This is a genomic window from Martelella sp. K41-7, assembly GCF_055808365.1.
This window is the reverse complement of record NZ_CM147867.1, coordinates 2,529,747-2,587,286: the sequence shown is the minus strand read 5'-3', so window position 1 is coordinate 2,587,286 and position 57,540 is coordinate 2,529,747. Positions and strand designations below refer to the sequence as shown.

Annotated in this window: 50 protein-coding genes, 1 tRNA gene and 5 pseudogenes (2 of these 56 running past the window's edge); 35 read left to right on the top strand and 21 right to left on the bottom strand. The window is 59.2% G+C overall.

From position 1 onward, the window contains the following. From AC0L7L_RS12280 to AC0L7L_RS12255, 6 genes are all read left to right on the top strand, one after another. Positions 1-531, top strand: partial view of a mannose-1-phosphate guanylyltransferase gene (locus tag AC0L7L_RS12280; protein WP_473509261.1) — the 3' portion only. The gene continues 900 nt to the left of window position 1, outside the view; only the last 531 of its 1,431 coding nucleotides appear in the window; its start codon lies off the left edge, out of view; it ends in the stop codon at positions 529-531. After that, positions 528-2,120, top strand: a complete 1,593-nt coding sequence (locus AC0L7L_RS12275; protein WP_473509259.1) for a right-handed parallel beta-helix repeat-containing protein — start codon at positions 528-530, stop codon at positions 2,118-2,120. Before AC0L7L_RS12280 ends, AC0L7L_RS12275 begins: the two co-directional genes overlap by 4 nt. A 64-nt stretch (positions 2,121-2,184) precedes the next feature. Beyond that, complete coding sequence (locus AC0L7L_RS12270) at positions 2,185-2,931, top strand: hypothetical protein (protein ID WP_272212221.1); 747 nt, start codon at positions 2,185-2,187, stop codon at positions 2,929-2,931. After that, entirely contained in the window at positions 2,924-3,973 is a 1,050-nt protein-coding gene (locus AC0L7L_RS12265) for an alginate O-acetyltransferase AlgX-related protein (protein WP_473509257.1), read from the top strand. Before AC0L7L_RS12270 ends, AC0L7L_RS12265 begins: the two co-directional genes overlap by 8 nt. Further along, positions 3,970-6,726: a hypothetical protein gene (locus AC0L7L_RS12260; RefSeq protein WP_473509255.1), complete on the top strand. Its 2,757-nt coding sequence runs from the start codon at positions 3,970-3,972 to the stop codon at positions 6,724-6,726. Before AC0L7L_RS12265 ends, AC0L7L_RS12260 begins: the two co-directional genes overlap by 4 nt. Positions 6,727-6,780: 54 nt before the next feature. Then, positions 6,781-7,956: an alginate lyase family protein gene (locus AC0L7L_RS12255; protein WP_473509253.1), complete on the top strand. Its 1,176-nt coding sequence runs from the start codon at positions 6,781-6,783 to the stop codon at positions 7,954-7,956. A gap of 27 nt (positions 7,957-7,983) precedes the next feature. Here the strand turns inward: AC0L7L_RS12255 and AC0L7L_RS12250 are convergent, their stop codons facing one another. Then, positions 7,984-8,574 (bottom strand): transglycosylase SLT domain-containing protein, encoded by a 591-nt coding sequence (locus AC0L7L_RS12250; protein ID WP_272212213.1) that lies wholly within the window; start codon positions 8,572-8,574, stop codon positions 7,984-7,986. A 247-nt stretch (positions 8,575-8,821) separates the two neighbouring features. On the opposite strand from AC0L7L_RS12250, the gene AC0L7L_RS12245 reads away from it, so the two are divergent. Then, a complete protein-coding gene (locus tag AC0L7L_RS12245; RefSeq protein WP_272212212.1) occupies positions 8,822-9,211 on the top strand; it encodes a TIGR02300 family protein in 390 nt (129 codons plus the stop codon). A gap of 258 nt (positions 9,212-9,469) precedes the next feature. Continuing rightward, positions 9,470-9,545 (top strand) — tRNA-Ala (locus AC0L7L_RS12240). Between the two features lie 222 nt (positions 9,546-9,767). On the opposite strand, the gene AC0L7L_RS12235 is transcribed toward AC0L7L_RS12240, so the two are convergent. Continuing rightward, positions 9,768-10,136, bottom strand: coding sequence for a hypothetical protein (locus AC0L7L_RS12235; RefSeq protein WP_272212211.1), 369 nt, complete (start codon positions 10,134-10,136; stop codon positions 9,768-9,770). Between the two features lie 62 nt (positions 10,137-10,198). Here AC0L7L_RS12235 and AC0L7L_RS12230 point away from each other — a divergent pair, with 62 nt between their 5' ends. Then, complete coding sequence (locus AC0L7L_RS12230) at positions 10,199-10,681, top strand: hypothetical protein (protein ID WP_473509250.1); 483 nt, start codon at positions 10,199-10,201, stop codon at positions 10,679-10,681. 311 nt (positions 10,682-10,992) lie between these two features. On the opposite strand, the gene AC0L7L_RS12225 is transcribed toward AC0L7L_RS12230, so the two are convergent. After that, positions 10,993-12,384 carry an MFS transporter gene (locus AC0L7L_RS12225; RefSeq protein WP_272212209.1) on the bottom strand — a complete coding sequence of 464 codons (1,392 nt, stop codon included), beginning with the start codon at positions 12,382-12,384 and terminating at the stop codon, positions 10,993-10,995. 199 nt (positions 12,385-12,583) lie between these two features. On the opposite strand from AC0L7L_RS12225, the gene AC0L7L_RS12220 reads away from it, so the two are divergent. The 3 genes from AC0L7L_RS12220 (at position 12,584) to AC0L7L_RS12210 (ending at position 16,318) form a co-directional block, all read left to right on the top strand. Further along, entirely contained in the window at positions 12,584-13,579 is a 996-nt protein-coding gene (locus tag AC0L7L_RS12220) for an MBL fold metallo-hydrolase (protein WP_272212208.1), read from the top strand. Positions 13,580-13,763: 184 nt separating this feature from the next. Further along, the gene (guaB, locus tag AC0L7L_RS12215; protein ID WP_272212207.1) at positions 13,764-15,269 is read left to right on the top strand and encodes an IMP dehydrogenase; all 1,506 of its coding nucleotides are present in this window, start codon (positions 13,764-13,766) and stop codon (positions 15,267-15,269) included. After that, on the top strand, positions 15,266-16,318 hold the full coding sequence (locus tag AC0L7L_RS12210) for a Gfo/Idh/MocA family protein (protein ID WP_272212206.1): 1,053 nt from the start codon (positions 15,266-15,268) through the stop codon (positions 16,316-16,318). Before guaB ends, AC0L7L_RS12210 begins: the two co-directional genes overlap by 4 nt. A gap of 43 nt (positions 16,319-16,361) precedes the next feature. Here AC0L7L_RS12210 and AC0L7L_RS12205 read toward each other — a convergent pair whose 3' ends face one another. The 5 genes and pseudogenes from AC0L7L_RS12205 to mnmC2 form a co-directional block, all read right to left on the bottom strand. After that, positions 16,362-17,180, bottom strand: a complete 819-nt coding sequence (locus AC0L7L_RS12205; RefSeq protein ID WP_272212205.1) for a transglutaminase family protein — start codon at positions 17,178-17,180, stop codon at positions 16,362-16,364. A gap of 28 nt (positions 17,181-17,208) precedes the next feature. Then, positions 17,209-18,147 carry an alpha-E domain-containing protein gene (locus tag AC0L7L_RS12200; protein WP_473509247.1) on the bottom strand — a complete coding sequence of 313 codons (939 nt, stop codon included), beginning with the start codon at positions 18,145-18,147 and terminating at the stop codon, positions 17,209-17,211. Between the two features lie 2 nt (positions 18,148-18,149). Continuing rightward, positions 18,150-19,571: a circularly permuted type 2 ATP-grasp protein gene (locus tag AC0L7L_RS12195; RefSeq protein WP_473509245.1), complete on the bottom strand. Its 1,422-nt coding sequence runs from the start codon at positions 19,569-19,571 to the stop codon at positions 18,150-18,152. Positions 19,572-20,298: 727 nt separating this feature from the next. Next, a pseudogene (locus tag AC0L7L_RS12190) lies at positions 20,299-21,633 on the bottom strand (DEAD/DEAH box helicase); the annotation flags it as partial. Between the two features lie 307 nt (positions 21,634-21,940). Then, on the bottom strand, positions 21,941-22,672 hold the full coding sequence (gene mnmC2 / locus AC0L7L_RS12185; protein ID WP_473509243.1) for a tRNA (5-methylaminomethyl-2-thiouridine)(34)-methyltransferase MnmC2: 732 nt from the start codon (positions 22,670-22,672) through the stop codon (positions 21,941-21,943). Between mnmC2 and AC0L7L_RS12180 the strand changes: the two genes are divergently transcribed. From AC0L7L_RS12180 to AC0L7L_RS12145, 8 genes are all read left to right on the top strand, one after another. Further along, entirely contained in the window at positions 22,671-23,864 is a 1,194-nt protein-coding gene (locus tag AC0L7L_RS12180) for an NAD(P)/FAD-dependent oxidoreductase (protein ID WP_473509241.1), read from the top strand. The genes mnmC2 and AC0L7L_RS12180 overlap by 2 nt on opposite strands. A gap of 89 nt (positions 23,865-23,953) precedes the next feature. Continuing rightward, positions 23,954-24,676: a DUF1045 domain-containing protein gene (locus tag AC0L7L_RS12175; RefSeq protein ID WP_473509239.1), complete on the top strand. Its 723-nt coding sequence runs from the start codon at positions 23,954-23,956 to the stop codon at positions 24,674-24,676. Between the two features lie 90 nt (positions 24,677-24,766). Beyond that, on the top strand, positions 24,767-25,702 hold the full coding sequence (puuE, locus tag AC0L7L_RS12170) for an allantoinase PuuE (protein WP_473509237.1): 936 nt from the start codon (positions 24,767-24,769) through the stop codon (positions 25,700-25,702). After that, entirely contained in the window at positions 25,699-26,193 is a 495-nt protein-coding gene (uraD, locus tag AC0L7L_RS12165) for a 2-oxo-4-hydroxy-4-carboxy-5-ureidoimidazoline decarboxylase (protein ID WP_272212196.1), read from the top strand. The genes puuE and uraD overlap by 4 nt, the downstream gene beginning before the upstream one ends. Positions 26,194-26,196: 3 nt before the next feature. After that, positions 26,197-27,228, top strand: a complete 1,032-nt coding sequence (gene alc, locus AC0L7L_RS12160; RefSeq protein WP_473509235.1) for an allantoicase — start codon at positions 26,197-26,199, stop codon at positions 27,226-27,228. A gap of 1 nt (position 27,229) precedes the next feature. Then, positions 27,230-27,730: an ureidoglycolate lyase gene (locus tag AC0L7L_RS12155; protein WP_473509233.1), complete on the top strand. Its 501-nt coding sequence runs from the start codon at positions 27,230-27,232 to the stop codon at positions 27,728-27,730. Continuing rightward, a complete protein-coding gene (gene uraH / locus AC0L7L_RS12150) occupies positions 27,727-28,083 on the top strand; it encodes a hydroxyisourate hydrolase (protein ID WP_272212191.1) in 357 nt (118 codons plus the stop codon). Before AC0L7L_RS12155 ends, uraH begins: the two co-directional genes overlap by 4 nt. Before the next feature lie 4 nt (positions 28,084-28,087). Beyond that, positions 28,088-28,828, top strand: coding sequence for a metallophosphoesterase family protein (locus AC0L7L_RS12145; protein WP_272212190.1), 741 nt, complete (start codon positions 28,088-28,090; stop codon positions 28,826-28,828). A gap of 12 nt (positions 28,829-28,840) precedes the next feature. On the opposite strand, the gene AC0L7L_RS12140 is transcribed toward AC0L7L_RS12145, so the two are convergent. From AC0L7L_RS12140 to AC0L7L_RS12110, 7 genes and pseudogenes are all read right to left on the bottom strand, one after another. Next, positions 28,841-29,989, bottom strand: a complete 1,149-nt coding sequence (locus AC0L7L_RS12140) for an alpha-hydroxy acid oxidase (protein ID WP_473509231.1) — start codon at positions 29,987-29,989, stop codon at positions 28,841-28,843. A gap of 77 nt (positions 29,990-30,066) precedes the next feature. After that, on the bottom strand, positions 30,067-31,377 hold the full coding sequence (gene guaD, locus AC0L7L_RS12135) for a guanine deaminase (RefSeq protein ID WP_473509229.1): 1,311 nt from the start codon (positions 31,375-31,377) through the stop codon (positions 30,067-30,069). Next, positions 31,374-32,615 (bottom strand): urate hydroxylase PuuD, encoded by a 1,242-nt coding sequence (locus tag AC0L7L_RS12130; protein WP_473509227.1) that lies wholly within the window; start codon positions 32,613-32,615, stop codon positions 31,374-31,376. The genes guaD and AC0L7L_RS12130 overlap by 4 nt, the downstream gene beginning before the upstream one ends. Positions 32,616-32,712: 97 nt before the next feature. Then, positions 32,713-33,540, bottom strand: a complete 828-nt coding sequence (gene xdhC / locus AC0L7L_RS12125) for a xanthine dehydrogenase accessory protein XdhC (RefSeq protein WP_473513908.1) — start codon at positions 33,538-33,540, stop codon at positions 32,713-32,715. A 16-nt stretch (positions 33,541-33,556) separates the two neighbouring features. Next, positions 33,557-35,902 carry a xanthine dehydrogenase molybdopterin binding subunit gene (xdhB, locus tag AC0L7L_RS12120; protein WP_473509225.1) on the bottom strand — a complete coding sequence of 782 codons (2,346 nt, stop codon included), beginning with the start codon at positions 35,900-35,902 and terminating at the stop codon, positions 33,557-33,559. Position 35,903: 1 nt separating this feature from the next. Then, positions 35,904-37,367 carry a xanthine dehydrogenase small subunit gene (gene xdhA, locus AC0L7L_RS12115; protein ID WP_473509223.1) on the bottom strand — a complete coding sequence of 488 codons (1,464 nt, stop codon included), beginning with the start codon at positions 37,365-37,367 and terminating at the stop codon, positions 35,904-35,906. A gap of 33 nt (positions 37,368-37,400) precedes the next feature. After that, positions 37,401-38,178 (bottom strand): annotated as a pseudogene (locus AC0L7L_RS12110) (3-hydroxybutyrate dehydrogenase). A gap of 250 nt (positions 38,179-38,428) precedes the next feature. Between AC0L7L_RS12110 and AC0L7L_RS12105 the strand changes: the two are divergent. The 6 genes and pseudogenes from AC0L7L_RS12105 to der all read left to right on the top strand — a co-directional run bounded on the left by AC0L7L_RS12105 (position 38,429) and on the right by der (position 44,592). Then, on the top strand, positions 38,429-39,475 hold the full coding sequence (locus AC0L7L_RS12105; RefSeq protein WP_473509221.1) for an LLM class flavin-dependent oxidoreductase: 1,047 nt from the start codon (positions 38,429-38,431) through the stop codon (positions 39,473-39,475). Positions 39,476-39,503: 28 nt separating this feature from the next. Further along, positions 39,504-40,261, top strand: a pseudogene (gene map / locus AC0L7L_RS12100) (type I methionyl aminopeptidase). 132 nt (positions 40,262-40,393) lie between these two features. After that, a complete protein-coding gene (gene sbmA / locus AC0L7L_RS12095; protein ID WP_272212179.1) occupies positions 40,394-41,665 on the top strand; it encodes a peptide antibiotic transporter SbmA in 1,272 nt (423 codons plus the stop codon). A gap of 94 nt (positions 41,666-41,759) precedes the next feature. After that, positions 41,760-42,347, top strand: coding sequence for an NnrU family protein (locus AC0L7L_RS12090; protein ID WP_473509218.1), 588 nt, complete (start codon positions 41,760-41,762; stop codon positions 42,345-42,347). A gap of 118 nt (positions 42,348-42,465) precedes the next feature. Further along, a complete protein-coding gene (locus AC0L7L_RS12085; RefSeq protein WP_272212176.1) occupies positions 42,466-43,146 on the top strand; it encodes a tetratricopeptide repeat protein in 681 nt (226 codons plus the stop codon). Positions 43,147-43,164: 18 nt separating this feature from the next. Further along, a complete protein-coding gene (der, locus tag AC0L7L_RS12080) occupies positions 43,165-44,592 on the top strand; it encodes a ribosome biogenesis GTPase Der (RefSeq protein WP_473509215.1) in 1,428 nt (475 codons plus the stop codon). Here der and AC0L7L_RS12075 read toward each other — a convergent pair whose 3' ends face one another. Further along, a complete protein-coding gene (locus AC0L7L_RS12075; RefSeq protein WP_473509213.1) occupies positions 44,593-45,627 on the bottom strand; it encodes a glycosyltransferase family 4 protein in 1,035 nt (344 codons plus the stop codon). It abuts the gene before it with no gap. A 188-nt stretch (positions 45,628-45,815) separates the two neighbouring features. On the opposite strand from AC0L7L_RS12075, the gene bglA reads away from it, so the two are divergent. Then, a complete protein-coding gene (bglA, locus tag AC0L7L_RS12070) occupies positions 45,816-47,474 on the top strand; it encodes a beta-galactosidase BglA (protein ID WP_272212171.1) in 1,659 nt (552 codons plus the stop codon). Positions 47,475-47,631: 157 nt separating this feature from the next. Beyond that, positions 47,632-48,660 (top strand): annotated as a pseudogene (locus tag AC0L7L_RS12065) (IS3 family transposase). 100 nt (positions 48,661-48,760) lie between these two features. Here the strand turns inward: AC0L7L_RS12065 and AC0L7L_RS12060 are convergent. Further along, positions 48,761-50,128, bottom strand: a complete 1,368-nt coding sequence (locus tag AC0L7L_RS12060) for an aminotransferase (protein ID WP_473509211.1) — start codon at positions 50,126-50,128, stop codon at positions 48,761-48,763. A 189-nt stretch (positions 50,129-50,317) separates the two neighbouring features. Here AC0L7L_RS12060 and AC0L7L_RS12055 point away from each other — a divergent pair. Continuing rightward, a pseudogene (locus tag AC0L7L_RS12055) lies at positions 50,318-50,740 on the top strand (family 43 glycosylhydrolase); the annotation flags it as partial. Positions 50,741-50,776: 36 nt separating this feature from the next. Further along, complete coding sequence (locus tag AC0L7L_RS12050; protein ID WP_473513906.1) at positions 50,777-50,899, top strand: beta-xylosidase family glycoside hydrolase; 123 nt, start codon at positions 50,777-50,779, stop codon at positions 50,897-50,899. Between the two features lie 62 nt (positions 50,900-50,961). On the opposite strand, the gene AC0L7L_RS12045 is transcribed toward AC0L7L_RS12050, so the two are convergent. Beyond that, positions 50,962-51,276 (bottom strand): hypothetical protein, encoded by a 315-nt coding sequence (locus tag AC0L7L_RS12045; protein WP_473509209.1) that lies wholly within the window; start codon positions 51,274-51,276, stop codon positions 50,962-50,964. A 599-nt stretch (positions 51,277-51,875) separates the two neighbouring features. Between AC0L7L_RS12045 and AC0L7L_RS12040 the strand changes: the two genes are divergently transcribed. Next, on the top strand, positions 51,876-53,222 hold the full coding sequence (locus AC0L7L_RS12040; protein WP_473509207.1) for a cation:proton antiporter domain-containing protein: 1,347 nt from the start codon (positions 51,876-51,878) through the stop codon (positions 53,220-53,222). A 235-nt stretch (positions 53,223-53,457) separates the two neighbouring features. On the opposite strand, the gene AC0L7L_RS12035 is transcribed toward AC0L7L_RS12040, so the two are convergent. Beyond that, the gene (locus AC0L7L_RS12035; RefSeq protein ID WP_272212165.1) at positions 53,458-53,628 is read right to left on the bottom strand and encodes a hypothetical protein; all 171 of its coding nucleotides are present in this window, start codon (positions 53,626-53,628) and stop codon (positions 53,458-53,460) included. Positions 53,629-53,731: 103 nt separating this feature from the next. Between AC0L7L_RS12035 and AC0L7L_RS12030 the strand changes: the two genes are divergently transcribed. After that, positions 53,732-54,706 (top strand): MFS transporter, encoded by a 975-nt coding sequence (locus tag AC0L7L_RS12030; RefSeq protein ID WP_473509205.1) that lies wholly within the window; start codon positions 53,732-53,734, stop codon positions 54,704-54,706. A 57-nt stretch (positions 54,707-54,763) separates the two neighbouring features. Here AC0L7L_RS12030 and rpmG read toward each other — a convergent pair whose 3' ends face one another. Continuing rightward, positions 54,764-54,931, bottom strand: a complete 168-nt coding sequence (gene rpmG / locus AC0L7L_RS12025) for a 50S ribosomal protein L33 (protein WP_045684232.1) — start codon at positions 54,929-54,931, stop codon at positions 54,764-54,766. Between the two features lie 301 nt (positions 54,932-55,232). On the opposite strand from rpmG, the gene AC0L7L_RS12020 reads away from it, so the two are divergent. The 3 genes from AC0L7L_RS12020 (at position 55,233) to AC0L7L_RS12010 (ending at position 57,421) form a co-directional block, all read left to right on the top strand. Beyond that, positions 55,233-55,907, top strand: a complete 675-nt coding sequence (locus tag AC0L7L_RS12020) for a spermidine synthase (protein ID WP_272212164.1) — start codon at positions 55,233-55,235, stop codon at positions 55,905-55,907. A gap of 128 nt (positions 55,908-56,035) precedes the next feature. Beyond that, positions 56,036-56,944: a GGDEF domain-containing protein gene (locus AC0L7L_RS12015; RefSeq protein WP_473509202.1), complete on the top strand. Its 909-nt coding sequence runs from the start codon at positions 56,036-56,038 to the stop codon at positions 56,942-56,944. A gap of 153 nt (positions 56,945-57,097) precedes the next feature. Beyond that, entirely contained in the window at positions 57,098-57,421 is a 324-nt protein-coding gene (locus tag AC0L7L_RS12010; protein ID WP_272212161.1) for a DMT family transporter, read from the top strand. A gap of 27 nt (positions 57,422-57,448) precedes the next feature. Here the strand turns inward: AC0L7L_RS12010 and AC0L7L_RS12005 are convergent, their stop codons facing one another. Beyond that, positions 57,449-57,540: the final stretch of an alpha/beta hydrolase gene (locus AC0L7L_RS12005; protein WP_473509200.1), read on the bottom strand. Its footprint extends 1,459 nt past the window's final position; the window shows 92 of its 1,551 coding nt (coding positions 1,460-1,551); its start codon lies beyond the right edge, outside the window; its stop codon occupies positions 57,449-57,451.

The window sequence follows — 57,540 nt, the reverse complement described above, 5'->3', positions numbered from 1 at the left end:
ACCCACCAGGCCTATGTCCGTGCTGCCTCCGGACGGTTGATCGCCACCGTCGGCGTCGAAAATCTGGCGATTGTCGACACCGATGATGCGCTTCTGGTGGCCTCTCTCGACAGGACTCAGGATGTCAGGCGGGTGCTGGAGATGCTGGAGCAGCGCACACGTGAGGAGCACGTCCATTCCGAGCCTCCAAGACAAGCCGCCGAAACGCCGCTTTCGTCCGGAAAAGGGTATCGGGTTTCCGAGATCGATATTGCAGTTGGGGCTGCGGTCACGCTGCCGCCGATCGAGGCTGAAAACCGCATGCTGACGGTGGGATGCGGTCTTGTTCAGTGTGAACGCGGGGGCGATATTGCCCGGAAATCGCCGGGGGATACAATCAGGATTGCTGCCGGTAGCACCTGCGTGCTGCGCAATTGTGCGGACCTGCCGTCACGGCTGATTGAAGTACGCAACGATACCGCTCCGCTCGTTTCCTTGCAGACGCGCTCTCAGGCCATGCCTCGCCTGGTCTCGGCTGCGGAGGTGAAATGAGCGGGATCGAAAGCCGTTTGAAGCTTTGTGCGCTGACGCTGCTGTTGTTGTCAGCATTCGCGATCACACCTGCCGCACGCGCTTTCGACCGTCACGGCCTCGATGAGATCAACAGCAACGTGACCGCTTTGACGGAAACGCTGAACACGAAAGATATCGACGCCTCGCTTGCGGCCGCCGGAAGGCTTTTACATCCCGACGAAACGCCGCTGAACACCGGAGACGGGCAGCAAACACCGGGTGCTGTCGCTTCATCGGAGGCGGAACGATTACCGGTCACGCTTTCCAGGGCGCTTCTGGGGCCGATCCTGTTGGACCTGGCGCTTGAGACCGGCAGTCAGGGGCATCGGGAGCTTCTTGAGGCGTCTTCTCCGTGGGGCGGAGAGGTGCTTGTTCTGCAATCAGGCACCGCGACGCTCGAAACGGTATCAGGGGCGCTGGTCGAACGCGGCTGGCAGGACCTTTTATCCGGTTCCAACGGTCGGTTTACGCTGAGAATTCCGTTGGTGATTGCGGAAAATGCAATGCTTTCCATCATGCCCGATGACGACCTCGAAATGGCGACGGAGCTGGGGGCTTTCATCATCAATACCGGTGAACTGACGATAGCGGACGCATCAGTCGCGGGTTCATCTGCCAATCCCAGGGTTGGCGATTTTCACCCGTTCATCCTCACCGCACGCGGTGGTCATGCTGCTATTGCCGGAAGTCGTTTTTCCAATCTCGGTTTTGACAGCCGCCCGCTGATGAGCGGGGTAAGCTTCGGCGCCAGTATGTTCGCATCGGACAAGAGCACCGGAATTGTTCGCGACAGTGTGTTTGACAATGTCCGCTCGGTAGAAGTGACCGGTATCGATGATTTCACCTTCGAACGGAACCTGATTGACGGTGCGCGCGGGATTGGCCTCAGGCTGGAGCGCCTGAAGAATGGCATCATCCGCGACAACGTTATTGTCTTAAGCGGCCTGCACGGACTGCTGGCAATCGCCAGCACGGATATGGACGTTTCCGGGAATATCGTGGCGCAGAGTGGCGCGCGCGGCTTTCTTGGCAGGGACGGTGTTGGTCACCTTACGATCCGCGACAACATCTTCCTTGCCAATGCGGATCAGGGCATCTGGATTGCCGGTGGCGCGTGTATCGATATCCGGGGAAACGGTATCCTGCGCAACCGCAAGGACGGCATTCTGGTGGAGCAGAGCATGGGGACCCGGATTGCCGGCAATCTGCTCGTGCGCAATCAGGGGGCGGGCATTTCCCTAAACGACAGTATTTCGCCGACGGATGTCGCCGAAATCGCGCGAAACCGGTTCATTGCAAACAATGCAGGCCTTTCGGCTGAGCGGTTCGCAACACTCCGGTTGATCGATAACGATTTTTCGGATCAGCTTCCTGTCCTGTTTTCCGGCGCGTTGCAATATGAAACGCCCCGCTATCTCGGCTGGCGGCGCAGCCATGAGAAGGAGCAGGGTGCCGCGTTTGAAGTCTCTTCGGCGCGTGGCGGCGCACCCTTGATTTTCAAGGGCAGCAGTACGGGCATGTTCCGGCTTGTGGATATGCCCGGATGTGCCTTTGCAGAGGGGGATTGAGGTGGTCTGGCATCGCCCATGCATACGCAGCCTGGCGTTCCGCCGGTTTGAATCAGGGCCTGCAGTGACGTTCGCTGTCGTCGGTTTTCTGATGTTGCCGGGCTCTGCTGCAGCTTTCTCCGGCGCGTTCGGTCAGGGTGTTGCTGCAATGCCGGGCGGTTTGGGGCCTGTCGTCCATGTCGCCTCTCGATATGACAATCGGCCGCGACTGAAGGCAATCCGGGCCAAGATCGTCGCAGGGGCGCCGGTCTCGGCGGATGAACTCAGGCTTCTGGCCAATACCGGTGACGGGCTTGCAGCATACAAGCTGGCTGAACGGCTGGCGGAAAACCCGGAACCGGCGTATCAGGCCGATGCGGCATTTTACTACGGGGTCGCGGTTGCGACCGGCCGCACCTATGCGGTGTCGCATCTCGTCACCATTCTTTCCGACGAGAAGACAGAGATCGCTCCGGCGCAGCTCGGCAATATCGAAAGATCGCTTCTGCTGCAGGCTCAGGCTGGCAACAGGGCGGCGGTGAATGCACTGACGAGGCTCTATATGCAGGGGCGGCCCTTCGGCTTTCGGCCCGATATGGCCGAAGCGCTGCTTCGGTCTGGGGCAGTCAGCACCAAAGACGCCGAAATGGCATTGCAGGCGGCTCTGAGTGTTGCGTCGCATGCACCGCTTAATCCTGATGAAGTCCGGGCGCTACGTCAGTATCTGGCGATTGCGCGAGAGAGCTCGGGCCTTGGTGTGCGGACGGCGGCGGAGAACCTGTTGCGCTCATATCCAGAGGGCTTGGCGGAAATGGAGGAGACTGATGAATAAGGCCGCTTTTCTGGCGCGGGGCACTGCCGTGCTCGTGGCTCTGGCAGCATCCGGCGGGGCTATGGCTCAGGAGCCATCTTCGCAATATGGCTGCACCGGTCTCGAGACAGCAGATCCGGCAGCTCTCGAAGGTCCGGACGGTTTTTTCTTCACCGTGAAGGACGACATTGCCATGCAGCCGGCTGCGGATCCGGCCCTGGTCGAGAGCATCAGCGATCTGGCCAAGCGCCTGCGCAAACGCGGGACCGTGCTTGTCTATGTTCCGATCCCGAGTCGGAGCCAGTCCATGCCAAAGGCGGTGCCGCCCTCGGCCTGGCTTTACGGCTATCAGGAGGTCGTGAACGCGACGATCTACGAGGATGCTGTTTCGCGTCTTGGTGATGCCAATGTGGTCACGGTCGATCTGCTGGAGGCGTTTCAGAACGCCGATGCGGAGATGGTGTTGTTTCAAAAGGCGGACCCGCTCTGGACTGCGGAGGGCGCGCGTCTCGCGGCACAGGCGGTTGCCAAAGAGATCAAGTCGATGCCTGCCTATCGCAAGGCCAATCTGATGCGTTTCAGCACGATTCGGAAGGACGACATGACGCGTCCGTCCGATTTGCGAACAGCGCTCCAGGCGCATTGCGCCAACCCCTTGCCTCCTGTTGTTGACGCGACATTCGAAACCACAGGTGAGGAAGCCTTCGCCGCCGATCGTCCCTTCAACGTGCTCGGCGCGGATGCGCCGCCGCCGGCGGTGCTGGTCGGGTCAAAATACTCGGCGGACGGGCAGAGCCATTTCGACGGTTTCTTGAAGCAGTATGCCGGTTTGCAGGTCGAGAACCGCGCTGATGTTGATGATTATCCGTTCCAGTCGATGATGACCTATCTGGCATCGCAGGATTTTCAGGAAAATCCACCGTTGTTTCTTGTCTGGGAGGTGCCGGCCGGAAGTAATTTGGCACGTTTCGGGCCGCGGCCCTGGGAAACGCTCTCCGCTTATGCAGCGGGCGAGTGTGCGGACGATGCCGCAGGCTGCTCTCCAATCGGAGCAGAACAATGAAGGGTGCTCGCACAGCGATCGCCATGGCCGGACTGCGGCGCGCAGGACTTGCTGCGCTTGTGCTTGCTGCAGGCTCGGTGCCAGTGTGGGCGGAAAAGCCGGTTATCGATTTCAGGCCGCCGGATATCGAGGCGGCAAGGGTTTGTGAGGAGCGAAAGTCAGACGATCTGCTGCGGCTTCAATGGTCCGCCTGGGACGGGCAGCGTTTACCGCCCGGCATGGATTATCGCGCGCTCGACAATGAGTTGGCACGCCTGCGCAGGGTTGATGCCGTCGCCTTTTTCGACACGATCAAGAACGCCTACAATCTGAGGGTAGAGTCCGACCCTTATTATAGCCGGGCCGCTTATCTGCTGGATATGATTTCGCTTTATGTGGCGGCCGAACGTTTTGCGGACCTGCGCGAAACCGGCTTCGTTGCCGAACTGGAGGCGATCGGCCCGGCGGCGTCGCCTGCCGTTGTCAATTTCCTTGCCGATCTTTATCTGGACGGCAGGGCCGTTGCCGAAAATCAGCAGAAGGGGCTGCAGCACAAACTGCAGGCGGCCTATAACGGCAATCCGAATGCCGTGCTTGATCTTGCCGAACTCACCGCAAGCGGCACGGTTGTGCCCGGTTGGGAAATGACCCCCGAACTGGCCTTTACACTCGGTTTTTCGACTTTGCTCGGCAATCTCGACAGCAGCATATGCGTCCGCGTGCAGCGGATCGCCCGGGCATTCGAAACCGGCGATGCGATCGCACAGGACCACGCAATTGCCGAGCTGTGGTATCGTTTTGCCGCCGAACTGGGCGATGCCGACGCGGCCTGGAAGGCTGCGCGCTACCATCTGGCCGGCGATGAGATCAAGCGGGATGATACGTTGCTCCTGCGTTACCTGACCCAGGCCTATGACGCCGGAAATGTGGACGCAAAGCTTGCGATGGGGCGTCTCTACGAAGACGGGAATATTCTTCCCGCCGATCCGGTGTCGGCGATGCGAATTTACGATGAACTCGCTGAAGCCGGCAACCAGGACGGCCTTGCCGCAGGGGTGAGGTTACAGGAAAAGCTCGGTATCCGGACGGATGACGATGATGCGAAATACCGCCAGCGGCTGGTCGCCCTCGCCCGGTTCCCCGACGCACCGGGTTGGGCCTTTTCACGGCTTGGCACGCTTTTGCAGCAGGAAGGCGGGCTCTGGGCCCAGGAAGCTGCCCTCGAAGGCCTGTTCAAGGCTGCCACCGAACGGGACGACACGGAAGGCATGCTCGAGCTCGCCCGCATCGATCTCCGCCGAGGCGATGAGGAAAGCCGCAGGGATGCAATCGAACTGCTTGAAACGCTGGTCTCGCGGCACGGCAAATCGGTTGCGCTCGGTGATCTCAGAAATGCGCTGCTCTGCCGTGCGCCGGAAGGACCCGAGGTTAGCCTGTGGGAAGACTGGCAATCGCTTGATCCGGACAACCTTCCGTCTCTGCCTGATCATGTCGGGCCGGATGATCTGGGGGACACGGTTATCGCGCCAGCGTTTGCACGCCTGCAGAACGACGCCCTTGCAGGCAGCGGCCAGGCGGCGGGTCGTGTGATCGCGATTCTGACTGGCCTGAGGCCGGACCGGTTTGAGGATATTGTGACGCGGTGGCGGACCACAATGACCGGAAAAACCGCAGGTGTCGCATCGGTCCTTCAAGCTGCCTACGCCGCTGCACCCGATAAGGACGGCCGCGATATGGTCTTTGGCGAGCTACAGTCTCTTGCTCAAAGTGGCGATCCGGATGCTATGACCGCGCTTGCCGAAATTTATCTTGCCGACCCTGGCGAAGACGATGCGTCTCTCGACACAGCTTCAGCGCTGATTGAGGAGGTCGGCGGCGCAGTGAAGGGGGCCAGTCTCTGGCGCCTTGACGACGGTTACAGGGCGGCAGGCCGAAACAATTATCAGCCATCCCCGGAAATGTTGGACGAGATTGGGCGACTCGGTGATTTTGAGGCTCTGCTGTTTGCGGCCGCGCGCGCGCCGGACGCCGCCGCCGCGCAATTCTACTACCAGCGGGCAAATGCGGTCATGCCCTGCGATCTCAATGCGCTTGCCCGCAAGGCCGAGTTCGCATTTAAGGCCGGTAGGCCGGAGGATGCCGCTGCGGCGCTCGATGTGGCGCTTGCACTTTCGCCCGAGCAGGGCTGGCAGCAGGTCAAGTTGGCCGACATTCACATGGCGCTGGGTTCGCTCGAAGACCGCGAAGCTGCTTTCCAGCTCTTTGTTGCCGCCCACCGTCAGGGATATCAACCCGCATCGCGCAGATTGCTCGACTGGTATGCGAGCGGGGATGGACCGTTTTATGATGAAACGCTGCACGAAGAGCTGCTGCTCGGCGAACTTCGCCGCGCAGGTCCGTCCGAACTTTACAGTATTGCGAGCAAGGTGGGGAATGCACCGGAAGCCGTCGCCACCCGGGTTCTTGTGGAATTTGACCTCAAGGCAGCCTATGGCGAGGCGGCAGCGGCTGGAGATCCGGTTGCCATGCGCGAACTGGCCAAGATGATCAGCGCCGGGGCTGCGACGGACGACGAGCTTGCGGAGGCGGCGCGATGGCTCAACAAAGCGGCGACGGCAGGCGATCCGGCCGCGATGCTGATTCTTGCTCAGGCCTATGCGTTTGGCCTTGGCATGGAGCCGTCGCCTGACAAGGCCAGGCTATGGCTTCAGGCCGCAGCCAGCGCCGGCAACGAGGCGGCAGACGACTTGCTCTCGATCATGCGTGTAAGGTAACCAGCGAGAGTGTGACCGGCGAACGGTATGACACAGACCCTAGGAGTGAGAGCCTTGGCTGAACTCAGTGATCAGCAATCAAAACCCCTCAAATTGTGGCGCGCCTGCGCCGCGCGTGGCGGTATCGATTTGGCCCGCGGTGTTCTTGTTGCTGGTGTTGCAAGCTTTCTGTGCGCTTCAGCTCAGGCGCAGGCAACGAAAAGTGACGACAGCCTTTGTCCCGCATTCCCCGCGCCGACGGTCACGCTCGACTACGGCAGCCGGTATGAGGAAAGCAGCCGCGATCGATCCGAACTCGACACGGAAAGCAACGCCTATGTCGATGAGGCGTTGAAAGACGCCGATAGTTTTATCCGCCTTCTGGATGGACTGGCCAATGAGGTGCAGGCGAGCCCCGTTCTCGCCAGAGAACGGGCCGATTGCATCATTTCCGGTATCTTTGATTGGGCCAAGGCCGGGGCGTTCAGCCAGCTTGAGACAGACAATGCGAAGATGACCTATGCGTCACGGGTTGCCGGCATTGCCAGCGCTTACCGCCAGGTCCGCGGCAGCGCCGACGACAGGGCCGAGGAAAAGGCGGTTATCGAGCGCTGGATTCGCCAGAATGCAGAATTCCTGATCAACTTCTGGAATGGCGACGCGCCACCCAAGGCGAAGATGGGAAATTTGCGCCTGTGGGCTGCCTATGCGGTAACGGAAGCCGCGCTGATCTTAAGGGAGCCGGAATTCGTCAACTGGGCAATGGAGAGCCACCGAACCGTGCTGGCAACCGAGGCCGCCGATGGCAGCCTGCCCTACGAAATGCGTCGCGGGACCTATGCGTTGCACTACCAGATCCACGCTCTGGCACCGTTGACGGCGTCTGTGGCGCTTCTCTGCCACAATGACTACAGCTACTCCCCTGAAGAGCAAACGGCGATCCGAAATGCGGTTACGTTTGCGCTTGAAGGCATCGCAGATCCTTCCAGGGTCGCGGAGATAGCGGGCCAGGCGCAGAGCGTCCGGCAGGGGCTGGAACGGCAGGAGCCGTTCTCCATTGCCTGGCTGGAGGCCTATCTCAGCCTTGTCACCGACGGTGATCTCGATCGCGCGCTTGCGCCGCTCCGGCCTTTGGGTAATTCGAAGCTTGGTGGTAATCTGACCCTGCTTTACCGCAACAATCCGGCGATGCAGCCGGGCTGCTTCATCGTTGAGGCACAACCGCCTGCCGCAGCTGAGGGCAAGGGTTAAGAGAAGGAAGTGTCTGCGGGGTAGGGCTCAGCGGCAGCGGCGCAACTGCGCTTCGTAGATCTGGGTCATTTTCTGCGCACGCGCGGCGGCGCTCTTGGCGACCGGGCGGCTTTTCCAGACGCCGCGGGAATAACCGGCATGGCCGGAATGATAGGCCAGGTAGAGATTATAAGGGTCGTTCAGTGCGATGCCGTTTCTGACATGGCTCTGATAATGGTACCACGCGATGAAGTAGACTGAATCCCCGAAATCGGTGCGGTTGGCGCGGCGCTGGCCAGTGCGGCTCTGGTATTCGGCCCAGGTTCCGTCAAGCGCCTGCGAATAGCCGAGAGCGCTTGAGGCGCGCGGGCCGGGGATGAAGCCGAGGATCTTCTTGCGCGGCGGCCGGGCATGGCTGTCGAAGGAAGATTCCACATAGATCGTCGCCATCAGAACGGAAACCGGGACGCCATATTCGCGCGAGGCCTTTTCGGCATCACGTTGCCAGTTCTCGAAAATTCCGTTCTTCTGGGCGAAAATCGCGCAACTGTTGCCGACATTGCTGACGGTCGTCGAGCAACCCGTCAGAACGGCAAGGCAGAGTGCTGCAAAGATTATCTTGAGGCGCGAAATAGACATATGGCATCATCTACGCTCCGGACCTTAAGGAAGGGTTCTTAAAAATGGTTAACGCGCAAAATCTTCACAGGTGCAGTTTCTGCAGCGCCGCAGGGCCGGGCTTTTCAGGTGCACCGGATTTCTTTGAACTTAGTCTTTGACAGACGGTCGGCATGACGATAAGGGGACCGCCTGAAGAACACGCGCAGCAGAAACGCTGCTGATCGGCGAAAGCCAGCCTTCAACCGCAACATGAGAGGGTTTGAACGTGGCGAAAGCGGAACTTGGCACAAAAAGAACATGTCCGGACACGGGTAAGAAATTCTACGACCTCAACAAGGACCCGGTGGTATCGCCCTATTCGGGCAGCTCTTGGCCGCTAAGCTATTTTGAGGATACTGCCTCGATTGCCGTGGTCGAAAGCGAGGAAGAGGAAAACGAGGTCGCGGAAGTCGATTCTGAGAACAATGTCGGCAAGATAGAAGCGTCCGATGACGACAGCCCCTCCGATAACATCCCGGATGTCGATGGTGACGACGACGACGATGTCGATGTCGATGATAGCGACGACGACGATACCTTCCTTGAAGCTGATGACGATGATGATGACGATGTCTCGGGTATCATCGGTGTTTCGGACGAAGACGACGAAAACTGATCCTTTGCTCAATCGCAGCGATAGCTGTTGCGAAGGTCAATTGTGCCGCCTGGCCGCATGGTCCGGCGGCTTTATTTTTTCGGCGAACTGATAATTGCCGCCGCCTGCCTGCCGGGACTTGAAAGGCAAGCCTACCGGCAAAAACATTTTTCTTGCGGGCATCGTTTTTTAGGCTTGCATCTCGTGAAAATCCACAGTACCAAGCCGCCACCCGACGCGAAAAGCGTTGCTTCAAACCGCTAAGGCGGTCTGTAAAATGGGGCTATAGCTCAGCTGGGAGAGCGCCTGCATGGCATGCAGGAGGTCAGCGGTTCGATCCCGCTTAGCTCCACCAAATTTTCCTTGATGTAAAATGCCACATAGATTGACCTTTTTGTGCAGGCTTTGACCCTTTCGGTCACTTGGCTTGACCTTTTTGGGCGTTTAGAGCCTGGGGTCGTGATTGTTGTTTGGTGGTCTTGATGAGGGGCAGTCAGGTCATCCATGCGACACCAACGTCGCTCGATAGACTTCGGCACCTTTAGGCAGGGGCTGCACGCTGCGGAGCAGATTGGGGTTAAGTTGAGCGATCGTCACTGGCGCTTTTTGCTTTCCGATAGAATCTCGTAGCAATATCGCGGGCTTGCGTTTCGACGATCGCATCGTGAATAAATTTCTTTTTCGATACCCGGTAAACGCATTCGAGCTTATTGAAGCCATATCGCTGAAGCTGAAAAAGCCATTCATCGCCGAAATCGATATAGACCGGACACTGCGCATCCAGCCATGTTCTGCGCGGTTTGACCCAGCTATATTGCTGGTGCCCGCGATAAGTTGCGATGAGATGCTGGACCTTGTGCTGTCCGTTTATCACAACCGCGCCTCCCTTCCCGTGATCCGGGTTCTCTGAGAGCCGCCAGAAGATTCCCGCGTTTGCGCCATCCATTCCTCGGGCCGCTTTGACCCAAACGAGGTCCTTGGCTTCTTTGTTGTCGGGGTGGGTAGAAGATGGTGCAGATCGAACTGTTTTCTAAAGCCCCTGCCATCCACGATCCAAACGAGATTCTGATAGAACGCTTCACGCGATTGTCGTTCGGCATCTGTCATCGCCGAGTGCTGGACTTCGATCACGATGCCCGTTGGAGTGATGATGTCGGCGCGGTGAATTTCGCCATCAGGTGCGGTCCGCGTTCGCTCTCGGCACTCTTCGGGAAACAGGTTTTTCCAAGCCCGATGCCACTGCGTCTCGTTCTCCCACCAGGGATCGCAGTCGCGACGGAATGCGTGCGCCCAGTGGTGTATGATGCGGGGGCCGCATTTCGCGATCATGGCAGCGCCGCAAGTTGGACAAATACCCTTCATGCCCGGTTTCGATTCGCTACGTTCATCATCGACAAGGGCGAACTGCATATGATTTCCCTCGTTCAGATGCGCAAAAGCGGCGTGGGATTCGCTTGCGACACAAGCAGCTCGTCCTCGGGCCAACACTGACAAGCCTGCGGGCGCGGGGTCGAGTAGGTTTTGTTTTGAGTGTCACGCTACTCTGAATTTTCGGTTAGAGGAACATGAGCTACCCCGCGAGGCGGCGTGTGCGCAGACCACGATCACTGTGGCGTCTTCGCGTATCGTCTCCACAATAAACTCGGCTGGGATCAGGTCAGAAAAACGGAATTGGGCTCGCATGGCTTTGTTTCTCCATCGAAAACAATGCCAGTTGAAACCCAAACACCATCGAAAATGAGCCAGAGCCCCATTACAACGCCGATTGACAATCAGGCTGTGGCCGTTTTCAAGCGTGCGGTCTATTCTGCCGCTTGTGCGCCTTTGTGGCCGGAGACTGCCGCGCCTGCATCGCGTTTCAACCCGATCAGCGGAACCACCGAAACCAGCGAGACAAGGGCGACGACGGCAAAGGCAATGTGGAAATGGGTAACGGTCAATTCTCCGCCGGTGAAATGGCTTGCGAGCTCAAGAATGACGGCTGCGAAGGCGACGCCGAGAGCGAAGCTTGCCTGCTGGAACATCGAGCTCATCGCCGTGGCCTGGCTGGCCTGCCGGTTTTCGATATCCGCATAGGCCAGCGCATTGACGCCGGTGAAGAAGAACGAGCGGAACAGGCCGGAGGTGAACAGGATCGCCAGGATGATGATATGCGGCGTCGTCGCCTCGAAGAAGGCGAAGGTGACGGTGAGCACAGCCGCCCCAAGTGATGCCGTGATCAGCACAGTGCGAAAACCGAAAGTGGAAAACACTTTTGGCGCCACGAATTTGGTCGCCAGCGCACCGGCAGCACCCACAAAGGTGATCATGCCGGATTGGAACGGATTGAGACCAAAGCCGAGCTGCAGCATCAGCGGCATCAGGAATGGGAACGCACCCGTCGCCATGCGGAAGAAGACGGACGATGCCGTGGCAATGGCAAAGCTCGGATAGGCGAAAAGCGACAGGTTGAGCAGTGGGCTTTCGGCCCGCCGGGCATGGCGAATGTACCAGAACCCGGAGAGGATACCGAGTGCCGTGGTGATGAAGCCGGTGGCCGGCGGCAGAGCCGGCAGGCTGATGACCGACAGGCCGAAAACGATGCCGGAGGCCGCCACTGCCACCAGGAAGAAACCTTTCCAGTCGAGGTTTGATGGCGGTTCGTCTTCGATCAACGGCAGGAAGATCCCGGCCATGATCAGGCCGATAATGCCAATTGGCACATTGATCAGAAAGATCCAGTGCCAGGAGAAATAGGTGGTCAGAAACCCGCCCAGCGGTGGCCCCGCCATCGGTCCCAGCAGTGCCGGAATGGTCAGCAGAGCCATGGCGCGCACCAGTTCGGAGCGGTTGGTGGTCCTAAGGATCACAAGCCGTCCGACCGGTGTCATCATCGCGCCACCCATGCCCTGCAGAAAGCGTGAGAGCACGAATTCGAGAAGGTTGCTCGAAATTGCGCAGAACACCGAGCCCACCAGAAAGACGACGATTGCCGCGCGAAACACACGCTTGGCCCCGAAGCGGTCAGCCGTCCAGCCGGAAACCGGAATGAAGATCGCCAGTGCCACCATATAGGTGGTCAGCGCCAGTTTCAGGGTGATCGGGCCAACGCCGAGGTCGGCTGCGATCGCGGGCAGGGCGGTCGAGATGACGGTCGAATCCATCTGCTCCATGAAGAGCGCGACGGCCATGATCAGCGGAACGACTGGATTCATCTCTCGGCTTCTGCGAAATAATGTGACAAGAGCAGGTGTCTTAGCCGTCGCGGATGCAAATGCCAATGGCCGTGGGCCGGTTTCATGCTCACGCAAATGTGACACGGCAGAGCTGCCAAATAGACGTCGCTGACTTGAAACCGGCTGACCCTTGCCAAGGTCTTAAGGGTAGGTTTTGTGTTTTGAAGGAGGACGACTGATGACCAATGATAAAGGCATTCACCGCCGCAGCCTGATGGCTGGCGCTGGCCTTGCTGCCATTGCCACGCCCTTCGTGAGCGGAGCGGCGAGCGCGCGTGCGCAGGATGCGGAAAATGCTAACATGAACATGGCCGATGCACCGCCAAGCGACAGTTTCCCGCTCGGAGATTTCAAGCTTCTGGTTGTCGAGGACGGCAGCCGGATCATGGAAAATCCGGGCGAGACCTTCGGAACCGGACAGGATCCCGAGACGGTTGCCGCGCTGCTCGAGGAAAACTTTCTTCCGCCGGATGAGATGGTCAACGGCTTTGCACCCGTCCTCGTCGATACCGGCAATGAAACCGTTCTGTTTGATACGGGTATGGGCCCGGCGGGACGGTCCTGGGGTGCCGGTCGGCTGCGCGAAGGGCTGATTGCCAATGGCTATCAGCCGGAAGATATCGACATCGTCGTCATCACCCATATGCATGGCGACCATATCAACGGCCTGATGGAACAAGACGGCCCGGCCTTTCCCAATGCGCGCTATGTCTTCGGCGACAAGGAATATGCCTTCTGGAGCGACGATGCGCGCATGGGTACGCCTGCAGAAGGCGGTCACCAGAGCGTCAAAAAGCTGGTGGTGCCGTTTGCCGATCAGGCAACCTTCATCGGCGGTGGCGACGCGGTTGTGCCCGGCATTACCGCCATGGAGGCGTTTGGCCATACACCGGGCCATCTGATTTTCATGCTGGAGACCGGCGGACGCAAGCTTCTGCTGACGGCCGATACGGCGAATCAGTACGTGCTCTCGCTGCAGCGGCCAGACTGGCATGTGCGTTTCGACATGGACAAGGAGATGGCTGCTGCGACGCGCCGAGATGTTTTCGACATGGTTGCCGCCGAGCGTATTCCCTTCCTCGGCTATCACATGCCGTTTCCCGCTGTCGGCTATGTCGAAAAGGCCGGTGACGGCTATAAATTCATGCCGAAAACCTATCAGTTCAAGCTGTAGGGCAAGGCGGCGCAGAGGCGCTGCCGTCAAAACCTGCCCGATCCGGAGTGCGCATTTCGGATTGGGTATTTCCAACACGTCATCTTCGTGTTACGAGCACTCGCCAACTTCCAGACTTATCTGCAAGGGACCGGACGGGACATTAACCGCCCGGCCATTTCGTATTTGAAAAAGGAAATTGGCCATGGCTCAGATTATTCAGGCCGCTACCGGCATGCAGGCGCTCACCTTCGATGATGTGCTGTTGCAACCCGGACATTCAGAGGTAATGCCGGGACAGGTTGATGTCTCGACCACGATTGCCCGCGACATTCACCTCAACCTGCCGATCCTGTCTTCCGCAATGGACACGGTCACCGAGGCCCGGCTTGCAATCGCCATGGCGCAGGCCGGTGGCATTGGTGTTATCCACCGCAACCTGACCCCGCACGAACAGGCCGAGCAGGTTCGCCAGGTCAAGAAATTCGAAAGCGGCATGGTGGTCAATCCGGTCACCATCGGCCCCGATGCTACGCTTGCCGAGGCGCTGGCGCTGATGAAGTCGCATCACATCTCCGGCATTCCGGTTGTCGAGCAGGGCACCAGCGACGGCACGACATCTGGTCGGCTTGTCGGTATCCTGACAAACCGCGATGTCCGCTTCGCCTCCAATCCCGAGCAGCGCATCTACGAACTGATGACCCGGGAAAACCTGATTACCGTGCGCGAGACGGTCGATCAGCACGAAGCCAAACGGCTTCTCCATCATCACCGCATCGAAAAGCTTCTGGTGGTGGATAACCGCGGTCATTGCGTCGGGCTCATCACCGTCAAGGATATCGAGAAATCGCAGCTGAACCCGAACGCCTCGAAAGATGCGCAGGGGCGCCTTCGCGCCGCCGCCGCCATCTCTGTCGGTGATGACGGTTTCCAGCGTGCAGAGATGCTGGTTGATGCCGGTGTCGACATGATCGTGATTGATACCGCTCACGGCCATTCGCAGAAGGTTCTGGATGCCGTCGGCCGGGTGAAGACCTTGTCGAATTCGGTACGGATCATGGCCGGCAATGTTGCCACCAAGGATGGCACCAAAGCGCTGATTGACGTTGGCGCCGATGCAGTCAAGGTCGGCATCGGCCCGGGTTCGATCTGCACTACCCGCATTGTGGCTGGTGTTGGCGTGCCCCAGCTTGCCGCCGTCATGGCGGCGGCCGAGGCCGCCCGCGATGCCGGCATTCCGGTGATCGCCGATGGCGGCATCAAATTCTCCGGCGACATGGCCAAGGCGATTGCCGCAGGCGCTTCCGCCGTCATGGTCGGATCGCTTCTGGCGGGAACCGATGAAAGCCCCGGTGAGGTGTTCCTGTTCCAGGGACGCTCGTTCAAGGCCTATCGCGGCATGGGCTCGGTCGGCGCCATGGCGCGCGGCTCGGCGGATCGCTATTTCCAGGCGGAAGTGCGCGACACGCTGAAGCTTGTTCCCGAAGGGATCGAAGGCCAGGTGCCCTACAAGGGGCCGACCAGCGGCGTATTGCATCAACTCGCAGGCGGTCTTCGCGCTGCCATGGGCTATGTCGGTGGCAAGGATATCGCCGATTTTCAGGAAAAGGCCACCTTCGTGCAAATTTCCAATGCTGGCTTTCGTGAAAGCCACGCTCATGACGTGACGATCACCCGCGAAAGCCCGAACTATCCAGGCGGCGGCGCGTGAACACGTCTCAAAGACAGGTTGCCTGGGGCATTCTTGGCCCCGGCACCATCGCCCACAACTTCGCCGTCGGCCTCGCCGAAACCCCGGTGGCGAAGCTTCTGGCCGTTGGTGGCCGCACCCCGGACCGGCTCGCCGCCTTTGGCGAACGCCATGGCGTCGAGCGTCTATACGGCTCCTATGAAGAACTGGTCGCCGACCCGGATCTCGACGTGATCTATATCGCAACCCCGCATTCGTTTCATCTTGCCCATGGGCTGCTGGCGATCGAGGCTGGCAAGGGCCTGATGGTCGAAAAACCGGCAGGGCTCGGGGCCGGTGATGTTGAAGCGCTCGTGGAAGCAGCCCGCAAGGCGGATGTGTTCTTCATGGAGGCCTACAAGTGCCGGTGCCATCCGCAGACGGAGCGGCTTGCCGAACTGTTAGGCGAGGGCGCAATCGGACGGCTTGAGCATATCGAGGCGCGCAATGGCGGGATGCTGGAGCGCGATCCGGCATCGCGGCTGTTCGATCCCGCGCTTGGTGGTGGCGGCATTCTCGATATCGGCTGCTACCCGGTCACAACCGTCCGACTGATTGCCGGCGTTGCCAAAGGCCTTCCCTACGCCGAGCCGGTTACGCTTGAAGCCTCCGGCGAGATCGGACCGACGGGTGTGGATGAGATCGCCTTTGCGGAGCTTGATTTCGGCGATGGCCTGACTGCAAGCATCGCCTGTGCCTTGCGCCGGGAGATCGAGGACACGCTGGTGCTGACGGGGAGCAAGGGAACCATCCGGTTACCCGTTCCGTGGCGTCCGGGCCGCAATGCCGGACCTTCCGATGCCCGGATCGTGATCGAAAAAGACGACGGGGTGCGAGAGGAATGGCTGCGCGACCCGCGCCAGCTTTTCGCCTTCGAGGCAGAGGTGGCGACGCAGGCTATTCTGGAGGGGCTTAAAACGCCGCGCTGGCCGGCGATGACGGCTGAGGAAAGCATTCTGAACGCCCGGGTCATCGACCGCTGGCGAGACGGTATGGGCCTCCCGGTTCTCTCCAGCGTTCGCTCGATCTGATGTTTCCGCCGCGCCGGCATCCCAGGCGCGGCGGTCATTCAATTCAGCTCTGGGTTTGCGACTGGCTCTGGCTGGCAACGGAAAGTTTGACGGCCAGCGTTTCCTTGCCGCCGCCAATGGTCATGCCGGAAACGGGGGCCGCATCCTTGTAGTCGAGGCCACAGGCAACTCGAACATAGCGCTCGTCCGGGCAGACCTTGTTGGCGGCGTCGAAACCGACCCAGCCGAGACCTTCCAGATAACACTCCGCCCAGGCATGGCTTGCCGTCTGGTTCTCCAGGTCCGGCATGAATAGATAGCCGGAGATGTAGCGCGCCGGGACTTTCATCATGCGCGCGCAGGCAATGACAATATGGGCATAGTCCTGGCACACACCGGATTTCGCCTCCAATGCCTCGCCCGCCGTCGTCGTGACATTGGTGGTGCCGGGCTTGAAAGACATGGTCTTGTAAAGCCGTTCCATCAGATCGTGGAGTTTGGCGAGGTTGGAGTCGCCTTCCAGCCTGCCAACCATTTGCTCAATGGCCTTGTCCGGCGTCGTCAGTGGGGTCTGGCGCAGGAACAGCCATAGCGGGATATCCGGTGATGCCGGGCCGAAAATGCCATCGGTGTCGCGGGTCTCCACGGTGCCGGCAGCAATCAGCCGCACTGTCGGGTGCTCGCCATCGACGGAGACAAGACGGACATGGTTTTCGTACTGGTCGGTATAGGAGACCTCGCTCTTGGCGCCTTCAATGGTCACCGCCCAGTCACGGATCGTCTGGCCTGCGCTGTCGACAGGTGTCAGCCTCAGACGCTGCAGCGAGAACTGAACCGGTGTTTCGTAGCGGTATTCAGTCACATGGTTGATGTTCAAAAGCATCGCGTTTGTCCCTTCACGCTTTTACGCATCATACGTAAAAGCGATACCCCTCGCTGATTTGCTGGCTGAGCTTGTTGTTGCGGCTGACGAAGTCCTCGAGGAACTGGTGCAGGCCGTTGTCCATGACTGTCTTGATCTTCTGGCTTCGAAGCGTGGAGCGGATGGCATGGGCGGTATCGTGCGCCTCCAGCCGCTCACCGTAGTCGGCCGCCAGATAATCGAGATTGAGCACGATCTTTTCGTAGGAATAGGCAAGCGAACGCGGCAATTGCACGTCGAGGATCAGGAAGTCCGCGATCAGGCTCGGCTTGTATTCACCATTGTGCACCCATCCATAGGCACGGTGGGCCGAAACCGAACGCAGGATCGATTCCCACTGCAGATTGTCGAGTGAAGTGCCGACGTGGTGCACCGAAGGCAGCAGCACGTAATATTTTACGTCGAGAATGCGGCTGGTGTTGTCCGCGCGTTCGATGAAGGTGCCGATATGGGCGAAATTGTAGATCTCGTTTCTGAGCATCGAGCCATGGAACGTGCCGCGGATCAGCGCCGTCTTGTGCTTGACCATGTCGATCGCCTTGGGCAGGTCCGCCGGCCTCAGCTTGGCCGAGAGCAGGCTGCGGCTATCGATCCAGCATTCATTGGTGGCTTCCCATGTTTCCCTTGTCAGTGCGGTGCGCACCAGACGGGCATTGTTGCGCCCGGCGTCGATACAGGAAACGACACTTGAGGGATTGCGACGGTCTCGTAGCAGGAAGTCGATGGCGTCCTCGGCCGTCAGCTTGTCGTGGACCTCGAAATAGGCCTCCTGAACGCCAGCGCTTTGCAGGATGCCGTCCCAGTCGTCGGCGCCGTTGGAGCGTGTCAGCGCCACGCGCTGGCCGGCGTCGATCAGGCGGGCGATATTCTCTGCCCGCTCGAAATAGCGGAACATCCAGAACAGGCCGTTTGCGGTTTTTCCAAGCATGATCAGTCCTCCAGCACCCAGGTATCCTTGGTTCCGCCGCCCTGGCTGGAATTAACCACCAGGGAGCCTTCCTTCAACGCAACGCGGGTCAGCCCGCCGGGCATGATCCGCACACGGTCGGAGACCAGAACATAGGGCCGGAGGTCGACATGGCGCGGCGCGATGCCCTTCTTGACGAGGATCGGAACGGTGGAGAGTGAAAGGGTCGGCTGGGCGATGTAGTTTGCCGGCCGCGCCCTGAGCTTGGCGGCGAAATCTTCCAGTTCCCTTTTATTGGCTGCCGGGCCGACCAGCATGCCGTAACCGCCGGAGCCGTGGACTTCCTTGACCACCAGATCGGCAAGGTTGTCGAGCACGTAGGCAAGGCTTTCCGGCTCCGAACAGCGCCAGGTCGGCACGTTTTCCAGAAGTGGTTTCTGGCCGGTGTAGAATTCCACGATTTCCGGCATGTAGGAATAGATCGCCTTGTCGTCTGCAATCCCGGTGCCCGGTGCATTGGCGATGGTGACATGGCCGGCGCGGTAGACATCCATGATGCCGGGAACACCCAGCGCTGAATCCGGGCGGAAGGTCAGCGGATCGAGAAAATCATCATCGACGCGGCGGTAGATGACGTCGATCGCCTCATAGCCGCGGGTGGTGCGCATCTTCACCTTGCCGTCAATCACACGCAGGTCCTGCCCCTCGACCAGTTCCACACCCATCATGTCGGCGAGGAAGGAGTGTTCGTAATAGGCAGAATTGTAGATGCCGGGCGTCAGCACGCCAACGCGCGGCCTCGTGCCGGAAAAGCCGGGAGGTGCAAGTGTCGCAAGGCTCTGGCGCAGAAGCTGGGGGTAGTCTTCAACGCGGCGCACACGGTTCTTGTAAAACAACTCGGGAAACATCTGCATCATGGTTTCCCGGTTTTCCAGCATGTAGCTGACACCCGAGGGCGTGCGTGCATTGTCTTCGAGCACGTAGAACTGGTCTTCGCCGGTGCGCACGATGTCGGTGCCGACAATGTGGGTATAAACACCCCCGGGCGGCTCAAACCCGATCATCTCAGGCAGGAAGGCATCGTTTTCCTCGATCAGACGGCGCGGCACCCGACCGGCCTTGATGATCTCCTGCTTGTGGTAGATGTCTTTCAGGAACGCATTGAGTGCGATCACGCGCTGCTCGATGCCGGCGGCGAGCTTGCGCCATTCCTTGCCAGCGATAATGCGCGGAACGATGTCGAAGGGGATCAGCTTTTCCGAACTGTCGGCGTGGCCATAGACGGCGAAGGTGATACCGGTCTTGCGAAAGATGTTCTCCGCATCGCGCGACTTCGCGATCAGTGAGGCAGGATTCTGCTGGCTATACCAGTCATTATAGTCTTTGTAAGGGTCGCGCGGCTGGTTGTCCGCAGTCATCATTTCATCGAATGGCAAAGCGTTCATCCCCCGATTGTTATCATCGCATATCAATACAACATCATTCGTAATGCAAGGACCATGCCTTCCTGCAAATGTCGGTAATTGCGTGTCCTTTCAGGATTAACGCGCTGAAAATCAGGCAGTTCCCTTCAAAAAGCGCCGAATAAATGAGCATGCAGCCGATGGCTGCAACGATATTTCTGCCTGATGTACTATTGGTCAGATTTTTGGCAGCCATGGGGTGGTGGAGCGGCGCACATGATCTGCGGACATTTTCTGGCCTAGGGTCAGGTCGATCAGCAGGTCTCGGGAAGGCCCGATCCTGACAATCGCGATCGGAAATCTGGTCTTCTTCTTGTCCAATAGTAAACGTCCGGGGGGCAGGATACCAAGAGCGTGGTCTGGAATAATCAACTTGGCGTGAATTACGCCATCAACAAAGAAAACGTCGACGTCATTTGCGTCCCGCTTCCCGTCATTGCCCGCAACGGCGACTAGTGGAATGAACTTGACATCTAAGTCCCGTTTCAGCGACCTCGTCCATCAAATGTCAAATTCTAAAAGTTCACTAGAAAATATATACTTTCTAGTGGTCACTATGATTCCAACATTTGCTGATGAGATCGCAACGAGGGGAGCCAAATGTTGTAATCGGACCACTAGACACACTGCGATGTCAGGCAAAAAAAGGCCCCGCCGACATTGCCGGCGGGGCCTTCGCATTCAGGGTTGCAAAGAAAAATCAGGCGCTCTGGCGGCGATCACCTTGGCGCGGACGCTGGCGGCGCGGGCGTGATTTTGCCGGACCGTTGCGGTTTGCACCGTCACGGGCCTCACCTGCATGGCGCGGTGCGCCATTATTGCCGGACGGGCGTGCACGACGGGCGGGCTTGCCGGACGGGTTGCCGCCGCGACCACGACCGCCGCCATTGCGTGCAGGGCGGTCAGCATGGGCATGGGGCTCGCCGGATGCGACTGCGATATCGATGCCGGTCAGGCGCTGGATGTCGCGCAGAAGGCCGGATTCCTCAGGCGTACAGAATGCAACGGCCTTGCCATCCTTGCCGGCGCGCGCAGTGCGACCGATACGGTGGACATAGGCATCCGCCACTTCCGGCAGGTCGTAATTATAGACATGGGTGACGCCGGGAACATCGATGCCGCGCGCTGCAACATCGGTCGCGACCAGAACGTTGATTTCACCGGTCTTGAAGGATTTGAGCGCGCGCTCACGCTGGCCCTGGCTCTTGTTGCCATGGATCGATGCCGTGGCAAAGCCGCGACTTTCGAGATGCTTCATCAACTTCTCTGCGCCATGCTTGGTGCGCAGGAACACAATGGCGCGGCCTTCCGGGTGGCTGGTCAGCTCCTTGCGCAGAAGTTCGACCTTGTCGGCCTTTCCGGCAACGAAATGGACAGCCTGATCAACCTTGTCTGCGGTCTTGCCGGGGGCCGAAACCTCGACGCGTTCCGGGTTGGTGAGGAAGTTCCGGGAAAGATCGGCAATCGATTTCGGCATGGTTGCCGAAAACAGCATGGTCTGGCGCTGATCGGGGACCAGCGAGGAGATTTTCTTCAGGTCGTGGATAAAGCCGAGGTCCAGCATCTGGTCGGCTTCGTCAAGCACGAGAAAGCGCACCGCGTCGAGCCGCAATGCTCGGCGGTCAAGAAGGTCGAGCAGGCGGCCGGGCGTTGCCACCAGAATATCGGTGCCGCCGGACAACTGATGCTGCTGGCGGTTGATCGACGCGCCGCCGACAACAATGTTGACCTTCAGCGGTGTTTTGCGCGCGAAAACCCTGAGGTTTTCAGCGATCTGGTTCACCAGTTCGCGGGTCGGCGCGAGGATCAGCGTCTTGACGGCCTTGGGATCGGGTTTTTTGCCGTTCTGCAGCAGCATGTCGATGAGCGGAAGGCCGAAAGCGGCCGTCTTGCCGGTGCCGGTCTGGGCGAGGCCCATCACGTCACGGCCAGCAAGCACAAGCGGGATCGCCTTTTCCTGGATTGGTGTCGGCGTCTCGTAGCCTTCGCTGCCGATACGGGACACGATCTGGGCGGAGAGGCCGAGTGCGGAAAAATCTGTCAATTCAATAGCGCCTTTCAAGGCATGCCGAAAGACCACCGTAGCCGCGCCATCATGGCACAAGCCGGTGTTTTCGGTTTCAAGAACCCCGCGTGAAGTGGGAACTTTTGGGTGGAAAATGCCTTCCGCGCGCCGGGTGGGAAACCCGGACTTCTGTCGGACGCTTGACCTGTACGCGCCGCGACCCTTCGGATCATCTTGCGGCAGGCATGCTCACGCGGCATGCAAACAGGTGGAAAGCCTGACCGCTACATGAGGCGCGGACTTGCAAAAGTCAAGCAACAAGTTGGTTCTCGTCCGATTTCGTTGTTCATTCGGGTCGCTGTCCGGCAAGCATTTCCCGCTTCTCCCCGAAGCCCGGCTGGCGCGTGACAGAAAAGCCGGCGGCCTGAAGGTTTCGGCGAACATAGCCCGCTGCTGTGTAGGTGCCGAAAGTTCCGCCAGGAAGGGTATGGTCGAAGACCGCCTGCATCAGTTCCGCCGACCACATTTCGGGATTGCGCGATGGTGCGAAGCCATCCAGAAACCACGCATCGAAGCGCCGGTCTGAAGGGGGCAGGCTCTCCAGCGCATCGCCGCAGAACACCATCAGCCGCGTCTGGCGGTCGATGTCTATTGTCACGATGCCTTGCGGTTTGTCCGGCCACAAGGCGGTGAGGGCATCGCGCTCTTCGGCAATCTCGGGCCATCGCGCAAGCGCGCGTGCAATCTCGGACGCCGCCATCGGAAACAGCTCGAAGGATGTGAAGGTCAGCCTTGCATGCGGCCGTCGAGCCGCTTTCCAGCGCCGATAGGTTTCGCAGAAATTCAGCCCCGTGCCGAAGCCGAGTTCTCCGATGGCAAACGACCCGCCTGCCTGCCAGCGTTCGATCAGCCGGTTGGCGGCGATGAACACATGGCCGCATTCTGCGCGTCCGTCGGCGCTCGAAAAGAAGTGATCCTGAAAGGCTTCGGAAAACGGCCTGTCGTTTTCGTGCCAGACAAGCGTCTCCACGCCGGTTTTGCTTGCATCAGCTTCATGTTTGTGGTCCGCATCGCCCATGATGAATGGCGATAATGCGAATGGACCTCCCCGTCAAACTTCTGCTGCTGATCTTGTGATCATCGGCGGTGGAATTATGGGGCTTTGGGCGGCCTATCATGCCGAAAAGGCAGGGATAGAAACGCTTCTGATCGACCGTGCGGCACCCGGTAGCGGCACCAGCAACGGGCTGCTGGGCGCGCTGATGGCCTATATGCCCGACCTGTGGGACGCCAAGAAGCAATTCCAGTTCGAAGCGCTGGTGGCGCTGGAGGACCAGATTCGCCAGTTGGAGGACGAAACCGGACTTGCCACGGGCTATCGCCGGGCGGGGCGCATCATGCCGCTCTACCATGACCGGCAGGTTCAAACCGCGCGTCTGCGCGAAGGGGAAGCAGCCCGGAACTGGCGCGTCGGCGAGCGCCGCTTTGACTGGACTGTGGTTGATGTGCCGCCGCATCCGGGCTGGCCGCAGCGAGATGACAAGGCGCTCGCCTACGTCCATGAGACACTCGCCGCGCATGTGTTTCCGCGCGGCGTCGTGGCTGCGCTGACCGCCTTTGTTCAAAGCGCCCATCATGTGCGCATCGTGCAGGCCGGCGTTGTCGGTATCGAGGCAGCGTCGCACAGCGTCAGGCTTGATGATGACGGGCGCATTGGCTTCGGTAAGGTCATTGTTGCGGCGGGCGTCGAAGCTTTCCGGCTGCTTCAACCGCTCTGGGCGCCCGACGGCCAGCCGCTCGGACGTCCGGTCAAGGGACAGGCCGCGCTACTACAGGCGGATTGCGATCCCACCCTGCCGGTGCTGTTTGACAATGGCCTGTATGTGATCGCGCATCCCGGCGGAAGGGTTGCCGTCGGCTCTACATCCGAGGATGAATTCGAGCAGCCCTTTTCGACCGACGACCGCCTGGAAACGCTGATCGCTGCGGCGCGCCGGGCGGTTCCGGCGCTCAGGGGTGCATCTGTGATCGAGCGTTGGGCGGGGCTCCGGCCGCGTGGCGTCCATCGCGAGCCGATGATCGGAGCGCTTCAACATATTCCCGACGTGATCGCGCTTGGCGGCGGCTTCAAGACGAGCTTCGGTATTGCCAACCGGCTTGGCGCGCATGCTATCGGCCTTGTCAGCGGCAATGCCCTTTCGCAGTCGGACTTGCCCGATATTTATAACCTTGAGATTTACTTGCGTCGCGCCAATAAAAATACGGAATAAGCCAGTAATAGCGGCAGATTCGTCGTATCAGTGTCACCGGAATCATTTATCTGAAGGCATGTTCAGCCGCCTTTTGATGCGTGACCACGATGCCTGCCGACCTGCAAAGATATGCCATCTGCTTTACACCCGCGCCGCACGAGGCGCTTGGCATTGTCGGTGCCAACTGGGTCGGGCGCAACGCCTTTTCCGATGCACCGCTCGAGCCGCCGATGATTGGCGGTCTTTCGCTGGCGGAAACCTCTTTTCATACTGCATTGCCGCGCCGTTACGGGTTTCACGGCATGCTGAAATCGCCGTTTCATCTTGCTGACGGGGTGAGCGAGGCGATGTTGCTCTCCGCGCTGATGCACTTTGCCACCCGCTGGTCGCCGTTCTGGCTGCCGCGCCTTGAGATCGTGCGCCGCCGCGAGATTCTGGCCTTTGCGCCGGCAGTGGCGGTACCGGCGCTTGATGAGCTGGCAGCAGCCGTGGTTTCTGAGTTTGATGCCTTCCGCGCGCCTCTGAGTGAGGCGGAGCTGGAGCGGCGCGATACGGGATTGCTGTCTCCGGTTCAGTTTTCTAACCTTCACCGCTGGGGCGAGCCGGATGTGATGGCGGCATTTTCGTTCCATTTGCCACTGACCGGTCCGCTTAATCCGCGCGAGATGGACCGCATGGAACGTGCAGTTTCAGAGTTCTTCGGTCCGATCCTGCAGGAGCCTGTTGAGTTCGAAAATATCGCGCTGTTTGTTGAGGAGGAGCCGGGCGCGCCTTTCTGCGTGCATTCGCTCCACCCCATGGGCGCGCTGCCGGCACGCAAGACCGCCTGATACACTTGATTTCTGTGGCATTTATGCCTTTTCTCTTTCGGCATCGAAGCTGGTGGGGTACCCTCGGCCAATACTGAAAATGAGGCAGGAATGAACGCTGAGACGAGCGGATATCCGCGAGAACTAGTTGGCTATGGGCGCAATACGCCCGATCCGAAATGGCCTGGGGATGCCCGCATCGCGGTGCAATTCGTCATCAACTACGAAGAGGGCGGAGAATCCTGTATTCTCGACGGTGATCCTGCATCGGAACGCCTGCTGTCGGAAATTGTCGGTGCCGAAGCCTGGCCCGGCCAGCGCAATCTCAATATGGAATCGCTCTACGAATACGGGTCGCGGGCCGGCTTCTGGCGGCTCTGGCGTGTTTTTACCGGCCTGAAAATTCCAGCCACCGTCTACGGTGTCACCCGCGCCATGGAGCGGAATCCGGAGGCCGTTGCCGCAATGAAGGAGGCGGGCTGGGAAATTGCCAGCCATGGCCTGCGCTGGCTTGAATACAAGGATTTCGATATCGAGGCCGAACGCGCCCATATCCGTGAGGCTGTGCGTCTGCATACGGAATTGACCGGCGAACGGCCCCACGGGTTTTATCAGGGCAAACCTTCGATCAACACGCTGGATTTGGTGATGGAGGAAGGCGGCTTCCTTTATTCTTCCGACAGCTACGCCGATGATCTGCCCTATTGGGTGCGCACGCCTGAGGGTAAGCCGTTCCTGCGCATTCCCTATACGCTCGACAATAACGACATGCGCTTTGCCAGCGCGCAGGGTTTCAATTCCGGCGAGCAGTTCTTCACCTATCTCAAGGATGCCTTTGACATGCTTTATGCCGAAGGCCGCGAGGGCGCCCCGAAAATGATGTCGGTGGGGCTTCACTGCCGTCTGGTCGGCAAGCCGGGCCGGGCGACGGCGCTGAAGCGGTTCCTGGAATATGTGCAGACCCATGACAAGGTCTGGATCCCCCGGCGCGTCGAGATCGCCCGCCACTGGTACGAACATCATTTGCCGAAGGAAGATGCCTCATGATTTCACGCGCGGATTTTGTCAGCCGGTTCGGTGGCGTTTTCGAATATTCTCCGTTTATTGCCGAACGTGCCTATGACCAGGGTCTTGTAACCGAGCCGCTGACGGCCGGAGGCGTGCATGACGCGCTGTGCACGGTCTTTCGTGCGTCAAGTCGGGAGGAACGGCTCGGTGTGTTGCGGGAGCATCCGGATCTTGCCGGAAAGCTTGCCGTCTCCGGGGAGCTGACGGAGGAAAGCCGCCGCGAGCAGGCCGGCGCCGGGCTTGATCGCCTCTCCCCGGACGAGCATGCGGAGTTTACGGAACTCAATTCCGCCTATATAGAGAAGTTCCAATTTCCTTTCATTATTGCAGTCAGCGGGCTCAATAAGGACGATATTCTCGCCGCCTTCAAACGCAGGATCGAAAATTCCGCCGATGAAGAACTGGCTACAGCCTCTCTTCAGGTCGAGAAGATCGCCGGGTTCCGGCTGCAATCCCTTCTCGCGGAGTAATTGATGTCCGACCAAGAAACGAGTGTGGCTCTGCCCGATTTTGCCGTGGGTGCGATCAATCTCGCCTCGGCCCGGCTTGGCGCACGCGCGCTTTATGCCACAGACCAGTTTTTCGCGCCGCTGGCGCGCATGCTGAAAGATGATTCCCCTGTTTTCCTGCCCGGCGAGTATGACGAGCACGGCAAATGGATGGATGGCTGGGAAAGCCGCCGAAAGCGCGTGCCGGGCCATGACTGGGCAATCATTCGGCTTGCCATGCCGGGGCGTATTCGCGGTTTCGATGTTGATACCACGCATTTTACCGGCAATTATCCGCCGCAGTGCTCGATCGAAGGCTGCTTCATGGAGAGTGGCGAGCCCGACGAGAGCACGGACTGGCAGGACGTTCTCGCCAAGTGCGATCTCGGTCCTGACAGCCATCACTATTTCGAGATGGAGCAGGAGACCCGCCAGAAGGTGTTCACCCATCTCAGGGTCCATATCTATCCCGATGGTGGCATTGCCCGGCTTAGGGCCTATGGTTCAGCCTATTTCAACTGGGACAAGGTCGGGAAGGGCGAAGAGGTCGATCTCGCCTATATTTTCGGCGGCACCCATGCTCTGCACTGGTCGGATGCTCATTATGGCCATCCCGACCGCACGCTGGCGCCCGGCCGCGGCATCAATATGGGCGATGGCTGGGAAACCGCCCGCAGGCGCGGGCCCGGCCATGACTGGATGATTCTCAAACTTGGCCATCCGGGCATCATCCGCCGCGTCGTCGTCGATACCGCCCATTTCAAGGGCAACTTCCCCGATACCTGCATGCTGCTCGGCGCCAACCTGCCGGACCAGAATGATGTCTTTACCCCGGAAGAGATCGCGGCTTCGGAAAACTGGGAGCCGATCCTGGATCAGACCAAAATGCAGGAAGATCATATTCATGAATTCTCCGGCGCGGCGGTCAAGAATATCGGGCCGGTGACCCATGTGCGACTGGCCATCTTCCCCGATGGCGGGGTCAGCCGCCTGCGCCTTTACGGAGTGAAAGGGTAAGATGAGCATCAGGCTGAATGTTGAAAAACTGACCCCGGAAGCATTCGCGCCCTTCGGCACGGTGATTGCGACTGATCCTGCAACGGCGAAGTCGATCAATAGCGGCACCACCACGCGGTTTCATGCCCTGGCCCGGTGCGAAGCACATGGCACCGATGCCGAGGTGATCATCAGCATCTTCCGCGGGCTGCCGCGCCGGTTTCCCCATCAGATTGACATGATGGAGCGACATCCGCTGGGCAGCCAGAGTTTCTCGCCGCTTTCCGATAAGCCTTTCCTGGTCGTTGTTGCCGAAGATCACGGCGGCACGCCGGCAAAGCCTCGGGTTTTCATAGCCGAGAACGGGCAGGGGGTGAACTACCGCGCCAATGTCTGGCATCATCCGCTGATGGCGCTGGGCGAAACCAGCGATTTTCTGGTTGTCGACCGGGCCGGTCCCGGCGACAATCTGGAGGAATATGACTATCCCGCGCTTTTCACCATAGAGGAGACTGACCTTTGACCGGCCTGACCACACATGTTCTTGACACAGCCCTCGGCCAGCCTGCTTCTGAAATGAAGATCGACCTCTACCGCCTGAACGGTCCGGAGCGGGTCTTTATCAAGACGGTTTACACCAATGATGACGGGCGCATTGATGGCGGTCCGATGATCACTTCGGACGACATGGCTGTCGGACAGTATGAACTGGTGTTTCATGTTGGCGATTATCTGCGCCGCAGCGGCGCTGCGCTTACCGAACCGGCCTTTCTCGAAGATATTCCGCTGCGTTTCTCGATTGCCGATGTGACGGCGCATTACCATGTGCCGCTGCTCGTTTCCGCCCACGCCTATTCGACCTATCGCGGAAGCTGACCCGATGAAGATTGCAGCACTCGCCGATATCCATGGCAATATCGATGCGCTGGAGGCGGTGCTGGCCGATCTTGAGCGCCACAGGCCCGATACGATTGTCAATCTTGGCGATAGCCTGTCCTCACCGCTTGCCGCCGGCGAAACGGCCGAGCGCCTTTTGCCGCTTTCACTGCCGACGGTGCGTGGCAATCACGACCGGGCTCTGGTCGACCGGCCGGAAGCCGACATGGGCGACTGGGAAGCGCCCGCATTCCGGGAGCTTTCCGGGGCGCATCTGCAGTGGATCCGCGATATGCCAAGCGCGCTGGTGGTCGAGGGCGAGGTTTATATGTGCCACGCCACCCCGCAAAATGACGATGTGATGTGGACTGAGGAGCTGCTGCCCTCGGGCCATTTTACGTTGAAAAGCCAGTCTGAAATCGAGGTGCTGGCGGAGGGGATTTCCTATCCGCTGATCCTGTGCGGTCATTCGCATACGCCGCGCACCGTAATGCTGTCCGGTGAACGTATCCTGGTCAATCCGGGCTCTGTGGGATGTCCCGGTTTTTCCTATAACGTGCCGTTTGATCACAAGCTGGAGATGGCAAACCCGTTCGCGTCTTATGCCATTATCGAGAAGACCGAGGCAGGCTGGCAGCCGACTTTTCATCAGGTCCGCTACGATAGCAGTCGCATGGTCAAAATCGCCCGCGACGGCGGCTATGATGAATGGGCGAATGTCATTGCAACGGGGCGGGTGGGGTGAGCGCTGTCGCGCTCAAAACCCGATCTTCGCAATGATATTGCGGTCGATATCTTCGATATCGCGCTTGCCGCAAAGCGCCATAGTCACATCGAGCTCCTTGCGGATGATGTCGAGGGAGGCTTTGACGCCCTTCTTTCCCATCGCGCCCAGACCATAGAGATAAGGCCTACCGATATAGGTGCCCTTGGCGCCAAGTGCGCGCGCCTTCAGCACGTCCTGGCCCGAGCGGATGCCGCCATCCATGTGGATTTCGATGTCGCCTTGCACTGCGTCGACGATTTCCGGCAGAACCGAAATCGAGGAACGGGCGCCGTCGAGCTGACGACCGCCATGGTTGGAAACGATAACGGCGTCGGCGCCGGTCTTTGCCGCCATTTTCGCGTCCTCGGCATCGAGCACGCCCTTGAGGATCAGCGGGCCGCCCCATCGCTCCTTGATCCAGTCGACATCGGCCCATGAAAGCTTCGGATCGAACTGTTCGGCTGTCCAAACGGCGAGTGAGGAAAGGTCCGAGGAAGCCGGCGCGTGGCCGACGATGTTGCGAAAGCTGCGGCGCTTGGTCCTCAGCATTTCCAGCGCCCAGAATGGCCGTGTGCCCACCTGCCAGACATGCTTCGGCGTGAATTTCGGTGGTGTCGAAAGTCCGTTGACGAGGTCCTTGTGGCGCTGGCCGAGGATCTGCAGGTCCAGCGTCAGCACCAGCGCTCCGCAGCCGGCAGCTTTGGCGCGGTCAATGAGGTCGCCGACGAAACCGCGATCCTTCATCACGTAGAGCTGGAACCAGAACGGTTCCTTGGTATGTTCGGCGACATCTTCGATCGAGCAGACGCTCATGGTCGAGAGCGTGAACGGGACGCCCGCTTCTTCAGCAGCCTGCGCCGCCAGGATTTCGCCATCGGCATGCTGCATGCCGCAAAGTCCGGTCGGGGCGAGGGCAACCGGCATCGAAACCTTGCGGCCGACCATCGTAGTTTCGAGCGAACGGTCGGTCATGTCGACCAGAACGCGCTGACGCAGGTTGATCTTGGCAAAATCCGCCTCGTTGGCGCGATAGGTGCCTTCCGTCCATGCGCCGCTGTCGGCATAGTCAAAAAACATCTTCGGCACGCGCCATTTCGCGCGTCGCTTCAGGTCGGCAATAGTCAGCGGCTCCGAAAACATGAGCTCCTCCTGCATCAAATATGAATGCTTTTATTACATATGGGTTGACGTATGCCAATCGGCTTTTGAGGTCGATGTCATAAACCGGATTTCAAAGGGCTGCCAGCCACATAGGTTTCCGCAACCGCCCTGTCGTCGCCCAATGTTTGTAACAGGAAAAGCTCTTCCGCAAGAGTGGAGACGGCATCCATCTTCAGCGCCATTGCGGGCGTGGCGCGGGCATCGAGCACCACGAGGTCGGCATCGCTGCAGGGGGCGAGCGTGCCGATCCGCTCAGAAAGCGAAAGCGCCTCGGCATTGCCAAGCGTCATGGCATGAAAGCTCTCAAGTGGGTTGAGACGTTCGCCGCGCAACTGCTGGATCTTGTAGGCCTCATCCATGGTCTTCAGCATGGAATAGCTGGTGCCGCCGCCGATATCGGTGGCGACCGCGATGCGCACAGGTTTGTCGCGGCGCTCATAGTCCTTGAACGGGAACAACCCCGAGCCGAGGAAGAGATTTGAGGTCGGGCAATGCACGGCCACCGCGCCGGTCTCGCTCAGAACATCGCGTTCACGCTCGGAAAGGTGGATCGCGTGGCCGAGTAGTGTCTTGTCGCCAAGCAGACCGTAGCGCGCATAGATATCGGTATAGTCTTTTGCTTCCGGGTAGAGTTCGAGCGCGCGCGCGATCTCGGCGGTGTTTTCGGAAAGATGCGTCTGGATATGGAGGTCGGGAAATTCCCGTGCCAGCGCCCCGGTCACGTCCATCTGCTCATGCGAGGAGGTGAGCGCGAAACGCGGGGAGATGACGACGTGATTGCGGCCCTTGCCATGCCATTCGGCAATCACCGTCCTGGTGTCGTCATAGGCAGATTGTGGCGTGTCGGTCAGCGCTTCCGGGGCGTTGCAGTCCATCAGCACCTTGCCGCCGAGCATCAGCATGTTGCGCTTGGAAGCCTCTGCGAAATAGGCGTCGGCCGAAGCCTTGTGCATCGAGCAATAGGCCACCGCCGTCGTCGTGCCGTGACGGATCATTTCGTCGAAGAAGGAAACCGCAATCCGCGCGCCATGGGCGGGATCGGCGAAACGCTGTTCCTCGACAAAGGTATAGGTGTTCAGCCATTCCAGCAGATTGCCGGCATAGGAGCCGATCACCTGCATCTGTGGAAAATGCAGATGGGTATCGATCAGCCCCGGCAGAATCAGATGCGGGCGGTGATCGACGATTTCGACACCCTCCGGGGCCCGCCCTTGCACCATATCGAACGGTCCGGACGCTAAAATGCGGCCCTCTGATATCAGCAGGCCGCCATCTTCCTCGTAAACAAAACTTTCCGTGTCCGAAATCGAACGGGGTCGGCGGTTGAAGCTTAGGAGCCGACCCCTCAAAATGCATGGTGGTGTCATTCAGTCTTCTTTCCGCTGGTGCTGGACTGGTACCAGGCCAGCAGTTTTTTCCGCTCGTCATCCGTCATACTGGTGACGTTGCCGGGCGGCATAGCATGGCTGCGGGCAGCCTGCAGATAGATCTGTCCGGCGCGCGCAGCAATTTCCGCATCGGTCTCGAAGCGGACATTGAGCGGCGGACGATGAATGCCTTCCCAGACCGGTTCGGCGGCATGGCACATGGAGCAGCGCGATGAGACGATCTCCTTTGCCGAGGCAAAATGCGGATCGTTCGAGAACTTCTCGAATGCTGGCGCAACCGCCATGTTCGGGTCCTCCGCCTTAAACAATTTGGGTGATGTCGAGAGCCACATCATCAGGATGAAGATGATCGCTGTCAAAAGCCATGTCCAGTTGGGCTGGCCCTTTCTGGCGTGCATGGTGTTGAAATAGTGCCGGATCGTGACGCCCATGAGGAACACCAATGCCGCGATCACCCAGTTGAAACTGGTGGCAAACGCCAGAGGATAGTGGTTCGAAAGCATGAAGAACAGCACCGGCAGCGTCAGGTAGTTGTTGTGCGTCGAGCGTTGCTTGGCTTCCTTGCCGAGTTTCGGATCCGGCGTTTTTCCGGCTTTCAGGTCGGCGACCACGATCTTCTGGTTCGGGATGATCACGAAAAACACATTGGCTGTCATGATCGTTGCGGTAAATGCGCCCATATGCAGGAAGGCGGCGCGGCCCGTAAACACATGCGTATAGCCCCAGGCCATCAGGATCAGCAGCACATAGAGCAGCAACATCAACCCGACCGTATGCTTGCCGAGCGGCGACTTGCACAGATAGTGATAAAACAGCCAGCCGATCGAAAGCGATGCGAGCGAGATCAGAATGGCCACCGTCGCGGACACGTCGAGAACGCTGCGGTTGACCAGAAACAGGTCGGCGCCGCCGTAATAGACCAGCACCAGCATCGCGAAGCCGGAAACCCAGGTGATGTAGGATTCCCATTTGAACCAGACCAGATGCTCGGGCATGCGCTCGGGCGCGACCATATATTTCTGGATATTATAGAAGCCGCCGCCGTGGACCTGCCACTCTTCGCCGGTCACACCTGCAGGCATGCCGGGACGCGCGACCAGCCCCAGATCCAGCGCAATGAAGTAGAAGGATGAACCGATCCAGGCGATTGCCGTGATGACATGCAGCCAGCGCACGGCAAATTGCGCCCACTCGTAGAAAATGGCCAGATCAAACATAAATTGTGCCCCCGATACTCAATCCGCCAGAATGATGCGAAATTTTGACGCGAAAAAAAGTGGCAGACTGCAATCTCTCTAAAATTATCGAAGTTTTTCAGTTCTTTGCCCGTTCGACGGGCACGCTGCCTGCTTTTGCGGCACAAATGACGTGGATAAGTTCGGATACAACCAGTGCGGCAATCACCGTTGGTCGCTTGTCGGCAACACCGGCGCCGATCGGCATGGTCAATCTGGAAAGTGCTGCTTCGCTGAGGCCCGCCTTGCGGGCGTAGCTGAAATAGGTTGCCCGCTTGGTCTGCGAGCCGATCATGCCGCAATAGGCAAGGTCATCGCGTTTCAGCGCTTCGGTTGCGATCAGGAAATCGAGCGCGTGATCATGGGTCAGGATGACCGCCGCGCTGCCGGCAGGCATGCGGGCGATCTCCGCTTCGGGCATGGGCGAAAGCCGAAGATTGACGGTCTCGGGCAGAGGCCCGGCCATTTCCGGCCGCGTCTCGATCAGGGTGATGTTGAAGGGGAGTGGGGCGAGCGCGTGCGCCAGTGCTGCACCGACATGGCCACCGCCGAAAATATAGATGCATGGGGCCGATGTCGCACTTTCGGTAAGCGATGACAGCAATGTCGCGACGGCCCCGTCATCGGCATGTTGAAAAGCAAGAACCGTGCGCCCGCCGCAGCATTGGCCAATCTCCGGCCCGAGTGGAATATCGAGCTGCAACGGTGCGTCATGCCCCTTGAGCAGACGGCGCGCGTGGTCGATGGCGATATATTCAAGCTGGCCGCCGCCGATGGTTCCGCATGTGGCGTCCTGCGAAACCGCCATAGCCGCGCCTTCCTCGCGCGGCGTGGAACCCCGGATTTCCGCCACTTTGACGATGATTGCGGGCTGGTGCTTGCTCAGAAAATGCCGGAATGTCGCGATTCTCGTCCATGGGCTTTTACGCCTTCCTCATCCGCTCCACGGCCATCAGCACGCGCTCCGGCGTTGCAGGCGCATCGAGTTTCGGGCAGACGCGGTAATCGGCAATGCTGGCAACGGCCATGGAGATCGCCTCCAGCGCCGAAATAGCCAGCATGAACGGCGGCTCTCCCACGGCCTTGGAACGGCCGATGGTCGGCTCGCGGTTTTCGGAAAAATCGGTTAGCTTGACATTGAAGATCTTCGGCCGGTCGGAGGCAAGCGGGATCTTGTAGGTCGAGGGCGCATGGGTTCTGAGCCGGCCCTTGTCGTCCCACCACAATTCCTCGGTCGTCAGCCAGCCAAGGCCCTGAACGAAACCGCCCTCAATCTGGCCAATATCAATGGCAGGGTTTAGCGAACGGCCGGCGTCGTGGAGGATATCGGTGCGGTCGAACATGTATTCGCCGGTCAGCGTATCGATAGAGACTTCGGTGCAGGCCGCGCCATAGGCGAAATAATAGAAAGGCCTGCCCCGGCCTGCCGCACGGTCCCAGTGGATCTTTGGCGTTTTATAAAAGCCTGCCGCGGAAAGTTGTACGCGGGCAAAATAGGCCGCCTTGATCAGATCCGGGAACGGCATTTCTTCCGCACCCACCCGCACCCGGTTCGGCAGGAATTCAACCTCCTCGGGCGCCACATTCCAGTTTTCGGCCGCAAACGCGACCAGCCGGTCGCGGATCTCTTTCGCACCGTTAAAGGCGGCCATGCCGTTGAGGTCGGTGCCGGATGAGGCTGCTGTGGCGGAGGTGTTCGGCACCTTGCCGGTGGTGGTTGCGGTGATCTTCACCCGGTCGAGATCGATCTGGAACACATCGGCGACGACCTGCGCGACCTTGATGTAGAGCCCCTGGCCCATCTCCGTGCCGCCGTGATTGAGCTGCACCGAGCCATCCTGATAGACATGGACGAGGGCGCCGGCCTGATTGAAGGCAGTCATGGTGAAGGAAATGCCGAATTTTACCGGCGTTAGCGCGATGCCCTTTTTGATGATCGGGCTGGTGTTGTTGAAATCGATGATCGCCTGTCGGCGCGCGCGGTAGTCGGTGGTCTTTTCCAGTTCCTCGACCACCGGCAGGATGATGTTGTCCTCGACCGTCTGGTGGTAGGGCGTTACATCCCGGCCGGAGCCGCTGGCCCCGTAGAAATTGGCCTTGCGGATATCGAGCGGGTCTTTCTGAAGCGCATAGGCGATCTCCTCGATGAACCGTTCGCCGGCCAGCATGCCCTGTGGTCCGCCGAAACCGCGATAGGCGGTGTTCGAGCAGGTGTGCGTTTTGAGCGGGCGCGAGACCATATGCACGTTCGGATAATAATAGGAGCTGTCGGCGTGAAACAGCGTGCGGTCTGTCACCGGGCCGGACAGGTCGGAGGAAAAGCCGCAGCGTGCTGCAAAGGTTGCGTCCACGCCCTCGATAACACCGTCATCGTCGAAACCGATATCGTAGAAGGCCACGAAATCATGGCGCTTGCCGGTGATCATCATGTCCTCGTCCCGGTCGGGGCGGACCTTGATGGCACGGTTCAGCTTCTTGGCCGCCAGCGCTGCAATTGCGGCAAAGCCGTTGCCCTGGGTCTCCTTGCCGCCAAAACCGCCGCCCATGCGCCGCTGATAGACGGTTACGGCGTTTGACGGAATGTCGAGCACATGGCCGACGATATGCTGGATTTCACTTGGATGCTGTGTCGAGGACCACACGGCGACTTCGTCGTCTTCGCCGGGAATGGCAAGCGCGATCTGGCTTTCCAGATAGAAATGCTCCTGCCCGCCGATCTCCATTTCGCCGGTGATCCGCCGGGGGGCGGACTTAATCGCGTTTTGCGCATCGCCACGCTTCAGCGTCATCGGGGTGATGACATTGGGCGCCTCATTGGCCAGTGCGTCGCGGACATTGGTCCAATAGGGCAGATCCTCATAGGTGATTTCTGCAAGCCGTGCTGCCGCGCGCGCCTGATGCCGGGTCTCGGCAATCACCGCGAACATGATCTGGCCGTGATATTCGACCTCTTCATTGGCAAACAGCGGCTCGTCATGATGGCCGCCAGAGGAGATGTCGTTGACGCCGGTCACGTCGCTTGCTGTCAGCACGGTCACCACGCCGGGCGCGTTTTCAACGGCGGACAGATCCATGGCGGTAACCCGCGCATGCGGACGGTCTGAGAGGCCAAGGCCGACATGCAAAAGGCCGGCGGGTTCGGGAATGTCATCAATGTATTCGGCGGTGCCGGCCACATGCTTGTGGGCGGAATCGTGCACGCGCGATTTGTGCATGCCGCCGGATATCTCGGCCTTGAGGGGGAGCGTGTCTTGGGTCTGCTTGTCCATCTCAGGCCTCCTCGCGCTCAAAGCGTGAAAGTTCCTGCGGGTTGCCACCGGTTTCCAGCAACAGACGGTTCAGCAGGTTTTTTCCGGCCAGCATCCTGTATGCGGCGGTTGCGCGCATATCGGTCATCGGCTGGTAATCGCTTTCCAGAGCCGCGCGAGCCGCTTCAACGGTTTCGCCGGTCCAGGGCTTACCGGCGAGAGCGGCCTCGACATGGCGCGCGCGCTTCGGGATACCCGCCATGCCGCCATAGGCGATGCGGATTTTTTCGACTGTGCCATCTGCTGCCAGTTGAAGACAGAACGCACCGCAGAGCGCCGAGATATCTTCCTCGCGGCGCTTGGAAACCTTGTAGACCGCATAATGCGCATCTGCCGCCGGTTTCGGCACGGTCAGGCTAAGGACGAATTCGCCCGGTTTTCTGTCCTGCTTTCCGTAGTCGAGGAAATAATCCTCAAGTGCAATGCTGCGGGTGCCGTTCGCCGATTGCAGCGTCAGTGTGGCGCCGAGCGCGATCAGTGCCGGCGGCGTGTCGCCGATCGGCGAACCATTGGCGACATTGCCGCCGATCGTGCCCATATTGCGCACCTGCTCGCCGCCGATCCTGTCGATCAGCCGGGCAAGGGCCGGGATCGATTTGGCAAGCGTCGGAAACGCTTCCGTGTAGGTGACGCCCGCACCGATGATGACGCTCTTCTCCGTCTCGGTGATGGTCTGCAGTTCTTCCAGATGGTTGATGAACACCATCGGGTTCAAAGCGCGCATCTGTTTTGTCACCCAAAGGCCGACATCGGTGGAACCGGCGACGATTGTGGCGTCGCGATATTCGCCGAGCGTTTCGGCAAGTGCTGAGGTGGAACCGGGAATGATCGCCCGGGCACTTTCATCGCCGACCACGATGGTCTCGTCGGTCTTCATCGCCGCAAGCCGGGCCATGATGGCGTCGCGTTCACGCGCAAGTGCATCGAAAACCGCATCGGGGCGCGTGGCGGATGCCTTTTCCGCAGCTTTGATGATCGGTTCATAGCCTGTGCAGCGACAGAGATTGCCCTGCAGCGCTTTTTCGATTGCCCGGCGCGACGGCTTTTCGTTTTCCATCCACAGCGCATAAAGCGACATCACGAAGCCCGGCGTGCAGAAGCCGCATTGCGAGCCATTCATGTCGACCATGGCCTGCTGGACGGGGTGCAGAGCGCCGTTCTTTGCGGCAAGGTGCTCAACGGTGACGACATGGGTGGCGTTCAGCGAGGCGGTGAAGCGGATGCAGGAATTGACCGTCTCGTAGACAAGACGACCGCGCGTCAACCGGCCAACCAGAACCGTGCAGGCACCGCAATCGCCCTCCGCGCAGCCTTCCTTGGAGCCGGTCAGGCGGCGGTTGATGCGCAGGAAGTCGAGCAGCGTCTCGGATGGCGACATCCTGTCGATCGCCACATCCCTGTCGTTCAAAACGAACCGTATCGTCATCAAAATTCCTTCAGAAAAAGTCCGTGGTCCGCGTTATTGCGCGGTCCAGCCGCCGTCAATCGAAATATGGGTGCCGGTGACCTGGCAGGCGTCGTCGCTGGCAAGGTAAAGCGCTGCGGCCGCGATCTGTTCGACGGTCACGAATTGCTTGGTCGGCTGGGCCGCGAGAAGAACATCGCTTTTGACCTGTTCTTCGCTCAGTCCGCGCGCCTTCGCCGTATCGGGGATCTGCTTTTCCACCAACGGCGTCAGCACGTAACCGGGACAGATCGCGTTGACGGTGATGCTGTCGCGGGCAAGCTCCAGCGCCACCGTCTTTGTCAGCCCCATCATGCCGTGCTTGGCCGCCACATAGGCGGATTTGAATGGCGAGGCGACAAGGCCGTGAGCCGAGACCAGATTGATGATCCGTCCATGGCCCGCCTTCTTCATCAGCGGCACCGCATGATGGATGGTATGGAACGAGCTGGTCAGGTTGATGGCGATGATCTGGTCCCACTTTTCCGGCGGAAAGTCCTCGATTGGGCTGACATGCTGGATACCGGCATTGTTGACGAGCACGTCGAGGCTGCCGAAGGTCCGTTCGGCGGTGGCGATCAGATCCGCGATTCTCGTCCGGCTTGGTCATGTCGGCGGGGTGATAGATCACAGATCCTTCGCCAAGGCTGCCGATCCGTTCGATGGCCTGGTTGATTGCCTCTTCCGCTCCGAACCCGTTGATGACCAGATTGTCACCGGCTTTCGCGAAGCCTTCGGCGATGCCGAGACCGATCCCGCTTGTGGAACCGGTCACCACTACAGTGCGCGTCATGATTTTCTGCCATTCCCGTTTTGTTGTTTGCCAGAAAGGTTATGCCCAAACCGGAAGCCATGCAATCGCCTGTAGGCAAGGGCAAGGTAAACAAATGCACCGGTCGAAGCGATTATGGCCCGCAGCTTTGAACGGGGTGTGAACACAGCGTTTCGCAAGTGGCAACGGCGGATCCCGTGACACGGGCGCTCGCCTGCTCCATATCAGGGGCGAGCAAAAATCAGCGTTTCCGGCGCGAAAGGACGAATTGATGGAACTGGGTGTATTCACATTTGCCGACGTCGACCCATCTGATGGCATCGATCGCGGACGCGAGGCAGAGCGGCGCATGAAGGATCTGATGGAGGAAATCAGGCTTGCCGACGCGGTTGGGCTCGACGTCTTCGGCGTCGGCGAGCATCACCGTGTCGATTATCTCGTCTCCTCACCGGCAACCGTGCTGGCAGGCGCTGCCACCACGACCAAAAATATCCGTCTGACGAGTGCGGTCTCGATCCTCTCCTCAGACGATCCGGTGCGGGTGTTTCAGCAGTTTGCCTCGGTCGATCTGCTGTCCTCCGGCCGTGCGGAAATCATGGCGGGGCGCGGCTCCTTCATCGAATCCTTCCCGCTGTTCGGCTATCCGCTGGAAGCCTATGATGAACTGTTCTCCGAAAAGCTCGAACTACTTTTGAAGATCCGCGAAAACGAGAAAGTCACCTGGTCAGGCAATACCCGCGCGCCGCTCGACAACCAGGCCATCTATCCGCGACCGGTGCAGAGCCCGCTGCCGGTGTGGATCGCCGCTGGCGGAACACCGCAATCGATGGCGCGGGCGGGCTTTCTCGGTCTGCCGCTGATCATCGCCATTCTCGGCGGCCAACCGCGCCGGTTTGCGCCATTGTTCGATATTCACCGCCAGGCGGGTCTGCAGGCCGGTCATGATCCGGCAAAGCTGAAACGCGGCATTTCCGTTCATGGTTTTCTGGCCGACACGGCTCAGGAGGCCGCCGATATCTTCTTTGAGCCACAAAAGGCCGTCATGGACCGGCTTGGGCGCGAACGCGGCTGGGGGCCGCAGGGCCGGGCGCAATTCGATGCCTCCATGGGGCCGGAAGGCGCGCTGTTCGTTGGCGGGCCGGAGGATCTGGCGCGCAAGATCGTGGCGCATCAGCGCATTTTCGGTCTCGATCGACTTATGATTCAGTTCGCTGTCGGGCTTGTGCCGCAAAAGGAAGTGTTGCATGCCATCGAGCTGTTCGGCACCAAGGTCAAGCCGATGGTGCATGAGATGCTTGCCGACGGCGAGCCGGTTTAAAGACGAAAGCTGCAGAAAGAGGGCCTGAATGATCATCACAACGGAAGAAGAACTCCAGGCCCTCAAGGAAATCGGTCGCATCTGCGCGAGTGCGATCGATGTGATGTCGAAGTCGCTCGAACCCGGGATCACCACGCTTGAGCTTGATCGAATCGGGCGCAAGTTTCTGGAAGACAACGGTGCGCAGTCCGCACCTGAAGTGACCTACCGGTTTCCCGGCGCGACCTGTATCTCTGTCAACGAGGAGGTTGCGCACGGCATTCCCGGTGACCGGGTGATTGCCGCAGGCGATCTCGTCAATATTGACGTTTCGGCTGAAAAGAACGGTTTTTTTCCGATACCGGCGCCTCCTTCGCCGTGCCGCCGGTGACCGCGAAGGTCAAACGCCTGTGCCGTGACGGCAAGCGGGCGATGTGGACCGGGATAAATCAGGTGAAGCCCGGCGGCGAATTTGCCGATATCGGCAACGCCATCGGCGCCTTTGCCAGGAAAAACCGCTATTCGCTGATCCGCAATCTCGCCAGCCACGGCATTGGCCGTTCGCTTCACGAAGAACCCGCCGAGCTTTCCACCTGGCCGGATCCGAGCGAGCGTCGTCTTATTTCCGACGGCCACGTGTTTACAGTCGAGCCGTTTCTCTCGCTTGGCGGTGAATTTGCCGAGGAGGAAGAGGATCAGGACTGGGTGCTTTATTCCATCCCGCAGGCACTGACGGTTCAGTTCGAACACACGCTGGTTGCAACGCGCAACGGACCGCTGATCCTGACGTTGCCGGAAGGCGAATAATCCCAATTCGCAGGTTGCAGTGCACAAGGACGTGACCGACCTGAATAATGTTTAATTTCTCTTTTAGGTGATTTTTGCCATAGATGGGCTAAGAAACCCTTCGTTTTTGCGCTTTTCCGGAAGGCCAGCCCCGTGTTCCAGTCGTTTTTTCCGAAGCCGAAACTGTTTTTTATTTCCGCTGTTTTCTGGGCGCTTTTGGGCGTCCTGCTCTGGTATACGGTCATGCGGGAGGTCGGGGTTGGTATCGGTTTTGCTCCCTATCCGCAGGGTGAACAGCCGATCGGTCTGGCGCATTTCATCACGCCCGACTTCCTCTGGTTTTATATCTACTACGCCTTCTTTTCGGTCACATTCGGCATTTTCTGGTGGTTTTTCGGCGATAACCACAAATGGCAGGCCTGGTCGGTCTGGGGCTCGTCTCTGATCATTTTCGTCACCTATTTCTCGGTGCAAATTTCGGTTGCGATCAACAATTGGCGGCGGCCATTCGGGGATACGCTGCAGGCAGCCCTTGAGGGCAATCAGGGCATTACCGAGGGTGATTTCTACTCGCTGATGCTGATCTTCTTCCAGATCACCTCGCTCAGTGTCATCATCTTCATTCTGTCGCGTTTCTTCATCAGCCACTATATCTTCCGCTGGCGCACGGCGATGAATGATTACTACACCGGCATGTGGGATCGGGTCCGTCATATCGAAGGCGCCTCCCAGCGTGTTCAGGAAGACACGATGCGCTTTGCCTCGATCATGGAGGGGCTCGGTGTCTCCATCATCGATTCGGTGATGACGCTGATCGCCTTTCTGCCGGTGCTGTTCTCGCTCTCAGCCTATGTGACGCATCTGCCGATCATCGGGCAAATTCCGGCACCGCTGTTCAACGCTGCAATTTTCTGGTCGCTGTTTGGAACGGTTCTGCTGGCTGTCGTCGGCATCAAGCTGCCGGGGCTCGAATTTCGCAATCAGCGCGTGGAGGCCGCCTATCGTAAGGAGCTGGTCTATGGCGAGGACCATGAGGACCGCGCCGACCCGCTGACACTGCGCGAGCTGTTCACCAATGTTCGCCGCAACTATTTCCGGCTTTACCTGCACTACACCTATTTCAACCTGTTCCGAAGTCTCTACCTGCAGGCCGATAACATCTTCGCCTATTTCATCCTGGTGCCGACGATGATCGCGGGCAAGATCACCTATGGTATCGTCCAGCAGATCCTGACGGCGTTCGGGCAGGTGTCGAGTTCGTTTCAGTATCTGGTGCTGTCCTGGACCACGATCATCGAGCTGATCTCGATCTACAAACGTTTGAAAGCCTTTGAGGCTGCAATCTTTGGCATGGATCTGCCGGAAATCGACCGTGAGGACTATCAGGAGCCGGGCGGCACGGTGGCCGATCCACAGCCGGACTGAGCCTCTGTGAAATAGAGCGGCCGAAGCGACTTCAATCCACGGCATTTCGGGCCTATTGTGAGCATGATTCTCGCACCCGCAGAGGAACTGCGCCATGGTCATGCTCATCATTGCCGTTTTGATTTTTACCGGCATTCATCTTGTTCACACCTTTGCACCGGGTTTCCGCCAGCAGATGATCGATCGTCTCGGCGAGAACGGCTGGAAGGGTGTATTCTCGCTTGCTTCCATTGCCGCGCTTGTGTTCATGATCTGGGCCTTCGGGCAGGCTCGGCAACAGGGTGTCGTTCTCTACACCCCGCCCTTCTGGATGGCGCATATCACCATCCTGTTGATGCTGATCGCGATGATTTGTCTTGCTGCGAGCTTTTTTCCACCGGGCAGGATCACGACCATGGCCAAGCACCCCATGGTGTTGTCGGTCAAGATCTGGGCTTTTGCGCATCTGCTGGCCAATGGCGAGGCGGCGTCCGTCATCCTGTTTGCGGGCCTGCTCGCCTGGGCCGTCATTCTTCGGATTTCGCTGGCGCGGCGGGAGAGGGCTGGCAATTACAGCCGCAAGCCATTCGTCTCGGCGCGCTATGATGCCTTCGCTTTCATCCTCGGCATTGTGCTCTGGGGACTGTTCATCTGGAAGGCTCATGTCTGGCTGATCGGCGTACCGATTTCATTCGGCATGTGAAAATCACCGATCCGGTGCAATATCGCCACGCGAAAGCGGCTTTTTCCTTACAACGGGGACAAAAAACAGCTAGAAGGCCCGGCACTGGATCAAAGAAAAATCGTGCCGGAGTGACGGAATGGCTAATCAGGACGACAGTTTTATCCGCGAGGTCAATGAAGAACTGCGTTCCGACAGGATGAAGGACGCATGGCGGCGTTTCGGGCGCTATCTGATTGCCCTTGCCGTTTTGCTGGTTGTCGGAACCGCAGGCTGGCGCGGCTATGAATACTGGCAGGCCCGCCAGGCGGCAGAGTCCGGCGATGTGTTCCTGACTGCGCTGAACCAGATCGAGGCCGGCAATCTCGATGCTGCCGAGCAGACGCTGGCCCGGCTTGAAACTGAGGGATATGGCGCCTACCCGGTTCTGGCGGAACTGCGTTCGGCGACCCTGTTGTCAGAAGCCGGTGATACGGCGGCGGCTGTTTCGGCGTTCTCCTCCATCGGCAAGGACCGCAGCGTGCCGGAAGCTATCCGCGATGCCGCCAAGCTGCGCGCCGGCTGGCTTTTGGTCGATACCGGGACCTATGAGCAGGTTTCGGCGGAAGTTGAAGCGTTGGCCAATGATGGCAACCCGTTCCGCTTCTCCGCGCGTGAAATTCTCGGCCTTTCCGCTTATGGCCATCAGGATTATAGCCGCGCTCAGGAATGGTTTGAAGAAATTTCGAACGATCCGGAAGCACCGCGCAATGTACTGAATCGGGCGCAGATCCTGCTCGAGGTCATGACCGCCAATGGCGAAATCCAGGATGCCGGTTAAACCGGCAGCGAGGAAACAATGAGCTTCAAGGTCGCAATTGTCGGAAGGCCGAATGTTGGTAAATCCACGCTGTTCAACCGTCTGGTCGGGCAGAAGCTGGCGCTTGTCGATGATACGCCCGGTGTTACCCGCGACCGCCGGCCGGGCGAAGCACGTCTCTATGACCTGCGCTTCACCATCATCGATACCGCCGGCCTTGAAGAGGCTGCTGCCGACACACTGCCGGGCCGCATGCGCGCGCAGACGGAAGCCGCGATTGACGAGGCTGACCTTTCGCTGTTTCTGGTTGATGCGAAAGCCGGGCTGACACCTGCCGATGAAACACTTTCACAGATGCTGCGCCGCAGGGGCAAGCCCGTTGTGCTGGTGGCCAACAAGGCGGAAGCCCGCGGCTCCGATGGCGGATTTTACGATGCCTTCACACTCGGGCTCGGTGAACCGTGCCCGATTTCCGCTGAACACGGTCAGGGCATGACTGACCTGCGCGATGCGATCATCGAAGCGATCGGCGCAGAACGCGCGTTCGGCAAGGATGAAGAGGGCATCGAGGCTGAAACCGATGTGATGCTGACGCGCGAGGAAGCGGAAAACCCGGAAGAGGTCGCGCCTTACGATGACAGCAAGCCGCTGCGGGTTGCTATTGTCGGCCGCCCCAATGCCGGCAAGTCGACGCTGATCAACCGCTATCTCGGCGAAGAACGGCTGCTGACCGGCCCGGAAGCTGGGATCACCCGCGATTCCATTTCGGTGGAATGGGAATGGCGTGGACGTCCGATCAAGCTTTTTGATACCGCCGGTATGCGCCGCAAGGCAAGAGTTGTGGAGAAGCTCGAAAAGCTCTCCGTTTCTGATGCACTGCGCGCCATCCGCTTTGCCGAATGCGTGGTCATCGTATTCGATGCCGCCATTCCGTTTGAAAAGCAGGATCTGCAGATCGTCGATCTCGTCATCCGCGAGGGCCGGGCGGCGGTGATCGCCTTCAACAAATGGGACATGATCGAGGACCGCCAAGAGGTTCTTGCGGAGCTTCGCGAAAAGACTGACCGGCTTTTGCCGCAGGCGCGCGGAATTCGCGCCGTGCCGATTTCAGGCGAGCGGGGCACCGGTCTCGACAAGCTGATGCAGGCGGTTGCCGATACCGACAAGGTGTGGAACAGCCGTATCTCGACGGCACGGCTCAATCGCTGGCTTGACGCGCAAACCGTCAGCCACCCGCCGCCCGCCGTTTCCGGCCGTCGCCTCAGAATGAAATACATGACGCAGGTGAAGACCCGTCCGCCGGGCTTCATGATCTCCTGCACGCGGCCCGATGCTGTTCCGGAAAGCTATATCCGCTACCTGACCAACGGTCTGCGTAATGATTTCGAAATGCCGGGCGTGCCGATCCGTATCCATTTCCGCGCCGGCGACAATCCGTTCGAGCACAAGCGCAAGAAGAAGCGCTGATCAGCTTTCGTGCGCGGTGATCATATTGTCGTAGAACTGCCTTGCCGCTGCTTCCCAGGTGTAACCGAGTGCCACTTCTCGGGCCTTTTCCGGTGAGCAATCAAGCGCCTTCAGGCACGCGGCCTTGAGGTTTTCGTCCAGTGCACCGGCGCTCTCATGGCCCTCAAGGATGTCACGCGGGCCGGTCACCGGAAAAGCGGCTACGGGCACACCGCTCGACAGCGCCTCGATGATGGTGTTGCCGAAGGTGTCTGTCTTTGATGTGAACACGAACACATCGGCTTCCCCATAGGCTCTGGCAAGGTCTTCGTCCTGCAGCATGCCGGTGAAGTGCACCTTGGGAAACTTTTCCTCCAGCGCCTTGCGTGCCGGTCCGTCACCAACCACGACAATGCTGCCGGGAAGGTCGAGTTCGAGCAGGGCGGGAAGGTTTTTTTCCACCGCAACGCGGGCGACCGTGATGAATATCGGCCTTTCGAGTTTGCCAAATGCTGACTCTGACTTCACGCGGGGATGAAACAGGGTGTTGTCGATCCCCCGGCTCCAGCGCATCAGATTGTGAATGCCGCGTTGTTCGAGTTCGCGCGCAAGGCTGTCGGTCGCCACCATGCAGCCATTGCCGGAATTGTGGAACCGGCGGACGACGCCATAGAGCATATCCTTGGGGATCGGCAGGCGTGCGGCGACATATTCGGGAAAGCGGGTGTGATAGCTGGTGGTGAAACGGATGCCGTGCTTCAGGCAATAGCGCCGCGCCTTGAACCCGAGCGGTCCCTCGGTGGCGATATGAACGTAATCCGGAGCGCTTTCCGCGATTTTTCCGGCAACCTGGCCATAGGTGGCAAGCGCCACGCGGATCTCCGGATAGGTCGGCATCGGTATGCTGCGGAAGAGGTCAGGCGTGATCATGGTGACCGCAACGCCCATCTTTTCCAGTTCGTGATTGGTATTTTCAATCGAGCGGACGACGCCGTTGACCTGCGGATGCCAGGCATCGGAAACCAGGGTCAGTCTTTCTTTGGCTTTTTCGCTCACTTGCGTGTTCCAGTTGCTTGGAAAGACGGTGCAGGCCGTTCAGCTCTGTTATCCAAGCGATGTTACAGGCTTATTACACTGCAATCTCAGCAAAATCGCCACTCCGCGGATATTGGCCTTGTGCGCATTTACCTCGCGCTGTCACGGCGATAGGCTGATGGTCAGTGATTTGGAACAGGGACTTTTCCATGACCGGCAAGAAAACCGAAACGGCCGACTGGTGGCGCGGTGGCGTCATTTACCAGATCTACCCGCGTTCATTTCAGGATACCACCGGCGACGGGATCGGCGACCTTCCCGGGATCACGCGGCGGCTTGCCTATGTTGCGGAGCTTGGCGTCGATGCGGTCTGGCTCTCGCCGTTCTTCACATCGCCGATGGCCGACATGGGCTACGACGTTTCGGATTATCTCGATGTCGATCCGATGTTCGGCACGCTCGACGATTTCAGGGCGCTGGTCGACGAGGCCCACAGGCTGGGGCTGAAGGTCATTATCGATCAGGTGCTATCCCACACTTCCGACCAGCACGACTGGTTCAAGGAAAGCCGCAAGAGTCGGGACAATGACAAGGCCGACTGGTTCGTCTGGGCCGATGCAAAACCCGATGGTACGGCGCCCAATAACTGGATGTCGATCTTCGGCGGGCCGGGCTGGGAATGGGATGGCACCCGCAAGCAGTATTACATGCACAACTTTCTTGCGAGCCAGCCGGACCTCAACTTCCATTGCGAGGCTGTTCAGGACGCGCTGCTGGAGACCGTGCGCTTCTGGCTGGAGCTGGGTGTCGATGGTTTCCGTCTGGACACGGTGAACTACTATTTCTGCGACGATCAACTGCGCGACAATCCGCCAATGCTGGGTGATGAGGACGGTGCCGGTCTTGATGCGCCGGATGTAAACCCCTATGGCTTCCAGCGCCATATCTATGACAAGACGCGGCCTGAAAATATCGGCTTTCTGCAGCGTTTCAGAGCTCTGCTCGATGAATATGATCAGCGCACATCCGTAGGCGAGGTCGGTGACGGCGCGCGCTCGCTGAAGACCGTTGCCGCCTATACGTCCGGCAATGACAAGCTGCACATGTGCTACACCTTCGATTTTCTGGGGCCGGATTTCACACCGGTGCATATCCGAACATGCGTGGAGAATTTCTTCGCGACGGTGAAGGACGGCTGGGTGTGCTGGGCTTTCTCGAACCATGATGTCGATCGCCACGTCTCGCGCTTTGCGAAAACCGAAGCCGAGCGAGGTCCGGTGGCGCGGCTTGCGATCTCCGTACTTGCGACACTGCGCGGATCCATCTGCCTTTATCAGGGCGAGGAACTGGGGCTTCCGCAGGCCGACATCGCATTTGAGGACCTGCAGGACCCCTATGGCATTCGCTTCTGGCCCTCTTTCAAGGGCCGGGATGGCTGCCGTACGCCGATGCCTTGGAGCAATGTTGCCCCGCATGCCGGCTTCACTACGGCCGACAAGCCCTGGCTGCCTGTGCCGGCGGAGCATATGCCGCTGTCAGTGTTCGAGCAGGCGCCCGAACCGGATACGGTCTACAACCACTACCGCGCCGTGCTGTCGTTCCGGGCCGAGTACGACGTGCTGTTCGATGGCGATATCAGCTTTATGGACACCGGCAATGATGGTGTGCTGATGTTCACGCGTGAGAAGGACGGAATGACGCTGCTTTTCGTCTATAATTTCGCCGATACGCCGCAATCCGTGCCGTTGCAGATTGCGCTCGAACATGTCGAGACACTCGATCTGCCGGGCATGACCGGCGTGCTCAACGAGGCCCATGTCGATCTCGGCGCGTTTGATGGTTTCTGCGCCTCTCTCCGGACGCGCTGAGGCCTTTGCCGACTGGCACCGAAGACGAACATCTCCAGCCGGTCGCCGGGCGACCGGCCTCTTCAATCGTAAGCGTTGCTCTGCCCCCTGAAAACCGGATCCTCTTCTGCTGGAGTTTTCCGCGGTATTTTCCCGGCTGGGAGAAGGAGTGGAAGAGATGAAGGCATCGAAGTTTTCGGACGCCCAGAAGGCGTTTATTCTCAAGCAGGGCGATGATGGTGTGCCTGTGGCTGAGATCTGCCGCAAGGCCGGGATCAGCCAGGCGGCCTATTTCAACTGGAAGAAAAAATACGCGGGCCTGCTGCCTGGCGAGATGCTTCGAGGCATGTCATCCGCCAAAAGCTCTAGTGCCTGCCCGCACGCGCAAGCTTGTGGATGGGATGCTGGTGGACTGGGGCGTGTCGATCAGACGAGCCTCTCAAGGTTCTGACGTTCGACACCTCGACCTACCACTGCAAATCCCGCCACATCGGTCAGGCCGCTCTTGAAAGGGGGATCAAGGAGATATGCGAGACACGCGTGCGGTTTGGCTATCGGCGTGTTCACGTGCTCCTTCGACGAGAAGGCTGGACGGTCAACATCAAGAAGATCTGCAGGATTTACAAGCTGTTAGGGCTGCAACTCAGAAACAAGCACCCGAAACGCCGGGTGAAGGCAAAGCTGCGCGACGACCGTCAGGAGGCCACAGGACCGAACGATATCTGGGCTATGGATTTTGTTCATGATCAGCTCGCGGCAGGCAAGAAGCTGCGGATCCTGACCATTGTGGATATCCATTCCCGCTTCAGCCCGGCGACCGATCCGCGCTTTACCTATCGCGGTGAGGATGTGGTGCAAACGCTGGAACGGATCTGCAGGAAAGGCGGCTATCCGAAGACCATACGGGTGGATAATGGCAGCGAATTTATCTCCCGTGACCTCGATCTGTGGGCCTATGTGAACATAGGTCACACTGGACTTCTCGCGGCCTGGCAAGCCGACCGACAATGGCTTCATCGAAGCTTTTAACAGCAAGCTGCGTGCGGAATGCCTGAACGCAAACTGGTTCATGACCCTTGCGGATGCGCGCGAAAAGTTGGAGGATTGGCGTAGACACTTGTATGAGGACCGTCCTCATTCGGCGATCGGATACAACGTCCCGATCGCATTGCATAATCCCGGTGGCGCTGCCAGCCTGCCATCGTGATCATAGCCGGAAAATCTAACATCCGGCGGTCCAAGCAATGGGCGCAGTGCACATCTGGACGAGGTCGCTGAAACGGGACTCAAATGTCAAATTCATTCCACTAGCCGATCTCGGCAAAGACTTCGGCAATCGTCTCTTCCAGCAGGCCGAACATCGTATCGATTTCGGCCTTGGTGATGATGAAGGGCGGGGCCAGCACGACGGAGGCGCCGAGCGGGCGGCAGATCAGGCCATTTTCCAGCGCCTTGTTGGCGATCCGTTCAGAGACCCGCAACTTGCCGTCAAACGCTGCCTTGGTTGTTTTGTCAGCAACCATTTCGACGGCGCCCATGAAACCGACGCCGCGCACCTCGCCCGCATGGGGATGATGACCCAATCGTGAAAGGCGCTCGATGAAATGCGGCGTCAGGGCGCGGACATTGTCGATCAGCCCTTCATTTTTGATCACGTCTAGGGCTTTCAGGGCAACCGCGCTGCCGAGCGGGCTGCCTGCTGCGGTAAAGCCGTGGGGGAACTCTTCCGCCGCTTCCGATGCCTCTGTCAGATCGTTGGCAAGCTTTTCACCGAGGATGACGGCGCCCATCGGGTAGTATCCGGCGGTGATACATTTCGAGGCGATGATGGCGTCCGGCTCCATGTCGTAATGGTCGCTGCCCCACATTTCGCCCAGACGACCGAAGCCGCAGATCACCTCGTCGGCAATCAGCGGAATGCCGTATTCCCGCAGGATCGGGCGGATCGCGTCGAAATAACCTTTCGAAGGCGGAATGACGCCGCCGGCGCCCTGAACCGGCTCGGCGAACATGCCGGCAATGGTCTCGGGGCCTTCGCGTTCGATCAAGTCCCTGAGATTGCGCGCCATGCGCTCGGTAAATGCCTCTTCGCTTTCGCCATCAAGGCCAAAGCGCCAGAAATGCGGGCAATCGGCATGCAAAAATCCCGGCAATGGCAGACCGAATTCGGCGTTGTATGGTTTTGCGGTCATCGAAGAAGTGGCCACGGTCACACCGTGATAGGCATTGATGCGGGTGATGATCTTGCGCCGCTCGGGCTCGCCTTTTCGGCGGTTGATCATCCACAGCATCTTCACCATGGTGTCGTTCGCTTCGGAGCCGGAATTTGTATAATAGACCTTGCCGCTGTCGAAGGGGGAAAGTGCGATCAGGCGCTCGGAGAGTTCGACCGTGACATCCGCAATCCGTCCGAAAAAGGAATGATAGCCCGGAAACCGCCGTGCCTGCGTGCAGAGCGCTTCGATGATGCCCTGATGATTGAAGCCGGCGACATTATTCCACAAACCGGAATTGGCATCGAGGTAACATTTACCGTGAACGTCGAAGACGTTGATGCCCTCGCCATGGGTGAGCACCACCGGCCCGTTTTCTTTCAGGGATGGAAAATCGGTAAAGCCGTGGAAGACACTGGCCATGTCCTTGTCTTCCCATGAATTCCCCGTCGTATTCGCCATGGACTGTCTCCCTGTTGTCTGCATGCACATGACCTTTCTCGTGATTGAATGGCGGCGTCAAGGCAGGTCGAGTCGCGCCGAAATGGCTTGACCGTGCAATGGGCAGGTTTTCTATTCTAGAGAACGGACATTCTTGAAGCAGGCGAGGCTGCGCGGACGGGCGAGGAGAACCCAACGGCCGCCAATGGCATTACCAATCCCATTTTACCGGGCTTCAACCCGGATCCTTCGATTTGCCGTGTGGGCGATGATTACTATATCGCGACCACCACCTTCGAGTGGTTTCCCGGCGTGCAGATCCATCATTCGCGCGATCTCGCCAACTGGCTGTTGCTCGCGCGGCCGCTGGAGCGCGCCGACCTTCTTGATATGCGCGGCAATCCTGACAGCGTTGGTGTCTGGGCACCGTGCCTGACCCATGCCGACGGTCTGTTCTGGCTGATCTATGCCGATGTGAAGCGGCTCTCCGGCAGTTTCAAGGATGCCCCGAACTATCTTGTCACCGCACCCTCGATCAAGGGGCCATGGTCAAAGCGGGTCTATCTCAACTCCAGCGAGTTCGATCCGTCCCTGTTTCATGCACCGGATGGGCGCAAATATCTTGTGAACATGTTGTGAGATCAGCGCCAGCAAGGGCATGGCGAGAAGATCGCGGGGATCGGAGAGGGCAACAATTTCACCGGCGCGTTTCTCGGCATGGGCGCCTACGACACCAGTGGTCGCAGGCACCACGCCGATTTCGCCTGGTTCGACTATGAAATGCGCAGTTGAGCAGCTCTGCCGCTGCCATCTGGTCCGGCGCAGCGGATTAACGACTGTGGCTTTCTTTACAGTCAGCGCCTGCGGTCGGAGGAGAACCACTTTCTGCTGTTGTAGAGTGGTTTGCCTGCCTTGTGTTTGCCGCGGAACATTCGCTTGCGGGGCACTGATGCCTCGCTGCTTGCGTGACCGGCGAAAAACCCGAGCCCGAAGGCCACAAGACCCACCAGGGCCAGCGCAGAGCCGCTGCCAGCGGGGTGGTCGCGCGCGGTTCTGCCGAGTGCATCAACCTCGCTGCGGACCATCGAACTGGTACGTTCGAGGGGCGTCTTTTCAGTCAGACGAAAGCGGTCGAGCAAATCGCTCGGTGAAGTCTTGTGATCGAACATATTGATCTCCGTGCCAGTTGGTCTTCCGCCAGCCTCTGTTTTCAAGGCTACGGCTATACCCGCTCATGCGGGCATTCGGCATTGGAAAGAGCCGTAACGCCGCATTTGCGGGCATAGAACCATATCAACGCGAAACTATGGCATCCGGTTCCGGTTTCCCATCCGGATGCTTACTGACAGCGAAGGCGTCCCAGCGCCTCAGTCCGGTCTAGATGAAGAGCATCACTGCTACGAAAATGAATGCTGCACCAATCAGGACCGTATGCAGGGAACGTGATAAACTCATGTCGTCTCCTCCATTTATGGTTACGAATATATGACCTAATCCGCCTTTGGCAAAGTAAAATCGTTGCTGCGGTGCGCAACGCCATGTGGTTTGTCTGTTCCGCGAGCCTCCCGCAAGCCAAGACTGGCAGCGTTTTCGTGGCGATAAAATGTGTAAAATCAAGAGCTGGGATTTTTCTTGTGTTCAGGCATTCATGGGTATTCGCCGGACCTTGTCACGCGAATGCTTGAGCTTTTGGAGCAATGGTCTCTATTCTGTCGGTAAGGGGTTGGGATCAGGCCATCGCTTAGCCGCAGGAAAAGAAAGGAACGAAATGGAGCAGGTTGTACACGAGGCCGTCACACAGGGCGCTTCCCATGGCGGCAGTTTTGTCGCTGTCGCACTGGTCGTTGCAATTGCGGCGCTGGCCGGCCTCGGCTTTCTGTGGCTGCGGCAACCTCCGCTCGTCGGTTTCATTCTCGCGGGCATCCTGCTCGGCCCGACCGGCCTGGGGCTGATCGCCAACAATGAAAGTGTCGCCCTCCTCGGAGAGATGGGCGTGGTCGTGCTGTTGTTCTTCATCGGCATGGAGCTCTCGATCAAGGCCTTTGTCGTCTCGCTCAGGCAGGCGCTGCTGGTGGTTGCTGGCCAACTTGCAAGTGCGGCCCTGCTTGCGCTTGTCATCGGCTTGCTGCTGGAGGCCACGACCCGGGAGATCGTGATACTGAGCTTTGTGATCGCGATGTCGTCGACGGTGGTGGCGATGAAGATGCTGGACGAGATGGGATCTCTGCGTGGCGATGCCGGCCGGATTGCCGTTGGTGTGCTGATCGCGCAGGACATCGCGGTCGTTCCGATGCTGATCTTCGTCTCAAGCTTTGGCGGGCAGGGATTTGACGTGGTGTCGACCACCATTCGGGTTGTCGTGGCGGTCGGTATCATGGCGGGGCTACTTTGGTATTTCGGTCGTTTCGGCAAACTCAAGATCCCCTATGCGGAAAAGGTTGAAGACAAGGTTGAGCTTCTGGCGCTTGGGGCGCTGGCGCTGTGCTTTTCCGCCGCGGCGATCTCTGGCGTTGCCGGGCTTTCTCCGGCTTATGGTGCCTTTCTTGCGGGCATTTGCGTCGGCAATTCCACGCTGCGAAGCCGTGTCATTCCGGTCGTTGAACCGATCCAGAGCGTGTTGCTGGTGATTTTCTTCCTCTCCATCGGGCTCCTGATCGACCTCGGCTTCATCTGGAACAACCTCTTGACCGTGTTGCTCGCCGCAGTCGGCGTCGTCGCTGCCAAATCGGTGCTGAACGTGATGTTTCTGCGGTGGACCGGGTCATCCCCCCAGACGGCGCTGATCGCCGGACTTTCCATGGCCCAGGTCGGCGAATTCTCGTTTGTGCTGGCGGCAGCCGGCCTTGCCGCGGGCGCGCTCGGCGAAGACCTCTATCGCCTCGTGATCGCGATGACGGCGATCTCGCTGCTGGTTTCGCCGGTCTGGGTTTCGATCATGCGGCGCGTTGAGGCAACGTTCAGTGAGGGGCTGCAAAGCTATCGCAATGCGCTTGCCGTGGCCTATGCACAGGAACTGCACGGGGTTGATCGCGGCCGCGTCTTCTTAGGCCGGATGGCCGCAGGCGCGCGCGCGCGCAATCGCCATCGGCCACGCGCATCGCGAACGTCGCCGTAAAAAAGCGGAGCGCAAGGCAGAAAAGGGAAAGAAAAAGCAGGCTGCCGTACAGCTGAAAACCGAAGACAAGACCGCCAAAACGTCCAAGCCGGACGGCAGCACGTCTGCGTAAAGGCGGCTTTACCTCTGTCACAAGGCTCGCTAACGTTAAAGTGCTCAGCTCACCGCGCTTCACGCGGGGGCCCCGGTATGCCAGGCCGGGAGGGAGGTGCGTTCGCATGCCTCCGGTTCGGCCCTACATGACCGTACCTTCAGGATTTTCTTTATGAACGTCTTTGCATTTCTGCGCGAAAACGCCCGCTGGGTGGGCGGCGCATTTTTGATGAATTATTTCACCGCTTTCGGTCAGACCTACTTCATCTCGCTTTCCGCAGGCGATATCCGTTCCGAATATGGTCTGAGCCATGGCGATTTCGGCCTGATCTATATGGGGGCGACGCTTCTCAGTGCGGCAACGCTGACGCGAGATCGGCAGGATCGTCGATTATCGCAGCGTGGTGCAGGTGGTGATGATCACCATGCCACTGCTGGCGCTGGCGGCACTCATGATGGCGCTTTCGCAGTGGATTTTTCTACTGTTCATCTCGCTCTACATGCTGCGCCTGTTCGGACAGGGAATGATGAGCCACATCGCCGTGACCGCGATGGGCCGTTGGTTCAACGCCATGCGTGGGCGGGCGGTTTCGTTCTCCTCGCTTGGTCTGCAAACCGCTGAGGCAAGCTTCCCGCTGATTTTCGTTTTGGTATCGGGGCTTGTGGGCTGGCGCGGAAGCTGGATCGCGGCGGCGATCCTGACACTGGTTGTCGGCCTACCACTGGTCGTCGCGCTGATGCGGGTGGAACGGGAGCCGCAGTCGGCTGAACCCGGCCACAAGGTGCAGACGGCTCCTCGTGACTGGACGCGCGGCGAAGTGCTGCGCGATCCGCTGTTCTGGGCCATTCTGGCGGTGTTTCTGGCGCCACCCTTCATCGGCACCACGGTTTTCTTCCACCAGGTCTATATGGTGGAGTTGCGCGGCTGGACGCTGGAGATGTTTGCCGGCTCGTTCTTCCTGATGTCGATGGCGAGCCTTGCGGCCATGCTGGTCACCGGCGCGCTGGTCGACCGGTTTTCCTCCGTCGCCGTCATGCCCTTCATGCTGGTGCCGATCGCCGCTGGCTGCCTTGTCATCGGCTTTTCCGGCGCTTCATGGACGCCCTATGTGTTCATGCCGCTGATCGGTTGCTCCATGGGCGCATCCAGCACTTTGAACGGTGCGCTCTGGCCAGAGCTTTACGGTGCGCGCCATCTCGGCAGCATCCGCGCAGTGGTGATCGCCGCCGTGGTGTTTTCGACCGCCGTTGGCCCGGGGCTCACGGGCTACCTTATCGATGCCGGCGTTTACTACCCGGTGCAGATCGCGGTCATGGGCATTGTCAGCATCGCGCTTGCCACGCTGATGGTGAGCTTACGTCAGCGCTTGCTGAAGCGTGCGGGCGCATAACAAAAAAAGCCCGGCTCAACAGAACCGGGCTTCTAAGACGTCAGAATACCATAGATCTTACTTGATCTTGGCTTCCTTGAATTCAACGTGCTTGCGCGCGATTGGATCATATTTGGTCTTGACCATCTTGTCCGTCATCGTGCGGCTGTTTTTCTTGGTAACGTAGAAAAAGCCGGTGTCTGCCGTCGACAGCAGCTTGATCTTGATCGTTGTTGCTTTTGCCATGTTCTTCTGCCTTCAAGAGCAATCCGCTTCTCGTCCTTGAAAAGCGGAACCGGTACGCCCGGAATTTTACCTAAAAATCAACAAGCGTCCGAATCGGACGCTTGTTTGGGCTTGCCGGGCTTGTGATATCGCGCCACGGCAAAATCTGGCGGGACACTACGAATCTTCACGCAAAAGTCAAGGCTGGGAGTGCTCAAAACCGGTGGGGTGGCCCGATGAGCGAAACTTTTGTTGCCGCAGGGTCGTTTCTGTCCTTTAAGACCCGCGTTGCAACCATCGCAGACAAGAGAGGGAGACGGCGATGATTCCATGGGTCGAACTCGACGAGAGCCAAATTCCGGGCGAGGCGGGCACGCTCAGGCTGAAACAGCGCGGCACCGAATTTTCGATCATGCTCGGCGCCAACGAGTTGATGAACAGCCGTCTTTCCGGCTCGGAAGAGGCGTTGGCCGATCTTGCAGCGGAAATGATCTCCGGTCGCGCCGCGCCATGCGTGCTGATCGGTGGTCTTGGCATGGGGTTCACACTGCGCGCGGCGCTTGCCGTGTTGCCGGATGACGCCCGCATTGTCGTTGCCGAACTGGTTCCCGCCGTGGTCCGGTGGGCGCGCGGGCCGATGGCCGGGGTCTTCAACGGGTCCCTCGACGATCCCCGTGTGGAGATATTCGAGGGCGATGTGAGCCAGCTTATCGCCGCGCGCAAGCATGCCTTTGATGCGATCCTGCTCGATGTCGACAACGGCCCGGATGGGCTGACGCGGGCGGACAATGACCGGCTCTACAGCCTTGCCGGCCTTGCAGCCTCGAAACGGGCTTTGACGAAATCGGGCGTTCTTGCCGTCTGGTCTGCCCATTCCGACGACCGCTTTACTGCCCGCATGCGCAAGAGCGGTTTTGAAACGGAAGCGAAGACGGTGCGCGCCAACGCAAGGAAACGCGGGTTGAAACATGTGATCTGGCTCGGCGTTTCCCGATAGCAACGAAAACCGTTGGGCCGCGGCAAAAGCCCGGTCGCTGTTGACCCCCGCGGTAATCTTCAACATAAAAAGACCGAAGCGTGGCTCTCTCCGATTCTCGCGCGGTCTCTACGGGGTATTGCTTTTTCATGGAAGGCAAACTGAGACGCATTCTCCGATTTCTGGACGTCACGGATGTTTTCTTCGCTGTGTTCGATGAAGAAGACCGGCTGATCTTCGCCAACAGGCAATACCGGGAGTCGTTCTTTCTGGGCCCGGACGAATACCCGCTCTGGCCGGACATGATGCGCCGCAATTTTCATGCACGACGTGGAACCGTGATTTCAAATCCGGACTTTGAACTCTGGCTCAAGGGCACGCTCTCCCGGCGTGGCAAGGTGCCGTTTCGTGCTTTTGAAACCGATGTGCATGACGGCACCTGGTTGTGGATGACAGAGACGGTCGATGAGGACGGCTGGATGCTCTGCCTGGCAAGCGATATCACGCCATTGCGCGCGCAAGGCCGTACGCTCCGCCAGGAACGCGACATCGCGCTCAGATCCTCTCTGACCGACGAACTGACCGGCATTGCCAACCGCCGCTTCCTGATGGAGCGTCTGGGGGATGTGGTCGCCCGGCAGCCGGAGGCGGGCGATGGTCCGTTCGGCTGTTTTGCGATCTTCGACGTCGACAATTTCAAGCAGGTCAATGACATTTTCGGTCATGCTTTCGGTGATCGCCTGCTGATCGGCTTTGCCCAGAAGGTTTCGGCACTTGCAAGACGCATCGACTGTTTCGGCAGGCTTGGCGGCGAGGAGTTCGGACTTGTGATCCCGCGCATGACGCTGCTGGAGGCAGCCAGCGCCGTTGAGAGGATGTTGCAGGAGGTCGGCGCGCATAGACCTTTCGCCGACCATCCCGATTTTCGCTATTCGTTTTCAGCCGGTATTGCCCCGGTCCAGCGTGGCGAGGACCAGACGGAGCTCTATGCGCGTGCCGACGCGGCGCTCTACAAAGCCAAGCGCACCGGCAAGAACAAGGTCTGTCTTGCAGACTGAGGCCCGAGAAAGGCTCTGGCCCATATGGGCGTGCTCAACAGCGGTTGACCTTTTGATCAACAGAAACTAAATCACCCCGGCGCGGGACGGCCTGCGCCTGACGAAAACAATCCGGGACGGCCCGGCCACTCTTTTAGCAAGGAGGGCCGTGTCATGGCCTGGTTCTATCTCGCAATCGCCGGTATTCTTGAAGTCGTCTGGGCCTTTTCGATGAAAAAGTCCGCTGGCTTCACCGTGTTGACACCCACACTGATCACCATCATCGCTTCAACCGCAAGCTTCGTGCTGCTGTCCGTCGCGATGCGCACCCTGCCGCTTGGCACCGCCTACACGATCTGGACCGGCATCGGTGCGATCGGCGCGTTTGCCATCGGCATCGCGGTGCTCGGAGAAGCGGCGACGCCCGGAAGGCTGATCGCGGCTGCGTTGATCATCTCGGGGATCGTGCTGATGAAGTTGTCAGGCGGGGAGGGGTGAAACACAAAAAATGATCCGATGGAATATTTAATTCTTTATTTTCCAATAATCTCCCCAAATACTTAATACAGGTTCGATAGAAAAGCGATCGGTAGGATTCGTGTTTCTTTTTAGTAATT

Bases quoted from the DNA above. Each gene is read 5' to 3' on its own strand.
- AC0L7L_RS12275 (WP_473509259.1), top strand. From the start codon at position 528: ATGAGCGGGATCGAAAGCCGTTTGAAGCTTTGTGCGCTGACGCTGCTG.
- AC0L7L_RS12265 (WP_473509257.1), top strand. From the start codon at position 2,924: ATGAATAAGGCCGCTTTTCTGGCGCGGGGCACTGCCGTGCTCGTGGCT.
- AC0L7L_RS12260 (WP_473509255.1), top strand. From the start codon at position 3,970: ATGAAGGGTGCTCGCACAGCGATCGCCATGGCCGGACTGCGGCGCGCA.
- AC0L7L_RS12250 (WP_272212213.1), bottom strand. From the start codon at position 8,574: ATGTCTATTTCGCGCCTCAAGATAATCTTTGCAGCACTCTGCCTTGCC.
- AC0L7L_RS12235 (WP_272212211.1), bottom strand. From the start codon at position 10,136: ATGGATGGCGCAAACGCGGGAATCTTCTGGCGGCTCTCAGAGAACCCG.
- AC0L7L_RS12230 (WP_473509250.1), top strand. From the start codon at position 10,199: ATGGTGCAGATCGAACTGTTTTCTAAAGCCCCTGCCATCCACGATCCA.
- AC0L7L_RS12225 (WP_272212209.1), bottom strand. From the start codon at position 12,384: ATGAATCCAGTCGTTCCGCTGATCATGGCCGTCGCGCTCTTCATGGAG.
- AC0L7L_RS12220 (WP_272212208.1), top strand. From the start codon at position 12,584: ATGACCAATGATAAAGGCATTCACCGCCGCAGCCTGATGGCTGGCGCT.
- guaB (WP_272212207.1), top strand. From the start codon at position 13,764: ATGGCTCAGATTATTCAGGCCGCTACCGGCATGCAGGCGCTCACCTTC.
- AC0L7L_RS12205 (WP_272212205.1), bottom strand. From the start codon at position 17,180: ATGCTTTTGAACATCAACCATGTGACTGAATACCGCTACGAAACACCG.
- AC0L7L_RS12200 (WP_473509247.1), bottom strand. From the start codon at position 18,147: ATGCTTGGAAAAACCGCAAACGGCCTGTTCTGGATGTTCCGCTATTTC.
- AC0L7L_RS12195 (WP_473509245.1), bottom strand. From the start codon at position 19,571: ATGAACGCTTTGCCATTCGATGAAATGATGACTGCGGACAACCAGCCG.
- AC0L7L_RS12180 (WP_473509241.1), top strand. From the start codon at position 22,671: ATGATGAATGGCGATAATGCGAATGGACCTCCCCGTCAAACTTCTGCT.
- mnmC2 (WP_473509243.1), bottom strand. From the start codon at position 22,672: ATGGGCGATGCGGACCACAAACATGAAGCTGATGCAAGCAAAACCGGC.
- AC0L7L_RS12175 (WP_473509239.1), top strand. From the start codon at position 23,954: ATGCCTGCCGACCTGCAAAGATATGCCATCTGCTTTACACCCGCGCCG.
- puuE (WP_473509237.1), top strand. From the start codon at position 24,767: ATGAACGCTGAGACGAGCGGATATCCGCGAGAACTAGTTGGCTATGGG.
- uraD (WP_272212196.1), top strand. From the start codon at position 25,699: ATGATTTCACGCGCGGATTTTGTCAGCCGGTTCGGTGGCGTTTTCGAA.
- alc (WP_473509235.1), top strand. From the start codon at position 26,197: ATGTCCGACCAAGAAACGAGTGTGGCTCTGCCCGATTTTGCCGTGGGT.
- AC0L7L_RS12155 (WP_473509233.1), top strand. From the start codon at position 27,230: ATGAGCATCAGGCTGAATGTTGAAAAACTGACCCCGGAAGCATTCGCG.
- AC0L7L_RS12145 (WP_272212190.1), top strand. From the start codon at position 28,088: ATGAAGATTGCAGCACTCGCCGATATCCATGGCAATATCGATGCGCTG.
- AC0L7L_RS12140 (WP_473509231.1), bottom strand. From the start codon at position 29,989: ATGTTTTCGGAGCCGCTGACTATTGCCGACCTGAAGCGACGCGCGAAA.
- guaD (WP_473509229.1), bottom strand. From the start codon at position 31,377: ATGACACCACCATGCATTTTGAGGGGTCGGCTCCTAAGCTTCAACCGC.
- AC0L7L_RS12130 (WP_473509227.1), bottom strand. From the start codon at position 32,615: ATGTTTGATCTGGCCATTTTCTACGAGTGGGCGCAATTTGCCGTGCGC.
- xdhB (WP_473509225.1), bottom strand. From the start codon at position 35,902: ATGGACAAGCAGACCCAAGACACGCTCCCCCTCAAGGCCGAGATATCC.
- xdhA (WP_473509223.1), bottom strand. From the start codon at position 37,367: ATGACGATACGGTTCGTTTTGAACGACAGGGATGTGGCGATCGACAGG.
- AC0L7L_RS12105 (WP_473509221.1), top strand. From the start codon at position 38,429: ATGGAACTGGGTGTATTCACATTTGCCGACGTCGACCCATCTGATGGC.
- AC0L7L_RS12090 (WP_473509218.1), top strand. From the start codon at position 41,760: ATGGTCATGCTCATCATTGCCGTTTTGATTTTTACCGGCATTCATCTT.
- AC0L7L_RS12085 (WP_272212176.1), top strand. From the start codon at position 42,466: ATGGCTAATCAGGACGACAGTTTTATCCGCGAGGTCAATGAAGAACTG.
- der (WP_473509215.1), top strand. From the start codon at position 43,165: ATGAGCTTCAAGGTCGCAATTGTCGGAAGGCCGAATGTTGGTAAATCC.
- bglA (WP_272212171.1), top strand. From the start codon at position 45,816: ATGACCGGCAAGAAAACCGAAACGGCCGACTGGTGGCGCGGTGGCGTC.
- AC0L7L_RS12060 (WP_473509211.1), bottom strand. From the start codon at position 50,128: ATGGCGAATACGACGGGGAATTCATGGGAAGACAAGGACATGGCCAGT.
- AC0L7L_RS12045 (WP_473509209.1), bottom strand. From the start codon at position 51,276: ATGTTCGATCACAAGACTTCACCGAGCGATTTGCTCGACCGCTTTCGT.
- AC0L7L_RS12040 (WP_473509207.1), top strand. From the start codon at position 51,876: ATGGAGCAGGTTGTACACGAGGCCGTCACACAGGGCGCTTCCCATGGC.
- AC0L7L_RS12035 (WP_272212165.1), bottom strand. From the start codon at position 53,628: ATGGCTCAGACCATATTCGGAACGGATATCGCCTGCGGAAAGCGAGAT.
- AC0L7L_RS12030 (WP_473509205.1), top strand. From the start codon at position 53,732: ATGATCACCATGCCACTGCTGGCGCTGGCGGCACTCATGATGGCGCTT.
- rpmG (WP_045684232.1), bottom strand. From the start codon at position 54,931: ATGGCAAAAGCAACAACGATCAAGATCAAGCTGCTGTCGACGGCAGAC.
- AC0L7L_RS12020 (WP_272212164.1), top strand. From the start codon at position 55,233: ATGATTCCATGGGTCGAACTCGACGAGAGCCAAATTCCGGGCGAGGCG.
- AC0L7L_RS12015 (WP_473509202.1), top strand. From the start codon at position 56,036: ATGGAAGGCAAACTGAGACGCATTCTCCGATTTCTGGACGTCACGGAT.
- AC0L7L_RS12010 (WP_272212161.1), top strand. From the start codon at position 57,098: ATGGCCTGGTTCTATCTCGCAATCGCCGGTATTCTTGAAGTCGTCTGG.